The sequence below is a fragment of the Nostoc sp. ChiQUE01b genome, from assembly GCF_034531255.1.
In the GTDB taxonomy this organism is placed as follows: Bacteria; Cyanobacteriota; Cyanobacteriia; order Cyanobacteriales; family Nostocaceae; genus Nostoc.
Window position 1 is genome coordinate 1 of sequence record NZ_JAVRBM010000068.1, and the last position, 49371, is coordinate 49371.

The window sequence follows — 49371 nt, forward strand, 5'->3', positions numbered from 1 at the left end:
ACTGTATCGTAAACTACCATTTTTTAGCGATCGCAAAACTTTTCGGTCTACTGAATGTGGTTGGCATTTGTGGGTGAACACATGCCGCTTTTATCTGAACTGTGGAAACTCTATTTACGACGATTTGCGGTTGACCACTGGTATCGGTTTATTAAACAACGCTTGCATTGGACACTACCAAAGTTGTCAACTCCTCAACAAACAATGTGACCGATGGAGCGACCTCATGCCTGTGATCAGTTGGGAGTTGTGGCTGGCTCGTGATATCGTTAATGACTACCCGCTTCCGTGGCAAAAAGCAATGACTCAATTAACTCCCGGACGGGTTGCACAAGCGATGCCTGGGATTTTGATGCGCGTTTCCACTCCTGCCCAAGCGCCAAAACCACGAGGTAAATCTTCCGGTTGGAAGACTGGTGAAAAACGCCAACGTAGAATTCGCTATCCCATTGTTAAAAAGCGTACTTCTCCTTCACCTAAAACAGCACAGAAATCTGCTTGATTTCTCACTTTTTATATTTTTTGCATTGCTTTTTCTCAAGTCAGCTTCCCTGAGTCATTTTGTGCTTCTTAGTCTAAAGTACAGTTATTAAATATCCCTCAAGGCTTGCTTGTCGTTATAAGCATTGGCTGGCCAGGGTTTATTCTCTTTTCTTCTCCATTATTTACTTCACTCTGGGCTGATTTTTCTTTTGTTTCCCGATTACTGAATCGGCGTTCTAGAGCTACATCTTGCGGGGAAGTAAATTATCAATAAAAAGAATAAATTAAAGAGTCAAGTATCTAAATTAATTTCTGCTGCGTTGATAGAAAAGATTTCAAAAATGACTTATGGGGGCTATATGGGGGCTATATGTACCCCAACAATCGTTAAGTATTGTTTTGGGATTTTAACTCCCATATAGCCCCTATATAGGCGCTATATGGGGTATATTTGACTGGTTGACATTTTGTACCCCACTTAGCCCCCAAAAGGTTATGATAAGCTCTTGAGATTGGAAAAATAAGAGTAAGTTATTTTATTCTTGTTTCTCTTGCTCTTGCAAATTACTTGAACAGATAACTTTCACAAATTAAAGTGTAATTACGCTGAAGCAGATGTCAAACATTCACACCTTGCAAAAAATTTTTCCTGCTGGCTTTGATAACGGTTATGGAAGCCTAAAACTTTTAGTCGATGGCTTTGAAGTAGTTCGTGTGCCCAGCTATATAACCAATGCCGAGATGGAAGATGTACCCGGACGCGTAGTTTTTAGAGCAAGGTATCCATGAGTAAAGCTTTGGCTTCAAGACACGTTTGAATCATCGTGAGAGTCAAGTAGCAAAATAAGGCTGATATGCTACGCCAAAAGGCAAAGGATTAAGGGACTGGCAAATAGAATATTGACCAGTAAGCACCCCCGATAAACCCGGTGAAGAGTGTCACTCTAAAGGTATCAGTATTGTTAATCGGAACGAAGTAACCCGTCAAACGCTCTCAGGTGGTCGAATACCTGAGTAGGTGCTAACCGGATGCCTTGACGGGCGAGATTGAGTAAGAAGCGAATGTCTTACACAAATACAGCACTGCAAAATATGTTGTTGGTGGTTCGACTGTTACTGAATCAATTTCTGCTGAATTCTTCTGGGAGCGGTGGCGATAGAATGAGCGGCGATTGTGGCAGACTTTGGGATTCCAACACCCGTCCCCTGCTGTTCCATGTAAAACCTTGGCTTGGGCAGTTGGTAGTTTGGAACATAACTGACACTTGGGATCGAGTGGCTTGGGCATACCTTACTCCACTTCCTCTCCGATTGCACGATAGTAAGCAGCGATCGCCGCTTCTTGTTCACTGCGAAGGGTATACCGTCGAAACGCTTTCTCACTTTGATGTCCTGTTAATTTTCGTGCATGGCTGGGGTCAACTCCCAATAGCAATAAGTCAGTAGCGTAAGTATGTCGAAAGGAGTGAGGGTGCAAATCCTCAATGTGAGCTATTTCACCAATTTTTTCTACAGCGAAGTAAATGCCGTGATAACTCAAGCGTTCACCTTTATATGAAGCATGGTGTGAAATCATTAGTGGGCTAAGGCTAGTTAACACCTCACTCTTTTCTTGTCGCGATCGCAAATACTGTGCCAAAACTTCTCGGCTTTCCTTTTTTAGTGGAACTAAGCGTGGTTCGTTGGTTTTGGTATCAGGTAAAAACAGTAGCTTGCCATCAAACGACCCAACATTTAATTCCACAATTTCTCCAGCCCGCAGCCCATGACTGAGAATGTGAACCAGTGCTGTATCCCGTTGCTTTGTTTCTCCCAATAATTCCAACGCTGACCAAACCCGCTCCATTTCTTCTGGGGTTAAACTTTGGGCTGGTGGCAGTGGCACTTTTTCCAATTTAATCCCCAGTGTGGGATTAGTAGTAATTATGTCAGGATACGTGTAGCACATCCATTTGAAAAAGCTTTTAAGTGCGGCGACTCCTGCATTGATGCTGCTTTTTGAAAGTGGCTTACCTGTATCAGCCCTTACTTCATCCCGTAGATATTCTTTGTACAAACCAAGGTGACGTGGGCGTAACTCATTAAAATGCAATTGCGTCCATCCCAAGAATCTCTTTAGTTCACGTTCGTACAATTTTCGACTGTTAGGCGCTAGGTTATTGCTGCGTAAAAATTCCAGCACCTTTATCCATCGAATATCTGTGGGTGTGCTAATTTTAACAGAACTTCTATGTTTTGTTGTTTGCACACTAGATAGATTTCTATCCAATGGTATCAGTTTTATCGAAGGTAAAGAATCTGCGCTATAATCCATCTTTAAACTAAATAAATAACTTTAATGTTTATATTTATTTTCTAATATTTATAACTTTTATAAAAAAATTAATTAGCTTTCATACCATTAATTCTTCTAAAGATACTAACTTTAGATACTCAAGGATATTTTTGCTGACTTATTAATACTTGCCTTTGTAGTAATCGATTAGGAAGATTAAACTTAAGTAACTTTGCAGTTGCTTGCCCTACTTGAGTTTTTCCCTCAATCCTTACACTCTCAAAATAGAAATGTTCATCCCAAATCTGACGGCGAGGATTATATAATGGCACTATTTCTCCGGTAGCAGAGTCAATTGTCGCAAAATCAGAACCTTTATGACGATTGCATGATAAACATGAAAGAGCTAAATTTTTCGCCAAAGTTTCGCCCCCATGTTTCAGAGCAAGAATATGATCTACTTCATGGGTATATATTGAAAAATCTTGATGAATTAAACAATATTCACAGCGTCCTGACGCTCTACTAACTACCAACTTACGAAGTTCTGTTGAAATTGAAGTACTGGCCATCAAATTTTCATTACTTTTCCATAGCGCGGGCCTTTAGCAGAATCATTAGATGTTCTAATTGTTCGTAAACATCTAATTGAGCTAATTCCATCTGAGTTAATGAAGCAGAACGGTTTTTCTCTAATAATGCTTCTAACTGCATTTGCGCTTGTGATGAAACTTTAAAAGCAATTATCTCTTCTGGCGTTGGGCGTTTAATCAAGAAATCCAGCACTTCTTGATACACTTCGGAAATCTCTACAGTTTGTGCATTCACTTTTGGCTGCTCGCTTGTTTGTTGCACATCTGCATCCAACAATAGCCAAAGTAATTGGGGTAAGTGACTCTGCAAAGGTTCTAAACGCTCGGCTAGTTCATCCGGTATCTGAATCGTTAATTTTGCCACGCTTGAAACTATGAACTAAGGTGTTTGCTCACATTATGCTTTAAGTTACATCGTATTACAATACTTCAACACAAAATAAGATACCCATCTTTTATATGGCAAAAACTACGATTAAAACACACGAACCCCAGACACAACACTTTCACCAATATGCGATCGCGGAAGGAGCATATTGGCAACGAGAATAGAAACTATTGCGCTGCCGATAAATTTTGTTTGTTTTTGGTATCGCTTTTGATGCGTAATTCAGCGATACACACTTACAGGGTGCTAACTTATAGTTATAATTAGCCGTAACTTATTATAAGCAGGATTCAACTATAGCTTTGACTGAGGGCAAAGATAGTTTACAAAAGTTGCTCAGGCGGTTGCATATTATCGTTTTAACAAAGAGACAGAGGGGCAGGCTGCACAAGAATGCATTCGGGAAAACTTTTCTCCCTGGCTTCGTGCCTGTTCCTCAATCTCTGACATTCGGATCGTGGATAACTGCAACCGCCTTGATGGTCAACCGTTTGGGAATACAAATTGCCTGCTTTAATTAACTACAGAAATCATCAACACGGATATCGCGCCAGACATCAGACACTTGCCAGCCAGAGTTGCCCACCGATTGTACTGGAGGATTGTCAAGCAATGGAATATAGTCGGGAACTCTAGGTTCTATTGTGATTACTGATTTCTCCTCAACCTCAACCACAGGGGCTGTATATTTGTCAGTATTAATAACTGTATTGCATGTGGGCGAGATGGATCTAGAAAATTCACAACTGCTACTGGATACCACTGCTTTGTCCATTGAAATACTTCTTCTTTGTTTTGATTCAATGGAATGCTTGCGTTATCCATATTCCCTTGAAAATCTATTTTAGTGGTCATGTGTGTTCTTTTATGTTTTTGAACTAATAAAATTAGAGCTGTTTAATATTTAATATAGTTGCAATTCCAGGTACGCTCTTTTCTACTTAAAAAACTTTCTTCGCTTGCTTGATGGCATAAAAACTATGTACCCCCTCAAACACTTCTTCAGGTGACAGTTGCTCAAAACGATAGCAGGTAATTTTATCTCTAAACTAGTGCTGGTGTACTATCAAACTAATATTGTATTTACTTCCTTGAAAATGCTGTGAAAAGCGAGACTGCTTGTGGTGGAGCTACCCTTGGGACAAGAATCTGTCGCTAGAACTAGGAAAAGAATTCACGTAGATATGGATGCTTTTTACGCATCGGTGGAACAGCGGGAGAACCGGGAGCTACCAAGGCAAACCGTTAGTCGTCGGTGGCAGCCCGAATCAGCGAGGTGTGGTTGCAGCCGCAAGTTTAGAAGCTCGTAAGTTACCTGCAATTTTCTATGTGAACAATGGGAATTGATTGCAGGAGAGTTTCCATTAGAAAAACTCGGTGGTCGTCCACAGTTAAAAATAATCTCATTATTCCCTACTTATTAACAAAGGTTTTAGATACGATCACCCTATCCCAATCCCCTTTAACGAACTCAAAAAATGCGAATTAGACCCAAATCTCTAGGCTTTACGATCTTGCTGGGGGCGCTTTCTGCACTACCGCCCTTGTCAATCGATATGGGGCTACCAGCATTCCCGACAATCAGTGCGGCCCTGAGAACGTCACCAGGTGCGGTGGGACTAACACTTAGTTTGTTTATGCTTGGTTTTGCGATCGCCCAGCTCGGTTTTGGCCCACTTTCAGATCGTTATGGACGCAGGCCAGTTTTACTCGCAGGCTGTGGAATCTTTGCGCTGGCTGGTGTAGTCTGTACTGCGGCACCATCGATCGGTACTCTGATTGCTTGGCGCTTAGTTCAAGGTGCCGGTGCTGGTGCTGGCATGGTGGTGACGCTGGCAATCGTCCGAGATTTATTTGATGGCCCAGAAGCACGGGCGCAACTTTCTTACGTCAACCTAGTGATGAGTGTAGCACCGATGATTGCACCTACAATCGGTGGATGGGTTTTGGCACTCATAGGTTGGCGGGGAATCTATGGTGTGCTAGCTGTGGGAGGATTACTGCTGGTAGTGGCTGTTGCTTTTGGACTAAGTGAATCTCTTGTTCAGCGTGATCTAAATGCAATCAAACCACATCGGCTAATCAATAATTATAGAAAAATTCTCACCAATCCCATTTGCCTTGGCTATGCCCTTGTCAATGCACTTAACTTTGGATGTATGTTCGCCTACGTTGCCGGCTCACCATTAGTGATGCTCAACGTTTTTGGTGTCTCAACTACAATCTACGGTTGGCTATTTGCATCAACTGCCTTTGGGATCATGGTAGGTTCATTCCTGAATGGGCGCTGGAGTATCCAAGGTGTGCCACCTTCACGATTACTCAGTATTAGCTTAATTGTCGCTGTCGTTTCCACAGTGGTACTTATGGTTGTGTCAATGAGTAGTGCAGCCCAAGTTGCAACACTCATGCCATTGCTGGTGCTAAATACCTTTTGTCGTGGCATCATTTCACCAAATGCTATGCATGGTGCCATCCAACCAGTACCAGAAAGTACTGGAGTTGCAGCCGCCGTAGTCGGATTTCTGCAAATGCTCGGTGGCTCACTAGCAAGTGGGTTAGTGGCTTTCCTTTATGATGGGCACAGTGCGTTCGCTATGTCTGGTGTCATGGCAGCATTTGCGATCGCCTCTTACGCCGCCTATACTTTACTAGCACGTCCCGCCGAACGTCGTTATTTGTCGAACTACCAAGACGCCAACAACGCCAAGAATTCCTAAAAAGTGCGTAAGTCAATACCTTTGCCAAATAAAATAGCCAGATATCGGACAAGTCTGCGTCATTCGTTAGTTTTTGGTGGCAATCCCAATCAGCGAGGCGTGGTTGCAGCAGCAAGTTTAGAAGCTCGTAAGTTTGGTATTTACTCCGCGATGCCGTCAGTAACCGCTTTTGCCAAATGCCCCTGACTGATATTCGTCAGACCGAGATTCGACGTTTACCGAGAGATTTCTACTTCAATCCACGCCATATTCAAACGCTACAGTGATTTAGTGGAAGGAGTTACGCTAGATGAAGCATACCTGGATGTTACTGAGAATAGGCAAAATATCACCTACGCTTCTACGATCGCCTCCCACCGTAGGTGATCGCCCCTTTACCCTATTGATTTCCTGGCTTGAATTGCTGCAATTCGATGTTGTACTCTGTTTTTAGAGTTCGGGCTTGCAAATGAACATAGGAATAATCTCGCCAAAAAGTAGCGGGTTTTTAGAAGTGATGCCAGAGGGTGAAGGCAGCGACTATTGGCAGATTGCCGCCGTACACATCAATGGTAAAGCTTTCTGCCCTAGCCCGAAGCTTTATCGCTGTGAACAAGTGGCATTAGCAGTGGCTGCACAAATTTATGATTGGATAGCTGAACACGAACACCAAATCAGTGATGGGGCTTGCTACTGCTCTGTTTTGAAGCTGGCCCTATGGCAGCAACCGAAAGTATCTTAATTGACCTTATATTAATAGCTGCTTAGAGTAATCCTGAGTCCCTGCTAAGAGTGTGGGGATTTTACTTTGTAGGTGCGATGGCTACGCCCGCCCTTAGCATCGCGTTTTGCCCTCTCTCTTGCGATCGCTCCAGAAAGTGTGCAACTTTTCCTCGCTTGATTTTATGAAAGGCGATCGCCACCGGAAAGGGCGGGTACGCCATCGCTCTAGGAGTGCAACTTTATGGGATGTAAGGGCGATCGCCACCGGAAAGGGCGGTTACGCCATACGCCATCGTCCTGTGAGATTTTTATACAAAGATGCAGAGCAGTGATTAACAGTATCAACATCAGTCACATATTAATAGCAACTATCACTAATTATTGAAGGTAAACATAATTCTGGAGCGACAAATATGCTTCGATTATTTAATTCATTTGCATCGAAGCTCGGCAGTATTAAAGAGCAAAAAACTGAGGGAATGGCGGCGGTTGTTGCCTATTTAATGTTTGCTTCTTACTGTTTAACACTAGTAGCTATACTCTGCGTGGTAGTTATTTTGTAGTCTCAGTTTTGAATCAGCAGAATGTAGCTATTCAATTATGTTCTGATTATCAAACTAAGAACATAGTGATGACTATGTTCTTAGTTTATCAAACAAATTTACTTGGTATGCCGAAAAATAATTGGCTTCAAATTTCCACAATCAGTTACTAGATATTCTCTTAATCTAGCTTGGAAATTTTTCTGTTCATTTTCATTAATTAGTTTTAATTTCTGACCAATAACATAGTCGGCTTCTGTTATCCAAAAATCAAGTATTTGGTCTATTTGAGCGATTTCTTGGATATCTGCTATTCGCTGTGCTTCTGATTCTGATAAACTGCTTAGACTTGCTAAAGAACAATACTCTCGGATAATGTTCTTCTGCTCATGAGTTAATGGTAACTCTGGATTTTTAATTTCCTTTGAGAAATAAAAATTGACCATTGGTACTAGCTCCTTATCACCAAATTCTGTTCGGACTTACATATCCATCTAGTTGTAGAATTCGTTAGAGATACGCAGTATCCTTTTAATTTCCAGTTTGTGAACATATTTGGCTTGGTTAACCTCCTATTATACAGTGAGAATGTTTGAGTTTTGTGACCTTACATAATGAATAGTGAAAAAGTTTGGCTTTTGTGACAGTTCAGAGGGTAATTTGATGAGAATTTGATTCAAAAGTCACAAAAAGTTCATTTTATCACTATCTATTAAGAGGTTAGTTCATTTGAAAAACGAATAAGAAGCCGTAATACTTCCTACTTAGTTAACTGGAGGCAATCGGATGCTATCTTGTGGTCGTAAGGCATTTGACGAAGAATTTCGGGTCTTACTTGATTCTGGAAGTTCTTCTGCCCACTCGATGTTAGCTTTCATTAAGCGTAGCCTTGCCCAATTCAATCTCAGTAATTTTTATACCCCTACTTGGGTAATCAATGAGGCATATATGCGTGGAATCAAACTTATGGCAAAAGGCGAACAGATTGAGAAACCCTTAGCTTGGATTCGAGCAACAGCCTATAACATCATTAGAGAGCAGAGCCGAGAACTAAGAAGATTTTCACAGTTTGATGAAAGCATGATTGAATCTCATGTTAATTGCAGCCCTACCGTTTCTGAAGAAATTGAAGAGGAATTATTCAAAAGGGTAAAGCTAGCTTTTGAAAAGTTAGAGCCAGAAGAAAAAGAAATTTTGATTTTGAAAGAGGTAAAAGATTTCTCTTGGAATGAAATTAAATTGCGTCTAGTTTTACAAGGTAAGGAAGTTACGAATGAAGCAACATTGCGTAAACGCAAAGAAAGAGCTTTAAAGCGTCTTCGCAGCATATATCATTCTTTGGAACCTCAAAATGTTTAGCATTCTTGAGTGCAATTATAAAAGTGTTTGAATACCATTAGTTTTCTCTAGCAATGTTTGAAGAATAAATCTGAGCGCTTACGAGATATCTGTATAATTTATATTGCTTGGTTATTCATCAAGAAAGTGTAGGGTGAAGCGACCCACCTATCACCAGGCGATGTTTGACGAAAAGCCGCTATGCGTCGGGAGCACATTTACCTTGTTTGGGTCACTGACTCTTTAAGTTTTCCTCGCTTGAATGCTTTTAGCTAGGATATTCGCTCAAAGTGAGGGCGATAACTTCGTTAAGCTGCGCTAACGCTCTGGCAATGAAAGTGAAATAATAAACTAATACGCCTTGCTGGTAGGAGATACAGCCATGACCTACACCATGCACGAAGCTCAAGAAGTAGCAAAGCTTGCTGCTGCTGACATTGAAGCGTGGCTGTGCTCCCAACCAGAAACTAACGCTCTTTCATCACTCTCACCAGAGAATAAAACAATAATCCTTGCTACATAAGACTTTCAGGCAAAAGAGATGATTTTAGCCATAATGTTAGAAAATAAAGCTCCAAACCCAGTTTCTGTACCTTGTTTAGAAGTTGGCTGAGATTTTTCCCGCCCACTTACTTAATTAGCTATGTGGAAACTACGCCTACTAGCGATAGAGACCATCAAGTTGTTGATGAACTTCATCAAAATTTAGCACAACGAGACATTTTACCAGAAAAACATTTGGTGGATACTGGATATATCGATGCTCAATTACTTGTAGATTCTAATCAAGAATATAACGTCGATTTAGTTGGTCCTGCTCCTGCTGATTCACAATGGCAATCACGCGCTCAAAAGGGTTTTGGTTTGGCAGATTTTGAAATAGATTGGTCACAACAAGTTGTACGCTGTCCTCATGATAAACTGTCTAGCTCTTGGACAAATCGTTTAAATCTTTATTCTCAACCAGTTTTTGTAGTCAGGTTTAAAAAATCTGATTGTCACAATTGTCCATCACGTCTAGATTGTACGAAAGATAAAACTGGCGTTCGGGGCTTAACTTTACGTCCTCAAGAATTGCACGAAGCTCTCAGTCAAGCAAGAGCGCGGCAACAAACGCCTGAATTTAAAGAGCAGTATGCTTTCACGATCTGGTGTTGAAGGAACTATTTCTCAAGCCACAAGAGCGTTTGGGTTGCGTCGATGCCGTTATCGGGGTTTTGAAAAAACTAGGCTACAACATATTATTACGGCTGCTGCTATGAATTTGGTTAGGGTTTGGCAGTGGTGGACCCAAGCTAATAATTTTGGCAAGAGTATTTCTCGCTTCGCAACTTTGGCCGTCTAAATTTGACTTTAAAGAATTCGCCAACAAAGTCATGTCATTCGCGAACCAATCTCCTCTTTCCACATCCCGTGAAAAGTCAGGAGTAATTTCGGGTATTTCATCATAATCAGGGCTATTAGGTAAGGATTTACCAGCCTTTTTTACCCAATTTATTATTGTTGTGTGATGTACTTTCTTGACTCGTTCTATTGCACGAAAGCCGGAGCCATTTACATACATCTCTAGACATTCTCTGCGAATTTCTTCTGGATAACCTTGCTGTTCATAAGAATCGATAAATTGACGACCACAAATCACACACATATGATTTTGTTTACCATATTTTCTGCCGTTCTTGCGGATATGAGCTGATTCACACCTTGGACATTGCATAGCGAGCGCTTGAATTCATACTTCAATTATGCAACGCCAGAGAAGATGTGTCTTTTTTTGTTTCATGCAACAAAGCCTTGACAGACTACTAGCTCGGATAATGCCACCTTGTTTCCAACCCTATTGCTTCTCAAAACTTGTCTGCTTGTCAATAGGCTTTGAGACGCGCTAACCCTGCCTGTATACTAGTCTAAAGTCCAGTCTCTACGTAAGCCTTATTATCTCCATTGTCATTAGACGGAAACTCCCGAAGGTACATATCATAAAGTTCATCTGGATCAATCGGTAGTACTTGGGTCAATAAGGCAACCTCTGAGGGGTTAGGTTGTTGACCTCGGATAATTGCCTCAATTCGTTCTGACGCACTCGGTACTTCGGCATCGAGAAACGCTTCAAGAGCAGCAGCGCGATGCTCCCTGACTAACTGAACAATAATTTTATAGGTTACTTTTTTCTTGGTATTACGATTTTTCTTCCCATCTAAGCTCCTTGAACCAGCAACAAGTTCTTGAATGATCTCACCTCCTTTCGCCGTTATTCGAGCTAAGTCATATAAACTGAGTTCTTCCATCCATACGAATACCTCTTCAACCGAGGTGATTAATCGAGTGGGTTCACGACCTAGGTGTTTTACCTGAGGAATTCGCAAATATTCCTCAAGTGAATAGCCGGCATTTAAGTAGATTTGCAAGTCACCAACAGTAGTGCCAATATAGGCAGCTAATCGTTGAGCACTGCTTTCACCTAAATTGCCCTTTCCATTCTCCCAATCAGACCAAGCAGAATGCACTACTCCAGCTTTTTCAGCAATTTGTCGTACCCTTTGATCTCCTCTCAGCTTGATACACAGTTTTGATAAGCGCTCTCTAGCCTCTAATGTAAGCAAGATTTTAACAAAATCTAATAACTGTTCTTAAAATACCACTTATTAGCCAAAATGGCACGAACCGATCCCACTAATATAAAAATCTGGTAATCTATTTTTGACTTGAGTTGGGTGTATCAGTTGATGGCTGCACGTTTTCAGGGATTGAGCGAGCTAGAATGGAAGTTATTTGAAGGGACTTCCAGAAAATAAATTATCCAATTTCACGCTCATCAAAACGACTTTCTCTCCCCCTGCTAAGAGATCCCTGCTCCCCTGCCCTCAAAGCGATGGAATATTTTTTAATTGGAAGTCCCTAAAGCTGACTTTATCTTCTGCCTTTTTACCAAACCAGACCCAATCTTTGCAACACAACCGACCAGTGCCCTGATCAGCCCTCAGTTAACTTGACAATGTTTACATACTATGTATTTATTGTTATAAGTTTAAAACCAATTTACCAGCAAAATTTCTTGCAAAATCATATTTGTGGTGGTATCTTAAGAACACAGATAGCTTTTGTTCAAATTATGATTACAGTAAAAATCAGAGAACGCTTATCATAAGGTGTGTATTATTTTAAGAGGAGAGCAAAGGGGATGACAAATTGCTGAGAAAGCTAGACTAACATCGCACATTGTGCTTAGTCTGATGGAAAACATTAATGAGCTTTACTAGGTAAGGCACTTCCAGAAAATAAAATGCCCACCCCCTTCGGGGTTCGGCAGTCGCTCATGAGGGAAACCCCCTCTTCTGCGCGCTGCCTCACCGTATCAATAATATTTTTGGCACAACCGAGATATCTAGGCGCTTTCGCCCTCAAGGCGAAAGCGACGGCTGTGCATTTTATTTGTTGGATCTCCCTAACCATTCATATCCCCCCTCTTAAACAGCGATTTCAAGGGTAAGCGGAATGAGAGAAGGTAATATAACCTTGTGATCGAAAGTCATGACATGAGCAAAGTTGTCCCTTGGACTTACTTTTACTTTGCTTTATGGACAGGTTTGAATCACGCTTAAAAGGGAACTGTAAGCCAAACTAACTTCATTCGTGCAGGTATCAGAACTGATCCGCGTGCAATGACACCATGTCTCTCAAAAACGTTCGGGACTACTAAACGTCCTGTCCCAACCTCGGTGTCTTGCTAGCGCCTGCTTAACGTTTTTTCCATTTTAACTTGCCACGAATCACGTTGATGTCTAAGTATCGGGGGCTGAAGAATGAATTGAGGCAACTATCCAAGCTAAACAACCCAATCCCCCATCTCTTGGCTTATTGATTCAAGTACTACTGATTGATCCAGACGAACGTTAGGATATGTACCTTCGGGAGTTTCTGTCTAATGGCAATGGAATTACTCAAGGTTGCACAGCAAATTATTAATGATGAAGCTGTCCGACTATTTACTCAAGAATGCGGAATCCATTACCCTGTTATTTTTGAAAATAAATCCATAAAAATATACGTGCAAAGTCAAAGGGCAGCAAGAGTGCTTTCGTGGCAAAAGTGCTACCTTTTATCGAAACAATGTATTAGCTGGAACTACCAGAAAGTTGAGATTTATTCCCCTCCATACTATTGCTCACCAATTACCATCAATCCCTACGCAATTCTCACAAAATACTGTGATTACCAAGACTCAGTTATGAATAAAGTACCACCAATTATTGCCAAAGCAGGAATTCAATTCGACAATCTAAAGCTATCCCAGTCTTTACTCCCGATTATCATCAGGTGGATTGAAAACCCTAACATCAAAGGCGCAATAGTTCGCATTTCTGACGAACGCCAGATAGTACTCACAGAAGCTAGTGCTGCATTGATCTCTGGTACCGACTTGCTTGGTGCAACTAAACGCAAACGCTCAGACTATTGGTATCTCAGTGATTTGTCAGACATGCGCCGCGAAACTAAACAACGGGGCGATTCCCCATTTGAGTTCCGTTGGCGGGGGACTAATGAACAGCGATCTCAGTGGACTTTGTTCGTCAGTAGCTACTACATAGTGTGTGACGAATTTAGTAACGTGTACCAGATTTCCGAGAATATAGGAGCCGAACAGATTATCCCACCCCCGACAATCTAGTACCGATCCCGTGGAAAAAACCTGTAAAAAACGAGCAAACCTTGCTAGTTATCTGTTTCAGACGAGGGATTTATCATTGAGGCGATTCATTAAGAGCGAGTTTTCTAATTAATATTGACGATGCTGCAAACAAACCCCTCATGAATCAGAAGGTTTGCTCGTTTTTTATAGCTTAATGCGTCTCCTTGGAATTCGCTCATTCGCGCTATGAGAAAAGCTTTGATTATAAGCTTTATGGCTGTTTTGAATTCTCAGAATTTTGAACTTGAGATTGATTTGGAGTAACAAGAAAATATAGATTTATTTCGGTGCTTTTTACTTAACCGTGGTTTCTACGGTTAAGTGCAAGCTCTTAGGCAAGTAACTGATAGCCTATTTTATACACTCATCAAAAAGAACAATTACAGCTATGCTTGCAACAGCTCAACCTGTACTCCGGCGCTTCTGGTATCCAGTCATTCCCATCGAATTGCTACAGAGAGGGCCGCAATCATTCACGCTCCTAGGGGAACCCCTCGTCCTCTGGCTTGATGCAGACGGCAAGCCGTCTGCTGTCCGGGATCGCTGCTGTCATCGCAGCACACCCTTGTCGCAGGGTATTGTTGTTGATGGGAACATTCGCTGTCCCTACCACGGTTGGCAGTTCAACTCAGAAGGCTCCTGTGTCGTGGTGCCTCAGGCTCCTGACAGCCCGATTCCTGAAAATTATCGCGTCCAAAATTTTCAATGCCAGGAGTGCTACGGCTACGCTTGGGTTTGCCTTGGGGACAGTCTTGATGAAATTCTCAACATTCCGGAGGCAGCAGATCCAGGCTACCGCCAGATCCATGCCTTTTACGAAACATGGCACTGTAGTGGTCTGCGGCTAATAGAAAACGTATGCGATCATGGACACTTTCACTTCGTCCACAACCAAACCTTAGCTGATCGCGAAAATCCGGTTTCCTCTCCCCATAACGTGCTTGAAAAGACGGAGTGCGGCTTCTACTTCGAGTCCATTCTCTTTATGCACAACAATCCCCATATGGAAAAGAACGTGGGGAGTTCACAGAAAACCATAAAGATAATACGTAAAATTAACTGGTGCATCCCTTTTGGTTTGCATTTGCAAGAAATGATGGACGGTAAAGAATTAGTACAGGTGAGCATAACGTATGCAACGCCCATCAATGATTCCAGTTGCCAAATGGTACGCTTCTTGTTCCGCAACGACACCGAAGCTGAGGCAAAAGCAGCAGATATAATTACTCATGAGGGTTTGATATTCAACGAAGATCGCACAATCTTGGAAACAATAGATTACGATGTGCCTCTCGATTTGAACGAGGAGGTACACATGGCGACCGATAAACCGGGCATACTGATGCGGCACAAGCTGGCAGCACTGCTGGCGAGCCACGGCGAGGTTGAGCAACGGCGAACAGCAGCGTCAGTAATGGCTAATGCACCACTTATCTAGGCAATAAAAATTTTCTAGCGCGATTTATGGCACCGGACAGGAAGCTTAGGACAACAATCAATTCACAATGTACGCTGTTGAAGTCACCTATAGCCGACTTGTCCTAACGGCTTGGCGACTGCTATAGAAGAAATAATGTAGGAGTAAAGAGAAAGTTGCAATCATGTTAGAGATAATTAATCGGTACGCTCATGGATTTGTTGTTATTCCTACAATTCTGGCTTGTCGAAAAAAAGGTTTCTTTAAACTGCTACAAGAGCAAAACTCATTGACTTTGGAGAAAATAGCAAAGTGTCTTGGCGCAAATGAAGGACACCTTCAGGTCGCTGTGAAAATTATGCAATCTTTAAATTGGGTTGTGCGACAGGAGAGCGGAGAGTATTCTCTAACCGACAAAGCCAATATTTATCAAAAACTTCCAGAAGATATTCTCGACTTATATCACTTGGAAATAGAAGCATACTTGATGGGAGAACAACAGAAAAGTTGTCTGGCAAAGTGGATTGCCCTTTCCGGACAAAGATGGAACGTTGAAAACCCAGTTATAGCAGACTTTTTAGATGGAATTTTAGTTATACCTGTCTTACTTGCACTTAAAAAGAATAATTTACTTAATGATCTGGAGGATAGACAGAAACCTTTATTTTCAGAATTAAGTCATTCTGTGCGTGAGGAATTATATGGACTATTTATTAGTAAAGGATGGGTATCTTTAAAAGAAGGTCAAATCTTCTTGACTGATGTGGGTCGTTTTATAGTAGAACGGTGTTTGATTACTGGAACAGTTGCTTCCTACAAACCGATGTTATCTCGGATATCTGATTTGTTATTTGGTGAAACTCAGGTTGTATTTTCTAGAGATACGTCAAATAATGAAAGACATATTAATCGTATTCTAAATGTTGTAGCTAGTGGGTTTCAACATGAAAAGTTTTTCTCTGATATAGATGAACTGATTCTCTCTATTTTTAATCAGTTGCCTTATGAAGAACAGCCAAAATATATTGTTGATATGGGGTGTGGAGATGGCAGTCTCTTAAAAAGAGTATATGAGATTATTCGATATAAATCTGCAAGAGGGACTGTGTTAGAGCAGTATACTGTGCATATGATTGGTGTGGATTATAATCAGGAAGCATTGGAGGTTGCTACTCGTACTCTAAGTAATATTCCCCACTTTGTTCTTCAAGGAGATATTGGAAATCCTGAAAGACTTGTAGCAGATTTAAAAAATTTGGGTATCCACGATCCAGAAAATCTACTTCATATCCGCTCATTTCTTGACCATGATCGTCCTTTTATTCCTCCTTTGGATACTGCCAGATTATCTAAACGTTCTGTAATACCTTATCAGGGGGTTTATGTTGATAGGAATGGAGGTTCTATTCCTCCTCATTTGATGGTACAAAGTCTGGTGGAACACTTAGAAAGGTGGGCATCAGTTATGACAAAACATGGATTAATTGTTTTGGAAGTACACTGTTTATCTCCAGAAGTCACCTACAAATTTTTAGACAAAAGCGAGAACCTACACTTTGATGCCTATCATGCATTTTCTATGCAGCATCTTATAGAGGCTGATGTTTTCCTTTTAGCTGCTGCCGAAGCTGGTTTATTCCCGAAAGTTGAATTTTCTAAAAGATATCCAAGAACATTTCCTTTTAGTCGCATTACATTAAGTTGGTTTGAAAAACGAGCTTATACTATTCGTCACCCAAGTTTAGAAGACCTGCTGGCTTTAAACAACTTAGAAGTTGAATGTTGGTCAGAACATTTACAGGCATCTCCACAGGAAATCCGACGAAGAATTGAAGAATTACCAGATGCTCATTGTGTTTTAGAAATAGGCGATCGCATTGTTGGTGTAGTTTATTCTCAAAAAATTTCCAGTACTGATTCATTAAAAAACACGACTTGGATAAATCTACCGTCTTTATATACAAAAGAAGGGATAATAGTCCAACTTCTTGGCATAAATATCTTACCGGAAATGCAGCATCAGGGATTGGGTGACCAATTGCTGGAATTTATGCTTCAATGGTGTTCTTTAAAAGGTGGTGTTGACAGTGTTGTGGGTGTGACTCGGTGTAAAAACTATGTTAATCACTCCGATGGAAGCTTTAAAGAATATATTCAAAAACGCAACGAACAAGGACAACTTTTAGATCCAATTCTGCGCTTCCATGAAAGTCATGGTGCTACGATCAAAGGGGTACTGACTGACTATCGCCCAGAAGACACAGATAATCAAGGAAAAGGCGTTTTAATCGAATATAAAATTCACCACCGTCCAATCTCTCAGCATACAATTTCGGAAGAGTTTGAAATATTAGAGAATAAAAATCAAATCAATCAGAATCAAACCTCAGCTTCAATTGTTGAAGAAACAATCCGTTTAGTCATGGGTCAACAGCGCATGGCTTCTTTTTCTGCCAAGCGTTCTTTGAAGGACATAGGTTTAGATTCACTGGATCTTCTGGAACTTAGCTCGCAACTTGGTCAGCGCTTTAGGGTGGAACTACCTCCCACTTTCTTCTTTCAATATCCTACGCCGTCAGCTATAAGCACTTATCTTCAGGAACAAGGGTTGCTTAAAGAAGAAAATCTTCAAAAAATACAACAATCTGGTGTTCGGGATCAGAAAGAAGAAGAAAAATTAGAGCAATTTGATATTCACCAGGAAAAAATTGAGCAACAACTCGATAGAACTTCAGAAATGATAACTTCTTCTATATTAGAAACAAGGTCTTCTGATTTCTCTTCATTCCCAGCTGAAAATAATACCCAGGAATTTATCGCAATTATTGGAATGGCGTGCCGTTTACCAAGTGGTGTGAATAGTACTGAAGAGTTTTGGTCACTGTTATCCGAAGGTACTGATGCTATCACCGAAGTTCCTAAAGAGCGTTGGGACATTAAACATTATTACGACCCCGATGGAAACCAAGCTGGAAAGATATTTAGCCAACATGGAGGTTTCCTGTCTCAGGTTGATCAATTTGATGCCCAGTTTTTCAGGATTGCTCCTAGAGAAGCTAATAATATGGACCCGCAGCAACGCATTTTAATGGAGGTGAGTTGGGAGGCGTTAGAAAATGCCGGATTAAACCCTGAAGCTTTAGCAGGAAGCCAGACAGGTGTTTTCGTTGCTATCTGTAACCATGATTACGGGTATGCACAAGTCAGACAAGAGGAGGGAGACAAAAGCTGTAATGCCTACTTTGCCACTGGAACCAGTGCTTCGGTAGCATCAGGACGAGTATCGTACTTTTTCGGTTTCACAGGTCCGGCAATTTCTGTAGATACCGCATGTTCATCATCACTTGTTGCCTTACATCTTGCTTGTCAAAGCTTGCAGAATAAAGAATGTCATATTGCTCTTGCCTCAGGGGTAAATCTTTTATTATCTACTGAGTCAAGCATTAGTTTTTCTCAGGCAGGAATGCTTTCACCAGATGGACGCTGCAAAACCTTTGACGCTTCTGCTAACGGGTATGTTCGCGGCGAAGGTTGTGGTGTTGTGGTTCTTAAGCGTCTGTCGCAAGCAATAACTGACAAAGATAATATCTTGGCTGTCGTGCGAGGGATAGCAGTTAATCAAGATGGTGCCAGTAACGGTTTAACAGCACCAAACCCATCAGCTCAGACTGCTGTAATCCGTAAAGCTTTATCTGTAGCTGGTGTACATCCCAATCAAGTTTCCTACGTCGAAGCTCATGGTACAGCGACTTCCTTGGGTGATCCTGTTGAGATCAATGGATTAGAAACAGCTTACGGACAAGACCGAGGAGCAGAAAATCCTTTAGTGATCGCTTCAGTTAAGACAAATATCGGACACACGGAAGCTGCTTCTGGAATGGCCGGATTGATTAAAGTTGTCTTGTCGATGCAACACAAGTACATTCCCAAGCATCTTCATTTTCAGAATTTAAATCCGAACATAACACTTGAGCATACTCCCGCAGTGATTCCCACTGAAGGTATGGAATGGAAAACGAGCAACTTATCCCAACGGCTGATAGCAGGAGTCAATTCATTTGGGATTAGCGGTACTAATGCTCATCTCATCTTGGAAGAAGCACCAACACCCGTGCAAAGGAAGGCGGAGATTGTTCCTCCCAAGCACGTATTAACCCTTTCTGCCAAAAGCGAGAAAGCTTTGCGGGAACTGGCACAAAAATATGAAACTTATTTGAATCGCCATGCTGGGACATCACTAGCAGATATTTGTTTCACAGCCTCCACGGGAAGAGCGCATTTTGAACACCGACTGGCAATTATTACTGAATCTACTGCACAGTTGCGCGAGCAGTTGAGTGCTTTCAGTAGCGAGTGGGAGACTAGCGGACTGGTGAGTGGTCGTATTATCGACAATATTCCCAAGATAGCGTTCTTATTCACAGGTCAAGGGTCACAGTATGTGGGTATGGCACAGCAACTTTACCAGACACAACCCATATTTCGTCAAGCATTGGAGCGCTGCGAGGAAATTCTCAGTTCATATTTAGAAATACCCCTTCTAAAAGTTTTGTATCCAGCAACGGGAGAAAATTTTCCCTTGGACTCCACAGCCTACACTCAACCTGCTTTATTTGCCATAGAATATGCCTTGGCTGAGTTATGGAAGTCTTGGGGTATAATTCCCGATATCGTTATGGGTCATAGTGTCGGGGAATATGTTGCTGCAACTGTTGCAGGAGTATTCAGCTTAGAAAATGGTCTGAAGCTGATAGCTCAACGAGGGCGTTTAATGCAGACATTGCCTTTTGATGGAGAAATGGTAGCTATCTTGGCGGATCAGGAACGGGTTGCAGCAGCGATCGCACCATTCGTAAAAGAAGTTTCTATCGCTGCAATTAACGGGCCAGAAAATATTGTCATTTCTGGACGCTGTAGGGCAATACGTAATGTTGTGAGTACTTTAGAAGCAAGCGGGGTAAAGACGACTCCATTGGACGTTTCCCATGCCTTTCACTCTCCTTTAATGGAACCTATGCTGGATGATTTTCGGCAGGTTATCGCCGATATCACCTTCTCACCTCCACAAATCAATTTAGTTTCCAACGTCACTGGAGAGCTAATCACAAATGAAATCACCACTCCTGAATATTGGTGTTCTCACATACGACAGCCTGTCAAATTTGCTGCTAGTATGGCAACTCTTCATCGTGCGGGTTATGAAGTCTTTTTGGAGATTGGACCAAAACCAATTTTATTGCGGATGGGTCGTTCTTGCCTACCACAAGCCGCGGGAGCTTTACTTCCCAGCTTGCGTCCAGGATATTCGGATTGGCAACAAATTCTGGAAAGTTTAGCAGAATTGTACGTCCGTGGAGTAGCCATAGACTGGTCTGGTTTTTGGCAGGACTATGCGCCACGTCGGGTGATGTTGCCGACTTATCCTTGGCAACGAGAACGCTATTGGTATGAGATTTTTGACTCGCAACCAGAGAAGCTAGAACAACATTCCCAACAAGCTATATCAAAGCAACAAGTACATCCTCTTTTGGGATATCGTTTGCGATCGCCCCAGCCGACTTGGAATCAGTCGTTCGCTTGGCAGAAACTCGCTTATCTCTATGATCATATCGTCCAAGGGGCTGCGGTTTATCCTGGAGCAGCTTATGTGGAAATGGCTTTGGCTATTGCATCAGAAACTTTTGGGGAAAAACCTTACATTGTGGAAGAGATTGAATTTCACAAAGCACTCTTCTTACCTGAAAGTGATATACCAACCCTTCAGTGTATTTTAGATTCAAGTCAAGCAACTTTTGAAATTTACAGTAATGCCAAAGATACCCAGGAGTGGGTTCGACATACGACGGGCAAGCTCACCCAACAGCCCAACAACTTTGTCCCGGATCTAGTTGTGCTGGATGAAATTCATCGCCGCTGCACTAAAGAAATTTCTCAGAGCAGTTTATACCAACGTTTCCAAGAAATAGGCTTTAAATATGGTTCTTGCTTCCAAGGAATCGAGCGGCTTTGGAGCGGTAAAGGTGAAGCACTAGCTAAAATTAGGGTTCCCAATGCTATAGAGACAGAAGTCAAAGAATATCAATTGCATCCGGCTATCCTTGATGCTTGTTTTCAGGCTCTCCTCGCCACTTTATCTGTTAAGGGGACTTACTTGCCAGTGCAGATAGACCGAGTTCGGGTTTACGGTCGTCCCAGAATCCAATTTTGGAGCCACGCCACCCTGGTAGAGCAAAGCGCCACCCATATTAAAGGAGACATTAAACTGCTCGATGAAGCTGGAAAAGTGCTGGTAGAAATTCGGGGATTTTCTTGCCAATTTCTGGAGGACAAGCAGGGAGGTTTAGAGAAAGAGGATTGCCTCTATGAATACCAGTGGAAGTTGAAAGCACGCTCCGGTCAAGAGTTAATTCGCCCCGCAGCTGATTATCTACCCTCGCCAGTACAAATTGCTCTTGACCTTCAATCCGAAGCAACTCGGTTAAGTATGCAATTAGGACGGAAGCATTACTACGAACAGCTAAAACCACAAATTGACGTTTTGTCTGCTGTTTATATTCTCAAAGCCTTAAGTCAACTCGGTTGGCAACTTCAATTAAACCAGCGCGTCAGCGTGAATTCTTTGGCACAGGAATTAGGCGTAATATCCCAGCATAAGCGGCTTTTAGGTCAGATGTTGGAAATTCTTCAGGAGGAGGGCGTGCTGCGTCTTTTAGATGACCAATGGGAGGTCTGCCATATACTGGAAGTGAACGACCCTATTGAGACTTGGAAAAAGCTTTTAGCTCAATTTCCTGCCTATCAAGCGGAACTGACACTGTTGGGACGGTGCGGTCAGAAATTAGCACAGGTGTTACAAGGAGAGGTTGACCCACTGCAACTCCTTTTTCCTGAAGGCTCTCAAACAACAACTGAGCATCTATATCAAGACTCTCCTACCTATCGCATATATAACTTGCTGGCTCAAAAAGTCGTTGTTAAGGCGCTAGAGTCTTTATCACAAGGACGAACAGTGCGGATTTTGGAAATTGGCGCAGGTACGGGCGCGATGACATCTTATGTGCTGCCAAAGCTACCGCAACAGTGGACGGAGTATGTATTTACTGACGTTTCCCAACAGTTTATGATCTCTGCAAAGCAGAAGTTTCGCGATTATTCTTTCGTTGAATACCGAACTTTAGATATTGAAGCAGATATTATAGCACAAGGATTTGAGCCGCATTCTTTTGATCTCATTCTGGCATCAGATGTACTGCACGCCACTGCTAATTTGCACTCTTCACTTGAGAATGTTAAACAGCTTCTGAACTCACGGGGATTATTGGTTTTGCTGGAGTTAACAAACCCTCCACGCTGGGCTGAACTGGTATCTGGATTGCTCAAGGGTTGGTGGCTATTTACTGATGTGGAACTACGCAGATCGCACCCATGTATTTCGGAAGCAAAATGGCGAGATGTACTAGAAGATGTTGGGTTTACTGAAATTGCTGGTCTTTCAGATAGAGAGGCAACAGATCAGCCTTTACATACTGTTATTTTGGCTACTGATTCTAGTCATGAAGGTCTTTCTAGACACAGCCAACCTTCTAAAGTTAATGGTGAAGGCAAGACAAAAATACGTCACGAACAAAAGGAACAACTCGAATCAGTTGCACTGACCAAGCCGGAAAAGCAAGGAAGTTGGCTTATTTTTGCCGACAGTGCTGGAGTCGGACAACAGCTAGCACAAAAACTTAGAGAACGGCAACAAATCCCGCAGCTGATTTCACCTGGGGAAGTTTACCAGCGCCTTGATACAAATCACTTCCAGGTTTACCCGGAAAACTCAGAAGATTTGCAGCGACTTGTTGAGACTGTTGATCCAAACCAGCTAGCTTATGGCGGTGTGATTCACCTTTGGAGTCTGGACACGCCTGAGCCTGAGGAGATGACAACTACTTCCCTAGAGTCAGCGCAGACACGCAATTGTGTTAGTGTTCTGCACTTAATACAGGCTCTGACTAAAGGCAATTGGCCTAGCTCTCCCCGTTTGGTGCTAGTCACTCGTGGAACCCAAACAGTCGGAGGTTTAAAATCTGTCTCGGTTGCACAATCTCCTTTGTGGGGTTTGGGTCGTGTGATCAATAACGAACACCCCAATCTTCGCTGTACTAGAGTGGATTTGAGTCCAGCCACTACGGAAGAGGAGATTCAGTCTCTTTTAGAAGAGTTGTTAGCAGATGAGCAAGAAGATGAAATTACGTTGCGGAACGAGTTTCGTTATGTACATAGATTGATACCGATGTCGCCAGCTTCTTTGCACCAAAATTCAAAATCCCTTGTCCAAAATCAACAACCCTTCCGCTTAGAAATTTCTACACCTGGAATGTTGGACAATTTGACACTGCGGGCGATCGCACGTCAACAACCTGCAGCAGGAGAAGTTGAGATTCAGGTTTGTGCCGCCGGGCTAAACTTCAAAGATGTCATGGCAGCAATGGGTATGCTCTCAGACGAAGCTTTAGAGGGGGGTTACTCAGGGCGATCGCTTGGTATAGAGTGTAGCGGAATTATTACTACCATTGGCTCTAGTGTAGAAGGATTTAATATCGGGGATGAAGTCATTGCTTGTGCTCCTTATAGCTTTAGTACACATACAACGACAGATGCCCGTCTTGTAGTGCATAAGCCTGCACATCTGAGTTTTGAGTCAGCTGCTACAATTCCCACGACTTTTTTGACTGCCTACTATGCGATACACTACTTGGGACGCCTGCGTCAGGGTGAGCGGGTTCTCATTCATGGTGCTGCGGGTGGAGTCGGTCTTGCTGCCATTCAACTGGCTCAAGCTGTTGGCGCAGAAATTTTCGCTACAGTTGGCAGCCCGGAAAAACGGGAATTTTTACAAGCGCTTGGTGTAAAGCACATAATGGACTCCCGATCTCTAGCATTTGCTGATGAAGTGATGGAACGCACTGGTGGTAAAGGCGTAGACATCGTTCTCAACTCTCTAGCAGGAGATGCCATTCCTAAGAGCATCTCTGTCTTGGGAGCTTATGGACGTTTCATAGAAATCGGCAAACGAGATATTTACGCAAACAGTAAAGTAGGACTACGACCTTTTGGGAATAATCTGTCGTTCTTTGCTGTGGATCTGGATCGGTTATTGCGAGAACGCCCTGATTTTGCTACCTCGTTACTGCGTGAAGTCATGCAACAGGTTAACGCGAAAATCCTTCACCCGCTTCCTTACCGAGTCTTCTCCATCTCACGAGTGGCAAACGCTTTCCGCTACATGGTGCAAGCTAAACACATTGGCAAAATTGTCGTGTCGTTGCAAGATGCAGATGTAGCAGTGACTCCTTCATCTGAAGAAACAGTCACATTTGCCGCTGATGTCAGCTACTTGATTACAGGCGGACTGGGTGGATTTGGTATAGCAGTGGCTCAGTGGCTGGTGGAGCAGGGTGCCCGACACTTGGTACTGATGAGTCGCACGGGTGCCTCCTCACCACAAGCCAAGGAAGCGGTAAAAACTTTGGAGCAAGCGGGTGTTCGTGTGATGATTGCCTTGGCAGACGTAACACAACAAGAGCAAGTCCAAGGCGTTCTTGCTGACATTCAGCAGTCTATGCCGCCGTTACGAGGCATTATTCATGCTGCAATGGTTCTAGATGATGCTGCCTTGGTTGAACTGAACCGAGAGCGCTTACATAAGGCGATCGCACCCAAGAGCATTGGAGCCTGGAATCTACATATCCATACTTTAGACACACCTTTAGATTTCTTCATCCTTTTTTCCTCGGTGACTTCTATTATTGGTAGTTCAAGACAGGGGAATTATGCAGCTGCCAATGCTTTTCTTGATGCACTAGCGCATTACCGCCACACTCAGGGTTTGCCAGCCTTAACAGTCAACTGGGGTAGAGTGGCTGATGTTGGTTATGTTGCTCAACGTAACGATGTCAATCGATATATGGAGCGGATTGGAGCTAAACCCTTGCAATCTCACCAAGCACTAAAGATACTGGCAAAATTACTTCAACAACAGGTCGTCCAGATGGTGGTAGCACCGATGAACTGGCAGCAGTGGGGTGAGATTCACGCAGCAGCGGCATCAGGGCGATTTTCTCGCCTGATTAGCGAAAAAGCAGTTTTAGGAAAAGCAAATGCCGATAATACCGAAGGAGATTCGCTCGAAAAAGGTTTGTTAGCTGCTGACTCGGCAGAGCGCCAGCAAATGTTAGAATTGCGTGTAAGTGAAGAAGTAGCTAAAGTACTAGGAACTTCTATCGCCAAGCTCGACATTAAACAGTCCTTGACCAATTTGGGACTTGATTCATTTATGGCAGTCGATCTGAGTAATCGGCTTAAGAAAGAGCTAGGTGTAGACGTACCCACTATGAAACTCCTTGGGGGTATAAGTATTGCCCAACTGGCTCAAGAGCAAGTTCAGCAACTACCCTCAGGCAACTCCACTTCCAAAACACTATCACGCCCTTCTGTTGAGCGATCGGCAACTGAATGGATCGTTTGTCATCCACCAAATCCGGATGCCGAGCTGCGTCTATTCTGCTTCCCGTACAATGGGGGAAACTCCTCTGTATTTCGTTCCTGGTCAGATGAGTTGTCGTCAGATATAGAAGTCTGTGCTATTCAGATACCTGGGCAAGTGAACCGTCCCAACGAACAGCCATTTTATGAACTGGCTTCACTCACACAAAACCTGGCACAAGTTCTACTTCCTTATTTGGACAAACCAATCGCATTCTATGGTCATAGTCTAGGTGCATTGATCAGCTTTGAACTAGCCCGCCTACTGCGCCAAGAATATGATATAGTTCCGTATCACTTGTTTGTTGGCGCTTTTCATGCTCCGCAGCTTCCAGATCCATTCCCATCCCTGACTCATATCTCTTTGGATAAGCTTTCTGATCCTACGTTTTTGGAGACTTTAGGTTATACAACAGATACATGGACTTCGTTTTTAAAAAATGGTGAATTCATGAGATCGTTGCTACCAGTTCTAAAGACAGGAAACCAACTCCATAAGACTTATACTTACTCTCAAGATGAGCCACTGGATTGTCCCATTTCCGTATTTGGAGGTATCCAGGATAAAGTAGTGAACCAAAACCTTCTTGAGGCTTGGCGCGAGCAAACTTGCAGTGCCTTTAAGCTACACATGTTAAAAGGCAATCATCTCTTCCTGCACAGTGATCAAAAACAGCTTTTGCAAACGATATCTCAAGAACTGATGTCAATTCTGAGAAAATAACTAAAGTAGCAAAAATCGCAGCAGATCAAGAACAGCTGTCAGAGGTTGAGCGTCTCAACTTCAGCCTCCAACTCGATGCTCAACTACTAGTACATCCAATCTTGGCTGTCTCAACCAATCACCTGAATCCTTACTTAATACTAGAAAAGGAGATAAATAAATGATATTACTTCAAGGTCCGAAAACTCCAGGTCCTATACAGATGCTTCAGTGGATTTTTGACCCTTTAGGTTACACAGAAGCTGCTAGTCAACGCTATGGTGATATTTTTCTCGGAAAAGTCGGTTGGGATTATAGTCCCCATGTGTTTGTCAGCAATCCAAAAGCAATTGAACAGATTTTTACCAGTGAATCAAAACAGTTTTACCCTTTAACAGAATCATTCAAAAAATTTAGCAAGCCGATACTAGGAGAACACTCAATATCAGTTTTAGAGGGTGTTAACCACAGACGTCAGCGCCAATTATTGATGCCTTACTTTCATGGAGAACAAATTAAAAAATATGGAATAAAAATCTGTTATATTACTGAAAAAATCATGAGTCGGTTAGATCATGATAAACCTTTTTTAGTGCATGAACTCATGAAAAATATCAGTTTAGAAGCAATTTTAGAAGTTGTATTTGGTTTGGGTAAAGGAGAACGTTACCAGCTTCTCAAAAAGCTACTACTTTCATGGTTAAATTATTTAGTTTCTCCAGTTCATGCTAGCTTATTATTTTTTTCTTTCCTTCAAAAAGATTTAGGCTCTTGGAGTCCATGGGGACGTTTTATTCGCCTCAAAAAACAACTTGATGAAGTTCTGTATAGTGAAATTCAAGAACGGCGAAAACAAGTTGATTCTGAACATAATGACATTTTGACATTGTTGCTATCTAGTCGAGATGAAAAAGGTGAGGGGATGACAGATGAAGAGTTGCACGATACTTTATTAACACTATTAATTGCTGGATATGAAACAACCTCAGGGTCACTGGCTTGGGCTTTATACTGGATTCACCATATGCCAAACGTTTATAATAAACTGCTAAAAGAACTTGATTCTCTTGGTAACTCTCCAGATGTACTTTCCCTTTCTCAACTTCCTTATCTCACTGCTATTAGTCAGGAAACTCTACGAATTTATCCAATTGCGCCGCTAAATCTTCCACACGTAGTCATAAAGCCTGCCAAACTAATGGACTATGAGTTAAAACCTGGTACAAAAGTGGTTATTGATATCTACCAAACTCACCACCGTGAAGATTTATATCCAAATCCCAAGCAGTTTAGACCAGAACGTTTCCTAGAAAAACAATTTTCGAGCTATGAGTATTTGCCTTTTGGAGGAGGCAGTCGTCGCTGTATCGGCGCAGCGTTAAGCCTATTTGAAATGAAGCTTGTATTAGCAACTATTCTGTTGCGCTATCAATTAAAGCTACTTGATAAAAAACCTGTGCAACCACGACGTCAAATATCTTTTATAGTGCCTGCTGGTGGTGTAAAAATGGCGGTATTGGGGCAACATTAGTACTAAGAGCAACCAAGCAGTAGATTGAGCGTTAATTGTTTTTGCAGGCAATTTACTCAAAATTTAATCCTGACAATTTTATGATGAAAGAATTTGAAAATAAAGTGGCGCTAGTGACAGGTGGCAATTCTGGCATTGGTCAAGCGACTGCCTTGGCTTTTGCTCGCAAGGGAGCATATGTGGTTATTGCCAGTCGTCGGGTTGAAGAAGGGGAACAAACGGTGCAACTTATCAAAGATGCTGGCAGTGAAGCTATCTTTGTTAAAACTGATGTGACTAAGGCGGCTGATGTTGAAAACTTAATCAGTAAAACAGTTAAAGCTTATGGTCGTTTAGATTATGCCTTCAATAACGCTGGAGTTGAGGGAATAATCGGTCCGAGCATAGAGCAAACTGAGGACAACTGGAATAACATCATCGATACTAATCTTAAGGGAATTTGGCTGTCGATGAAGTATGAAATTCCTCCAATGCTTAAGCAGGGTGGGGGAGCAATCGTTAACAATGCTTCTGTCGGGGGAGTGATCGGCATCATGTACGGTTCTATTTACTGTGCTAGCAAACATGGTGTAATTGGATTGACAAAAGCTGTTGCTTTAGAACAAGCTCAAACTGGTATCAGGATTAACGCTGTCTGTTCAGGTGCGATCGAAACACCAATGGCTAAACGTGCTTATAATACTGAGGAATTCCACGCACACATGCTAGCAAAACATCCTATTGGACGTTTTGGTCAACCAGAAGAAGTGGCTAATGCCGTAGTCTGGCTATGTTCAGATGGGGCAAGCTTTATCACTGGTCACCCTCTGCTCATTGATGGAGGTTTTGCAGCTCAGTAACTTTGACATTCTCTGTTTGTAAACCAAGGAGAGACAATGATACAGAACCAATTTGTAGGAACTTGGCGATTGGTATCTTATGAACTCAGGGGTACTGATGGTCAGCTTTCCTACCCATATGGACCAGATACGGTTGGGTATCTCATGTACTTACCAGACGGATATATGTCTGTGGTGATCATGTCTGCTAATCGCCCTAAGTTTGCTGCTTCTGATATTATGTCCGGTAACATAGAGGAGAGAGCTACTGCTGCTAAAACTTATATCTCGTATTGTGGTAAATATGAAATCTTAGGAAACAAAGTTATTCATCACATTGAAGCTAGCTTGTTTCCCAACTGGATTGGCATAGACCAAGACCGCTTCTTTGAATTGACAGCCGAAAACTTGTCATTGAGTACAACGCCAATTTTGGTGAATGGTCAGCAGCAAACTGCTCATCTGATTTGGGAGCGCGTTTCATATTAAGTTCGGTTCTACAGCATTCAATAAAAGTGCTACTGTACATCTACTAATGCACATTCACGACAGGTTAAAATACAGATGAATTTGAAACAACAAATAGGATTGTTAATTTCTCATCCACTCGCTATGGGCTCCTTTACCAACTGGTTAAACTTGCTTATTCATAACGGTGGGGTTGATAAAAAATATATACCAAAAGCGCTTTATATATCGCTAATAAGCTGCTTAGGAATTCCTTTGAGAATAATAGAAAGAGTTAAGTACAACAAAAAAGTTGAAAATTTAGAAATTCAATACCAACCAATTTTTATACTTGGGCATTGGAGAAGCGGTACTACTTATCTTCACCATTTGATAAGTCAAGACCCAAATTTAGGATATGTATCAACAGGTCAAGCGTCTGCCCCAGAGATGTTTTTAGCTCATAAAAAAGTATTGAATTTTATTTCCAACAACTTTCGTCCAAAAACCAGATTAATGGATAATGTAGAATCTTCTAATATTCTTCCTGAAGAGGAAGAGTATGCAGTAGGAAATATTTCTCCTTATTCTTTTATTCATGGTGTAGTCTTTTCAAAAAACATAAGTAAATATTTCCAAGATATTGTTTTGTTTCACCAAGTTTCTGAAGAAAGCAAGTTGCAATGGAAGAATTATTATATAAATGTTTTAAAGAAAGCAACTTTACATATGGATAGCAAAAGACTCGTTCTCAAAAATCCTCCTAATACAGCAAGAGTTAAACTCCTCTTAGAAATGTTTCCTACAGCCAAATTTATTCATATTTATAGAAATCCATATATAGTCTATGCCTCAACAAAGCATTTATCTCAAAATCTTTTACCAGCATTTGCATTACAGGAAATCAGTGAACAAGAATTGGATGAAAATATCTTAAATTTTTATCAACAGTTAATGCACAAGTTTTTTGCTGAACAAAGCCTCATTCCCAAAGAAAACTTAATAGAAATTAAGTATGAGGATTTTGTGTGTGATGAACTGGCACAACTTCGGAAAATATATGAACACCTAAATTTACCAAATTTTGAAAAAGCAAAAGGGAATTTTAAAAAATATATTGATGCTCATTCAAACTATGAAACAAATAAGTACTTATTTGATGAAGAGACAATAGCAAAGGTATATGATGCGTGGAAATTTACTATTGATAAATGGCAATACAGCCCTCCTCAGTCATCTTGATGAAGAGTGAGGCAAAAAGTAGTAAGTAGGTGAGCAAGAAAAAATATAACTATCTAACGAAATGTAAGGCCTCTGTAATTGGCTTATAGTTGAGCTTTAGCGCTCTTAATATCAAAAAAACTGTTTTGGGTTTATTTCCGCCCAGCTACTAACTAAGTTGTAGTGTTTAGAGCGCCAGTCTACTAATATACATTCACTATTGCATAATCTTGAAACAAATTAAATTTAACAAAACAAAAAAGGTCTGATAAAATGTCAATAAATAAAACATTGGTTTTTCAAAATAAGCGTAATCAAAACCTTGTGGGTGTTTTAGAGCATGATCAAGTCAATGAACCTAGACCTTGTTTAATTGTATGTCATGGCTTTGGAGGTACAAAGGATGGTTTAAATAAGCGTTTTGTGAAATTTGCTCACTATGCTGTGAAACATAATTTCTCAGTATTTCGATTTGATTTTGCAGGCTCAGGTGATAGTGATGGTGATTTCGGAGACCAGACTTTAGATACACAATTAGAAGATTTAGAAGCTGCAATTGATTTCGTTGCCACAATAGATGGCATTGATCCAAATACGATTGGACTAGTTGGACATTGCTTAGGTGCAACGACTGTTATCAGAGAAAGTGCGAGAAATGCAAAGATATATAAAACCGTGGCATGGGCACCAGTTATTGATTTATCGGGCACTACTCGGCGATTGATTGGAAAAAATTCATTTTTTCTTTTAGACACTGGTCATGAATTAGAAATTATCCCCTATAGAGAACTTATAAAACAGGCACCTAAATTTACCAAGGGATTTTTTGAACCTGATATGCTTAAAGAAATTGAGCAAGTCAATCAGCCTTTATTAATCATTCATGGAACTAAAGATGCGGCAATTCCATTACAAGAAGTCGAGCAATTGGTAGAGCAAGTAAAAATGACTTCTAAGAAACCAATAAAACTACAGATAATAGAAGGAGGACAACATTCTTTTCCATTTCATCAACAAGAAACTTTTGAGCTAACAATCGAATGGTTTATTAATTAATTTAGTTCGATTTGTTACTAAAATCTGTAATTGAAAAGCAATAAAAAGTTTGATTTTTGCTAAATTTATAAAAACAGTTTTTAATTGGGAGTGTGGTTAATATTAATTTCGGTTTTACAGCTTTTAATAAAAGTGTTACGGCTCATCTACTAATACACATTTGTGAGAGGTTAATATCCAGATGAATTTGAAACAAGAAATAGGATTTATCATTAGACATCCACTCACTGGATGCTCTTTTAGAAATTGGATAAAGCTACTTGTTGATAACGGTGGTGTTAATAAAAAATATATATTAAAAGTACTTTACATATCACTAGCTAGTTGTTTAGGCATTCCTCTAAGAATAATAGAAAGAGTTAAGTTTGATGAAAATTTAGAAAAATTAAAAATTGAAGAATCACCGATTTTTATACTTGGACATTGGAGAACAGGTACTACTTATATTCAAAATTTGATAAGTCAAGATCCAAGTTTAGGATATATATCGACAAGTCTTGCATCGGCTCCCGAAATGTTTTTGGCTAATCAAAAACTCTGGAATTTTATTTTAAACAATTCTCTTCCAAAAGTTAGACCGATGGATAATGTAGAACTTTCTAGTCTTCTTCCTCAAGAGGAAGAGTATGCAATAGGAAATATTTCTCCATACTCTTTTTATCATAGCTGGTGTTTTCAAAAGAACATGAGCAAATATTTTCATAATTTTGTTTTGTTTGATAAAGTTTCTGAAGAAACAAAGTTGCAATGGAAAAATTGTTATATAAAAATTCTCAAAAAAGCAACTTTACATATGGATAAAAAAAGGCTAATTATCAAAAATCCTGCTAATACAGCAAGAGTTAAACTCCTTTTAGAAATGTTTCCTACAGCAAAGTTTATTCATATATACAGAAATCCATATATAGTCTACACATCAACAAAGCATCTTTATGAAAAACTTTTACCTTCGTTTGCATTACAAGAAATTCCTGAAAAAGAAATTAATGAAAATATCTTAAAATTTTATCAACAGTTAATGCACAAGTACTTTACCGACAAAAGCCTCATTCCTAAAGAAAATTTGATAGAAATTAAGTATGAAGATTTTGTTGGTCATGAATTGGTTCAACTTCAAAAAATATATCAACACCTAAATTTACCGAATTTTGAAAACGCTGAAGAAAATTTTCAAAAATACATTGATGCTCATTCAAACTATGAAACAAATAAGTATTTATTTGATGAAGAGACAATAACAAAGGTATATGATGCATGGAAATTTACTATTGATAAATGGCAATATAGCCCTCCTCAGTCGTCTTTATAAAGACTAATGGAAAAAGAGTACTAAATAGTGGATATAAAATGAGGCAACAACAACAGGGTGTAACAATATGGTTAACTGGTCTTAGTGGAGCAGGCAAAACCACGATCTGTCAATTTGTAGAAGAAAAACTACAAACACAGGGATATAAAGTTGAAGTCCTAGACGGTGACGTAATGCGTCAGAACCTCTGCAATCAACTAGGTTTTAGCAAAGAGGATAGGGAAGAAAATATTCGGCGTATTGGCTTTGTGGCTCACCTTCTTACCAAAAATGATGTGATCGTCTTAGTTTCAGTGATCTCACCGTACCGCCATATTCGCCAACAAATGCGGCAGCTTATTGAAAATTTTATCGAAGTGTATGTCAATGCACCATTAGAAGTTTGCGAACGGCGAGACGTCAAAGGGTTATATAAAAAAGCCAGAACAGGGGAAATTAAGTGCTTCACTGGTATTGATGACCCTTACGAAGTCCCACTTCACCCTGATGTCGAATGTACAACTGAAAGAGAAAGCGTTGCACAAAGCGCAACTAAAGTTTTAAATAAGCTGGAGGAGTTGGATTATATCGACAGAGTAAAGGCACATTTTCTTTTTTAGAAGATGGTTGACAAACACGGGTCAGATGGGGAAACAGCCGATGTTCAATTCAGAAGTTTATAAACGCATGAATAAAGTGGCGCTGGAGTTCATGAATTACTTCAAGAGCGTGATTGCACAACGACAAAAAAGACTGCAAAATGTTGCACTTTGTGCAAATAAGGTTTTGCAAAAACTGGAAGAGTTAGATTATATCAATCTATCTTTTTGGATGTCCGTCCAACTTAGTTCTTTTAACAAGCAGAAGGTCGCAATTGGTTTTAATACTCAATCAAACAGTTGAAGATATGCATCTGTTGATTAATAAAACCGTTGAAAATTTAGTAAATATTCCCTACTTCTCACCAGGTTTCCAAGCTATGTCTCCTATATTTAGCATTAAAACTACTGGTTCCAAGCCTCCTTTGTTCTGCGTCCACCAGATGGCCGGAGATGTTATGGGATACTTTTATTTAGCGCGTCGTCTGAGTCCGGAGCAACCGATTTACGGTCTGCAAGCCCCTGGACTTGATGGGCAGCAAGAGCCTTATACCAAAATCCCAGACTTAGCAGCTCACCATATTGAAGCACTGTCAGTTTTCCAACAGTCAGGTCCATATTTTTTGGGTGGACAATCCTTCGGCGGATTTGTCGCTTTTGAAATGGCCAGGCAGCTACAACAGCAAGGACATGAGGTAGCCTTGCTTGCTATTATGGATACATCAGCATTAATTCTTGGGCGAATCTCTAAAGTACTCAATAATGCGGAAATGTTGGTTATGCGAGCTAAGGCAATAGAATACTTCTTTGGAAAAAAACTGTCGGTTTCCTACGAAGAACTCCAGCAGCAAGAACCGGAGGAGCAGTTAAACTATTTTGTGGAGAAATTGAAGAAAGTTAATGTCACCATTCCAGATCTTGAACCGCAGATAATTCGCCGGAAACTGCAATTGATGAAAGCCCATCACCAAGCCTTAATGAGTTATGTGCCACAGGTCTATTTAGGTAAAATTACCTTCTTCCGAGCTTCTGATCTGGTAAATGACTTTGGTGTTTCTTCTCAGGACTTTCTTGATCGCACTTTGGGTTGGGGTGAGTTGACTACTGAACCAATAGAAATCCATGAGGTACCGGGTAACCATGTCACGATAATGAACGAACCCCACGTTCGGATTTTGGCAAATAAGCTGACAAGCTGCCTCAATGATAGTGTTGCAAAACCCTGCAAGAATCAGTTATCCGTTGCAGGCAGCACTGACCCTGATTGTCTACTCAAATTCGACTAAAGTAGAAATGAACAAGGAATTCCAAGCTCCAGATAATGTATCAAAATTTCATTCCCTCTCTTATGGTCAGCAAGGGATATGGTTTCTTTACCAGACAGCACCAGAAAGCATTGCTTACAACATATTTGTTGCAACAAAGTTGTGCTTCGAGTTAGATTTAGAAGCTTGGCACTGGGCATGGCAAAAGATTATAGAACGTCATCCAATCCTACGGACTGCATATATAACGATTGATAGTCAACCTTTTCAAGTAGTACACCCATCTCCGGAAGTTGAAACTCAAGTAATAGATGCTTCCGGTTGGCGTGAAGATTACCTGAAAACACAAATTTTAGCAGAAGCTAGTCGTCCTTTTGACTTGGAAAGGGGTTCAGTACTACGAGTACGTTTATTCACACGTTCAAAGCAGGAGCATATTCAGTTGATTACTATCCACCAAATTGCTGGTGATATGTGGTCTTTTGACATCTTACACAATGAACTTCGGTGTTTGTATACTACCAAGACAGGTCTTGGATCTCAAACTTCTGTAGAGCTTGGTAAGCGCTCTGTGATTTCAGACTCCGTAACTAACGATATTCTCGCATTTTCTGGTGTACAATACACAGACTATGCGCTCTGGCAGAGCGAAATGTTAGCCAGTGCTAAAAAAGAGAAACTTTGGAACTACTGGCAAAAACAACTGGCAGGCGAGTTGCCTATTTTAAATCTGCCTACAGATAGACAGCGACCTCCACTACAAAGTTATGATGGCTCCGTTCATAGTATCGAGCTAGAACAAGTTTTAATCCTAAAGCTCAAAGCTTTGGAAAAATCTGAAGGCACCAGCCTTTATACAATTTTGCTTGCTGCTTTCTTCACACAACTTTATCGATATACAGGTCAAGAAGATATTCTAGTTGGAAGCTTGATGGCAGGTCGGTCGGGACGGAAGGAATTTAAAGAAATAGTTGGCTATTTCACCGATCCTGTTGTCTTGCGGGCAAAATTGTCTGGAAATCTTGCATTTGATAAATTTCTTGCTCAAATAAAACAGACAGTTTTTGGAGCGCTTAGACATCAAGATTATCCGTTTTCCTTATTAGTAGAAAAGCTCCAACTCGAACGAGATCCGAGCCGACATCCTTTATTACAAACTACTTTTGTGTGGCAAAGGCATCGCTGGATTGAACCTAAATTCAAGTTAAACTCCGAACAGGAAGAGCAACCTCAAAAAGTTAAGGCAGTTTCAGACTTTGTAATGGAACGATACTTGATTAGTCAACAAGGAGCAATGCTCGATCTGAATGTAGCAGTTGAGGAATTTGGTGATTCTATCTATGTGAATTGGAGATATAACACTGATCTGTTCGATGCTGCTACCATTACTCGTATGGCAGGGCATTTTCAAACTTTGTTAGAGGGTATTGTTACTAATCCACAGCAGCAGCTATCTAATTTACCACTGCTGAGAGAAGCCGAACTGCATCAATTGCTAATCGAGTGGAATGATACAACAGCGGTTTATCCGCACGAACTATGCATTCATCATCTGTTTGAGCAACAAGTAGAGCGGACACCCAATGCTGTAGCTGTAGTATTTCAAGACCAGCAGCTTACCTATGGCGAGTTAAATTGTAAAGCCGAACGGTTAGCACAACATCTACGTTCTCTAGGTGTGAGACCAGAGACACTTGTTGGAATATGTGTAGAGCGTTCTATGGATATGGCCATAGGAATCTTGAGTATTTTGAAAGCGGGTGGGGCTTATGTCCCCCTAGATCCAGTATATCCCCGCGACCGCCTACACTTTATGCTAAGAGACTCTAACACTAGTTTAGTTGTGACACAAAAAAAGCTGGAGAATCTTGTAAAATCCTTCGGAGGCAAACGATTAGTATTACTAGATAGTGATGAGTTTAGTATTGAGAAAGTTGTTGATGGCAACAACAACCATATTTCTGTCGATGAACCTACACCGAAAAATTTAGCTTACGTTATCTATACATCAGGAACGACCGGTCTTCCAAAAGGAGTAGCAGTAGAACACCAAAGTTTAGTTAACATGGTGTCCTTCCGACTTAACAAGCTATTGAACAAGGATGATGTAGCTGTTGCGCCATTATCAGTCTCCATTTCTTTTGATGCTAGCGTTAGCCAGCTTTTTGTTCCACTTGCGGCTGGTGGTAAAGTGATTATAGTGGAAGATTTGCCTGCTTTACAAGCTCTTATGCAGGTAGACAAGATAACTTTTCTCAGTGCAACGCCTTCGTCTTTGGAGACGTTTTTTTTAAATAATGTTAAATTTCCTAGTTCTATCCAGGCAATTGGCGTTGGTGCAGAAACAGTCAATAAAGGATTAATACAGAAGTTAAAAAACTTATCACATATTAAAAAGATAATAAATGTTTATGGGCCTACTGAGGCAGCAGTTCATTGCGGCGCTGCTGTATTATTCGATCGTCTTAAAGAAGAGGAAAGAAATAATACAGATAATTACAATACTGTAGCTAAACTACAGGTAGAACAACGAATAACTATTGGAAAACCGATCCAAAACGTCCAGATATATATTTTGGACTCTTATCTACAGCCCGTGCCTATTGGTGTGCCAGGTGAACTGCACATCGGCGGGGTTGGTCTGGCACGAGGATACCTTAACGCAATAGAGTTAACAGCCGAAAAATTTATTGCCAATCCTTTTAGCCCTCAACAGGAAGCACGGCTGTACAAGACAGGAGATAAGGCACGTTACTTAAGCGACGGCAACATCGAATTTCTCGGTCGGATTGACCAGCAGGTGAAAATTCGTGGCTTCCGTATTGAATTAGAAGAAATCGAAGCCAATCTCAAGCAACACCCAGCAGTACAGCAAACTGTAGTCATTGCTCGTGAAGATGCTACAGGCCATGAAATTTTAGTGGCTTACATTGTTCCGTCTCCAGAAAGCATACCAAAAACCACCGAGATGCGACAATACTTGAAACAAAAGCTGCCTCAATATATGATACCAAATGCTTTTGTGATATTAGATACTCTACCCCTTACAACCAATGGCAAAATAGATCGTCGTACTTTGCCCGCTCCTAACCAAACTGAATCTGAGCTACAAAATGCTCACGTCTTAGCCCGTAATACTTTAGAGCAAGAACTTGTAAATATCTGGGAAAAGCTTCTAAATATTAGTCCCATTGGCATTACAGATAATTTTTTTGAGCTTGGAGGTCACTCCCTTCTAGGAGTACACCTAATCGCTCAAATACAACAGCGCTTTGGACAAAAACTCTCCCTGAGAACTATCTTCCAAGCGTCAACAATCGAGCAATTAGCTTTAATTTTACGTCAGCAAACCAATCTGGAGGGCTGGTCTCCATTGGTTAAAATTCAACCAAACGGTTCTAAGCAACCTTTCTTCTGCCTACCTGGAATCTTTGGCTCTCCCCTTTATCTTAATCAATTAGCATACCATCTGGGGTCTGACCAACCCTTTTATGGTCTGCAATATCAAGAATTAGGTAGAGAATCTCAGCCTTTTAGGACGATAGAAGAAATGGCTGCTTGCTTTCTTGAAGCGATTCAAACTGTCCAACCACACGGTCCTTATCTTTTAGGTGGTCACAGCTTTGGCTCAAAAATAGCATTTGAAATGGCACAACAACTACATAAACAGGGACAGGAGGTCGCTTTACTTGCAGTTTTAGACACACTGCCACCTGTATCTACTATATATCTACGAGATAATAACCTGGACGATGCTAAATTGTTGACAATGTTAGTCAAAGCAATAGAGTACACCTCTGGCAAGAGTCTGCACGTAAAATATGAGGTTCTCCATTCTCTTGAAACCAATGAGCAATTGAACTACATCAAAGAAAAGCTCCAGCTAGTTAACTTTTTACCGACTTGGGGTGGGACAGATTTCCTTCGCAGAACTTTACAAACTTTAAAGGCTAACTTTCAACTTCACTACGCACCAAATAACATTTCTCCTACTCGAATTATTTTATTTCGTGCCAGTGAGGTTGTTCCTGAAGATATTTACAGTATATTTACAATTCCTCCAGAAATTAGGCAGGAATCTACTTATGGTTGGAGCCAGTTTATGAATGAATCAGTAGAAACTTATTTGGTTCCAGGTAATCACATAACTATGGTCGTTAAACCTCATGTACAGACACTAGTTAAGTATCTTAAGGTCTGTCTTGATCGTTACTCAAACAACATTTGAAGCAAAAAGATCGGATTCAGTTTGAGCTTGTCAAAATAAAATAGTTTTCTAGAAAAACGTATTTTATTTGATAATTTCAAATTTTAATTAGCTAACTTATATTGCTTTGATTTTTAGTTTAGTAATACAACCCAAAAACTTGAGTTTGAGCTTATTATTCTAAGGATGAAAAATTCTAATGACTTCCTTACTAAATTCTCATAGTTTAGTTACTTTAGTTGACTTATTGGCTGAAAAATCTCTCCATCAACCAAACCAAATAGCTTTTATTTTCTTAGCCGACGGAGAAAAAGAAGAGGTTAAATTAACATATCAGCAGTTAAATTATAAAGCAAAAGCTATTGCTGCTCACCTATTGAGTATGAAAGCCACTGGAGAAAGGATGCTTCTCCTTTATCAACCCGGACTGGAATTTATTACTGCTTTTTTTGGTTGTTTATATGCAGGAGTTATTGCTGTTCCTGCGTACCCACCACGGCGCAAACAGCATATAACGAAGCTGCAAGCTATTGTAAAAGATGCCCAAACTACTTTTGTCCTAACAACAGCATCCTTGCTTGCTAATATTGAACATAGCTTAAAACAAGAACCAGAACTAGCGGCTTTACATTACATAGCTACCGAAAATCTTGCTAGTAATCCTCTAGTAGAGGATTGGCAGCCTCTAAAAGTAAATAGCGACGCATTGGCATTTCTACAGTACACTTCCGGCTCAACCAGTATGCCGAAAGGCGTAATGATAAGTCACGCCAATCTGCTACACAACCTGGAAATGATTAAAAAGGCATTCCAACAAACAGAGGAAAGTATAGGTGTCAGTTGGCTACCTTTGTTCCATGACATGGGACTGATTGGAAACGTACTACAACCTGTATATTTAGGGGCATCGAGTATTCTCATGTCACCTGTAGCATTTCTCCAAAAACCTTTGCGCTGGTTAAGCGCAATTTCTCGATACAAAGCAACAACTAGCGGCGGATCTAATTTTGCATATGACTTGTGTGTAAATAGGATAACTCCCCAAGAGCGAGAAAATTTGGATTTGAGTAGTTGGAAGCTGGCTTTTAATGGATCTGAACCCATACATGCCGAGACACTAGAGCGGTTTGCAACTGCTTTTGCATTATGTGGTTTTCGTAAAGAGGCATTTTATCCTTGCTACGGTATGGCTGAAGCCACTTTATTCGTTTCTGGAGGTTTAAAAACAAGTCCACCAGTTTTACAAATAGTCCACGCATCTGAACTCGAACAGAATCAGGTAGTACTAACAAAAACAAATAGTAAAAACGACAGATGCCGTGTCCTTGTCAGTTGTGGAAAAACATGGCTTAACCAAAAAGTTATTATCGTCAACCCCAAAACTTTACTGGAGTGTTCACCCAATCAAGTTGGAGAGATTTGGCTTACAGGTGCAAGTGTAGCTCAAGGGTACTGGAACCGACCTGAAGATACAAAATATACTTTTCGAGCTTCCCTAAAGGATACAAGTTCTGATACCTTTCTCCGCACCGGCGATTTAGGCTTCTTTGAAAATGGCGAGTTGTTCATTACTGGGCGACTAAAGGATCTGATTATTATCCGAGGTCGCAATTATTATCCCCAAGATATTGAACTGACAGTTGAGCAAAGTCATGCCGCACTGCGGTCTGGATGTGGAGCAGCATTTGCAGTAGAGGTTAATGAACAAGAACAGTTGGTAGTTGTTAATGAAGTGGAACGGAATTACCTGTATGAACTCGATGTAGATGAAGTGATTCGAGCCATCCGTCAAGCGGTGTCTGAGCAGTACGAGCTACAAGTTCATGCTGTTATACTGCTGAAGACAGCAAGTATCCCGAAAACTTCTAGTGGTAAGATTCAACGTCATCTGTGCCGAATTAATTTTCTAGAGAGGAATCTAGATGTCGTCGGAGAATGGACTGCAAATTCAAAAGCAGATTTGCTAGAACTACAGACGGAAGTAGAAGCTTTGTGGGAACAGATAGAAGATTCGAGATTTCAACTTAAAGAGGAGAAAGAGGTTGAGGCAAAAAAGTTATCCCAAGGCTCAGTTCCCTCACAAGAAACAATCGAAATCTGGCTTGTTGCTAATCTAGCTTTGTACTTAAAAATACCGCAAAGCGAAATAGATAGCAAGCAGTCTTTTGCTGCATACGGTCTCGATTCCTCAGTAGCAGTAACCTTATCCATTCAATTAAGCCAGTGGTTAGAGTATGAAATTGAACCCACAGTTTTCTGGGCATACCCGGATATCAAAACGCTAGCTCAATATTTAGCTCAAGACTTAGCAACAGAATAATAGTTGTCGCGTTAAGTTTTTGAAGTCGATGTTTAGAAGAGGATCTAGAAATGGAGCCAATCGCCAATACAAACCACAAGATTATTAGTTTTTTAAAAACTGATAAATTAGGAGATGCAAGGGTATTTCAATTTAATCCTTTTGACAGCGAGTTCCACGCTGATCCTTATCCCACCTACCACCGCCTCCGCTCCTTTGAACCTGTACACCGAAGCTTCATGGGTATGTGGGTACTTACTCGCTACACCGATGTTAAAGCAGTTTTACGCGATTCTCGCTTTTGTGTAAAAAGTTTATCAACCAGTCTCGAACAGAAAAGCCATCACCTGGAGCAAGGCAATTTTAATGGACTTATACAAGCCTCCAGTAAATGGTTAATGTTTCTAAATCCACCCGACCATACTAAGCTACGAGGGCTGGTTAGCAAAGCCTTTTCTTCTGCAAGCGGTAAACGTCTACGTTTTCAAATCCAGGAAGTCACAGACGAACTTATTAGCAAAATTCAAAAAAAGGGCTTAATGGATATTATTTCCGATTTTGCATGTTTATTACCTGTCAAGGTAATTGCTGTAATATTGGGTGTACCCGTTGAGGATCAGTTCAAGCTACATGGTTGGGCAGCTGAACTGTCTCATATTATAGATGCCTTCAGGTCTTTGGAAGACTATGAACAAATGAATAAAATTGCGCTTTCGTTTGCGGATTACTTACGCACCCTGATTGCAGAACGACAAAAAAGACCGCAAAACGATCTGCTGAGTGCCTTAATTGCAGCTAAAGAACAGGATGCCAAGCTCAGTGAAGAGGAAATTGTATCCGTCTGTATGATGTTGTTTCTGACCGGTGAAGAAAGTACAATCAGCTTTATAGGCAATGCTATGCTGGCTCTGTTGCGTCATCCGGACCAGCTACAAAAGCTTAAACAGGAACCAACGCTTATCCAAAGTGCTGTGGAAGAACTATTGCGGTATGATAGTCCAGTCCAACAAACTATACGAGTAGCAATTGAAAACGTTGATATAGGTGGCAAGACAATTCAGGCAGGTGAGACAGTTTTTGCTTACTTGGGAAGTGCAAATCGCGATCCTGCACAATTTCCTGACCCAGATCGCCTTGATATTACACGACAAAATAATAATCACTTGGCTTTTGCCGATAGTATTCACTATTGTTTGGGTGCAACATTGGCAAGACTTGAAGCAGAAATCGCTATCAATACACTTGTGCAACAGTTGCCTGACTTAAAGCTAACGCAAGAGAAGCTGGAGTGGCAGAAAAACATGAATTTACGTAGTCTAAAGGCTCTCCATGTCACTTTCACACCCCATACTACTAATGGGACTTAAACAAAAAAGAAAAGAAAAACAGAGTATAATGGTTTATCAGCATAGCTTTCACTTCGAAGTAACTCCCAAATGAAAGAGACAACCCCCGTAGCCATGCCACCGTGCTTTGAAAAATGGTGTCAATGGTTCGATGATGTGTTTACTCAGAAAGTTCAAAAAAGAGAGTTTAGACATCCTTCACGGGGGATTATTGGGAGAAAACGAGAGAAAGAATCAAAAAAGATGCCTTCTAACGCTGTAGGGGTGAATTACCATCAATGACATCATTTTTTAACCGAAGCGCCTTGGTCTGGAGCAAAGATTAATGAACATCGCTCATAGGGTCGAGTGATCTGGCACTTCTAACTCAACTTCCATTAGAGTCTCATATCGGACATTTTTTTGATCCCCCGTGAACGGTTACAATTTATTCGCCCTCGGCAGGCAGTTCTTGAGGAATTCCCGTAGAGTTGCAGTTCCCACAGAAAGAACAGCTTTTCATCAACTCTTTACCTCAAGAGCCTCCCCTGCTCTCCCTGCACAGACGATGCTGTACGTCTGTGTATGTTCATTTTCAAAAGCGCTTACAAATATGACTAACAATCTCACAATCAGCGATGCAGAAATCGTAGAATCTATTACCCATACTAAGCAAAAATACTTAATCTTAATTGATCAGCACAAATACCGAGCGACAATAACCCAGTACTAATTTATTGCTCCAATGTCCTCGTACTGCTTGTAAAAATAATACGAATCATTTAGTGAACTGTGAAAGATGAAAAACAACCGATAAAGCAAGAGCCTGAACCCCATAAACCGAAAAGACGCATCCCCAAAGCCGTGCTGATTCTGGGAGCGATCGTACTTTTAGCTGGTGTGGGATACGGAGTCTACCGTGTATTCTCATATCATCCAGAACCAGGTTTGTTCTTAAGCGGTCGTATAGAGGGTCATGAAACTGATGTGTCGGCAAAAATTGGCGGTCGGATTGCCAACGTATCCGTCAGAGAAGGAGATGTCGTTAAGCAAAGTCAACTGTTAGTGAAAATAGACGATGCCGACCAACTTGCTCAAGTGCAAGCATCTCAAGCCAAAGTGCGATCAGCACAGGAAAGTTTAAAGCGTTACAGCCAGCAGTTACCGATCTTAGAAGCCAAACTACAGCAGGCAAATTTGACCACACAGCAAGTCAAACAAGACAGTCAAGGCAAAGTTACCGAGGCTGAAAAATCTCTCGCCGCATTGCGTGCCCAACTCATTAAAGCCCATGCCAATCTCAAGCTGGCACAAGTCAAACAACGACGTTACCGAGAGTTATCTATCCAAGGCGCTGTATCACTTCAGACACGAGACGAGTATGACACCAGCGTCCAAACAGCCCAAGCCAGCGTAGATGCAGCGCATCAGCAGGTACAATCGGCACAGGGGTCACTCATTCAAGCGCAAGCAACCCTCCGTAATTCACCCATCAAAGCAGCAGCAGCATTGCAGATCCAGAAACAAATTGCTCAAGCCCGTACCGACATTTTAATCGCCCAGCAGGATCTCCAAAATGCCCAAGCCACACAAGCACAAAGTCAAGCAAATTTAAATTACCTAACCATTAACAGCCCCCTCACTGGTAACATCATGACCCGTTTCGTAGAACCAGGCGAAGTTGTGGCAGCAGGGGCACCCCTGTTAACAATAGTAAATACCAACGATCTATACCTGCGCGGCTTCATTCCCGAAGGAGATATCGGTAAAGTTAGAGTCGGTGAACCCGGCTTAGTTTACTTAGATGCCTTTCCCAAACAACCCCTTCAGGCAACAGTTACTCGGGTAGACCCCAAAGCCAGCTTCACCCCAGAAAACACCTACTTCAAAAAAGACAGAGTCACCCAAGTATTTGGCGTCGAACTCACCCTAAAAAACAACCAAGGTTTAGCAAAACCAGGAATGCCTGCAGATGGTCGGATTCTTGTACCAGAACAAAGGAGGGGGAGATGAGGCAGTAGGGGCGTTATGTTGTCCAATTCACCTATTTTGCAACTGTGTTCATCCTAACCTACACCCCTCTGCGTCCTTTGCGTCTCTGCGTTTTATTAAATATGACAATAACACTCCAGACAAACACCCAAAAACAACGCACTAACACCCCCATCATCTCCATCCGGGATTTACAACACTCCTACGGCAAACAAAGCAAACAAGCCGTAGCAGGTATAAACTTAGACATCTATCCGGGCGAGATTTTTGGACTGATCGAACCGGATGGGGCAGGCAAAACCACGACATTCCAGATTCTCTCAGGCGTCATGCCGCAAAAAGGTGGCACTGTTGAAATTCTCAATTCTCCCGCCAGAGATGTGCGATTGCAAATGGGCTATCTCACTCAACGTTTCAGTCTTTACGAAGACATGAGTATTTTGGAAAATTTGCGTTACGCCGCAGGTTTGCACGAGGTGAGTGACGTGACTTTTAAAAGCCGTAGCGATCGCTACCTCCAACAACTAGATCTAGCACAGTTCAAAGACCGCTTAACCGGACGGCTTTCAGGAGGAATGAAACAGAAACTCGCTCTGTGCTGCGTACTCATTCACCAACCTAAAATCTTGCTGTTAGATGAACCGACGACAGGTGTTGACCCGGTATCGCGTCGCGATTTTTGGTATATTTTAGCACAACTTGCTGTTAGTGAAGGCATGACGACAGTCGTTGCCACACCTTACCTGGATGAAGCAGAACGCTGTTCACGAATTGCTTTAATGTATGAAGGGAAAATACAGCAGTGCGATACACCTACTCATGTGAAAGCGAGTTTGGGTGTGCAACGGTTAGAAGTTTACCTGCCTGTTGCCCAGCTAGATCGGGCAGCAGAAATTTTAATGAAGAATGTTGATTTGCAGGATACTGTTTCTGATGTGCAACGCTTTGGCGATCGCTTGGATGTGTTAACGAACCAGCCGAAGGAAACCACCCAGAGAATTCAGAGCATCTTAGAACAGCAACAGATGGAAATCGAACATTTTACCACCGATACCCCAACTCTAGAAAACAGCTTTGTTGCGCGGTTGCAGGAACTCAAAGGTGATAATTCTGCTGGTAACTACCCGAGAATTTTCCACTTAGAAAAATCTCCCGGAACAGCAATAGGGGCAGAAAATTTGAATAAAGTTTTCTGTAATTTCCGTGCTGTCAAAGATATTAATTTGAACATTCAATACGGTGAGGTGTTTGGTCTTTTAGGGGCAAACGGTGCCGGAAAAACCACCACGATCAAGATTCTGTGTGGCTTAATACCAGCCAGTTCTGGAAAAGTCAGCCTAGCTGGAGAAACAAGTCAATTGCGTAGTGCCGAAGTGCGTCAGAAACTAGGCTATATGTCGCAAAAATTTACCCTCTACGATGACTTAACAATAGGAGAAAATTTAGAGTTTTACTGCGGTGTTTATCGCATACCCCGTCGTCACCGCCAAGCCAAGAAAAACTGGGTCCTCCAGATGAGTGACTTGGTAGGTCAGGCAGATCGGCTGACGGCTGACTTACCAGGCGGTTGGAAGCAACGAGTCGCTTTTGGTGCAGCAGTGATGCATGAACCAAAAGTTGTGTTTCTCGAAGAACCGACTTCTGGCGTTGACCCCTTAGCAAGACGAGAATTTTGGCGTTGGATTAACCAGTTCGCCAGTGAAGGCATGGCAGTCCTTGTGACAACACATTACTTAGAAGAAGCCGAACAATGTCACCGTTTGGGATTCATGGTCGCAGGAGAACTTGTGGCACAAGGCACCCCACGCCAAGTTAAACAAGAACAACCGGGACAATTGGTGGAATGGGAGTGTGATCGCTTGCAACAAGCCTCAGATGTCCTAAAGCAAAAGCTTGACCGTAGAAGCGTGTCCATCTTCGGTTCTCGCCTGCATACCATCTTAGACAATGCACAGGCTCAAATTCCCCAAGTAGAAAATTGGCTTCAAGAAGTTGGAGTCCAAGTACAAAGGCACCGAGAAATAGAATTTTCCCTCGAAGACGTATTCATCAACGTTCTAGAACAAGCACGCCAACGTGGTTTAGATGTACCGAAAGATTAGCTTTTAGCTTTTAACAACCACCAACTAAATGAAACGCATCTTTGCCCAAACGATTAAAGAACTGACGCAATTAGGAAGAGATAGACTCTCATTACTTATGGCACTGGGGTTGCCATTGATACTGCTATTGTTGTTTGGCTTTGGGGTGTCGTTAAAAGTGAATCAAATTAACTTTGCCATTCAGGATCTAGACGAGACATTTGTCAGCCGGGAGTATGTTGCAACCTTTGAACGCACCACCAAATTTAATATAGTTGCGTATGGACCAAATGTTAATGTCCCTCAACTGCTGGATCGGGGGAAAGTTGCCGCAGGTTTAATTATCCCCTCCAAATTTGCGCGGGACTTTTTAAGGACAAAGCGGGGTGCGTCAGCACAAATTTTAATAGATGGGACTGATTCCAACACTGCCAATATTGTCAGAGGCTATGCAAAAGGAATTACCAACACTTTTGTAGAAAATTCCCAAGGGCGTAACGTTCCTGTAGTCAGTCTTCAGTCACAGTCGTGGTATAACCCCGGTTTAGAAACTTTAAAGTACATCGGTCCTGGGGCTTTAGCGATTACTGTCACCCTATTTCCCACACTGCTTGCAGCTTTGACGACAGCAAAAGAGTACGAACAGGGGACTATCCTGCAAGTTTACGCATCTAGTCTGACAGGCATGGAGTATCTGCTTGGTAAAGCAACGGCATTCTGGCTGGTGGGTATGGCAGAGGTGTTGTTAGTGAATATAGAAGCGTGGTTGGTCTTTGGTCTGTGGTTTGCAGGCGACCCCACACCTATGATCGTCGGTTCGTCTGTCTACATCACTTGTGGTGTTTTTTGGGGTATTTTTATCGGTAGAAATACTCAAATACAAAGTGCGGCAATTCAAGCAGTTTCCTTCACCGCCTTTCTGTCGTCACTACAACTCTCTGGCTATATTTATCCAGTCTCTAATATCCCAATCGCCATCCGTTGGATTTCCTACTTAATTCCAGCCCAACACTATATTCTGATCACTCGCGATGCCTATGCTCGTGGCGTCGGCTGGTTGGGAGTTTGGCTTCCAGTGTTAGCTTTGGCACTGCTAGCAAGCTTATTTTTCTTTTTGGCTTGGCGTAGGTTGCGAAGTATGCAAGTGGGGTGAGAGATCAATGGTATCAGGAGTGGAGAGACATTAGAGTAAAGGAGGAGAAATATGAGAAGAAAAGGGTTTGCAAAGATTATAGATGTGATTTTTGGGAGTCGATTCTGGGCGTTATTCCGAAAAGAGTTCGCTCAGATATTGCATAATCGTCAGTTCCTCATTCGATTGCTGGTACCGTTTACCGTCTTTTTGATATTGTTTGGTTTCGCTTTGAATCCTAAGTTTCAAGACCTGAAACTTGGTATCAGCGACTACAGTCACAGCAGTGCTTCCCGTGAATTTATTGAAATATTCAAGCAAACTAATGCGTTTGTCATTAGCCGTTACTATGGCGATCACCAGGATATGTTTGCTGATTTAGCAAAAGGTTCACTTACTGTTGGCATCACGATTCCGCCAGAATTTGATGATAATATTACTCGCAGACGCTCAGTAGAAGTACAGGCACTGTATGATGCCGTTGATGCCAATACGGCAACTATTGCCTCTAACTATATTAGTCAATTGGTTTCCGACCATAACACACGTCAGTTAAACAACGCACCGCAACTATCTAAATCCTTACGTCAAAGAGTCATTGGTTCTGCCTATGCTACCAACAACTCCCTCACCCAACAATCAACAACTAACAAACAAGTCCAGATTCAGACGACGGTGTTCTACAATCCGGGGCTGGAACCGACTTGGTTCATTGTGTCAGGAGTATTTGGAATTTTACTTACAGTGATTGGTTCCCAAGCTGCCGCATCATTGGTGGTGCGAGAAAAAGAAACGGGGACTATCGAGCAGTTAGTCATGACTCCAGCCTCAGATACAGAGGTTATCCTGGCTAAGGTTTGTCCATTACTGATTATACTTACCGTTGACGTTTTTATTGCTCTTAGTGTAGCAAGGCTGATCTTTGATCTACCATTCCGAGGTAATTTACTATTGCTCATCATGATTGCCATGCTTTACTTCTTGGTGGGAATTAGCATTGGCATCCTAATTGCTTCTTACTCAAAAAGTGAGCAGCAGACACAGTTGACAGCTTTCTTTATCAATCCGCCCTTAGTGCTTTTATCTGGAGCCACCACTCCAATATCCTCTATGCCCACCTTTATGCAATGCTTGACTTATCTCGACCCCTTGCGTTATTTCATTGAGGTCTGTCGCGGGATTTTGCTGAAGGGAGTTGGTCTGGAGACTATATGGCCTCAGGTGCTTATTCTGCTCGTTTTCGCTACAGTACTGATGACCCTTAGTGTTCGTCAGTTCCGCCGTCAGTTCAGCTGAAATCGATTCCATCAACAATGGTTTTGACAAGTCAGTAGACCAAAAAGTTTTGCGATCGCTCTATGATGAATAGTTCTCTAAGTGGATTTTTGTCTGATATTTGTGCTTTGAAATACTAGCGTTGAATGGCTCAGTTGGACTTGCAACATACAGTAGACCGAAAAGTTTGGCGATCGCTCTAGTGTGAATACTTATTTAAGTGAAATTTTGCTAAAAATTTGTGCTTTTAAATATCCGTGTTAAATGGTTCACTTGGAACCAAAATATAAGTAAAGCTAATAAATTAGCCAAGTAGTAAGACTGAATCTCGTACTAGAACATAGTTATAGTGCGATTTTATACCAATTCTATATGAGGGGTGCATAAAACTATAGAATAGGCGCGGATTTCTCACAAAATCTGAAAAAATGGGATCAAAAACTGCGACAATGTA

34 protein-coding genes and 5 pseudogenes are annotated in these 49371 nt (G+C 41.4%); 31 read left to right on the forward strand and 8 right to left on the reverse strand.

Annotation, left to right across the window (positions count from 1 at the left end):
- Positions 1-502: pseudogene (locus RMY63_RS31020) on the forward strand (hypothetical protein); the annotation flags it as partial.
- A 596-nt stretch (positions 503-1098) separates the two neighbouring features.
- Positions 1099-1272, forward strand: a complete 174-nt coding sequence (locus RMY63_RS31025) for a hypothetical protein (protein ID WP_322732404.1) — start codon at positions 1099-1101, stop codon at positions 1270-1272.
- A gap of 277 nt (positions 1273-1549) precedes the next feature.
- Here the strand turns inward: RMY63_RS31025 and RMY63_RS31030 are convergent.
- The 5 genes and pseudogenes from RMY63_RS31030 to RMY63_RS31050 all read right to left on the reverse strand — a co-directional run.
- Positions 1550-1771, reverse strand: a pseudogene (locus RMY63_RS31030) (hypothetical protein); the annotation flags it as partial.
- Positions 1772-1774: 3 nt separating this feature from the next.
- Positions 1775-2797 carry a site-specific integrase gene (locus RMY63_RS31035; RefSeq protein WP_322732372.1) on the reverse strand — a complete coding sequence of 341 codons (1023 nt, stop codon included), beginning with the start codon at positions 2795-2797 and terminating at the stop codon, positions 1775-1777.
- 119 nt (positions 2798-2916) lie between these two features.
- Positions 2917-3330, reverse strand: a complete 414-nt coding sequence (locus RMY63_RS31040) for an HNH endonuclease signature motif containing protein (RefSeq protein ID WP_322732373.1) — start codon at positions 3328-3330, stop codon at positions 2917-2919.
- A 10-nt stretch (positions 3331-3340) separates the two neighbouring features.
- On the reverse strand, positions 3341-3715 hold the full coding sequence (locus RMY63_RS31045) for a hypothetical protein (RefSeq protein WP_322732374.1): 375 nt from the start codon (positions 3713-3715) through the stop codon (positions 3341-3343).
- Positions 3716-4256: 541 nt separating this feature from the next.
- On the reverse strand, positions 4257-4514 hold the full coding sequence (locus RMY63_RS31050; protein ID WP_322732375.1) for a hypothetical protein: 258 nt from the start codon (positions 4512-4514) through the stop codon (positions 4257-4259).
- A gap of 413 nt (positions 4515-4927) precedes the next feature.
- On the opposite strand from RMY63_RS31050, the gene RMY63_RS31055 reads away from it, so the two are divergent.
- From RMY63_RS31055 to RMY63_RS31075, 5 genes and pseudogenes are all read left to right on the forward strand, one after another.
- A complete protein-coding gene (locus RMY63_RS31055) occupies positions 4928-5086 on the forward strand; it encodes a hypothetical protein (protein WP_322732376.1) in 159 nt (52 codons plus the stop codon).
- Between the two features lie 131 nt (positions 5087-5217).
- The gene (locus tag RMY63_RS31060; RefSeq protein WP_322732377.1) at positions 5218-6459 is read left to right on the forward strand and encodes a multidrug effflux MFS transporter; all 1242 of its coding nucleotides are present in this window, start codon (positions 5218-5220) and stop codon (positions 6457-6459) included.
- Positions 6460-6480: 21 nt separating this feature from the next.
- A pseudogene (locus RMY63_RS31065) lies at positions 6481-6825 on the forward strand (DNA polymerase IV).
- 82 nt (positions 6826-6907) lie between these two features.
- Complete coding sequence (locus RMY63_RS31070; RefSeq protein ID WP_322732378.1) at positions 6908-7180, forward strand: hypothetical protein; 273 nt, start codon at positions 6908-6910, stop codon at positions 7178-7180.
- A gap of 136 nt (positions 7181-7316) precedes the next feature.
- Positions 7317-7493, forward strand: coding sequence for a hypothetical protein (locus RMY63_RS31075; RefSeq protein ID WP_322732379.1), 177 nt, complete (start codon positions 7317-7319; stop codon positions 7491-7493).
- Between the two features lie 329 nt (positions 7494-7822).
- Here RMY63_RS31075 and RMY63_RS31080 read toward each other — a convergent pair whose 3' ends face one another.
- Positions 7823-8149, reverse strand: coding sequence for a hypothetical protein (locus RMY63_RS31080; protein WP_322732380.1), 327 nt, complete (start codon positions 8147-8149; stop codon positions 7823-7825).
- A 520-nt stretch (positions 8150-8669) separates the two neighbouring features.
- On the opposite strand from RMY63_RS31080, the gene RMY63_RS31085 reads away from it, so the two are divergent.
- The 4 genes from RMY63_RS31085 to RMY63_RS41955 all read left to right on the forward strand — a co-directional run bounded on the left by RMY63_RS31085 (position 8670) and on the right by RMY63_RS41955 (position 10386).
- A complete protein-coding gene (locus RMY63_RS31085) occupies positions 8670-9062 on the forward strand; it encodes a sigma-70 family RNA polymerase sigma factor (RefSeq protein WP_322732381.1) in 393 nt (130 codons plus the stop codon).
- Between the two features lie 361 nt (positions 9063-9423).
- Complete coding sequence (locus tag RMY63_RS31090) at positions 9424-9564, forward strand: hypothetical protein (RefSeq protein WP_322732382.1); 141 nt, start codon at positions 9424-9426, stop codon at positions 9562-9564.
- Positions 9565-9686: 122 nt separating this feature from the next.
- Positions 9687-10199 (forward strand): transposase, encoded by a 513-nt coding sequence (locus tag RMY63_RS31095; RefSeq protein WP_322732383.1) that lies wholly within the window; start codon positions 9687-9689, stop codon positions 10197-10199.
- Positions 10177-10386, forward strand: a complete 210-nt coding sequence (locus tag RMY63_RS41955; RefSeq protein ID WP_416212565.1) for a transposase — start codon at positions 10177-10179, stop codon at positions 10384-10386. The genes RMY63_RS31095 and RMY63_RS41955 overlap by 23 nt, the downstream gene beginning before the upstream one ends.
- An 84-nt stretch (positions 10387-10470) precedes the next feature.
- On the opposite strand, the pseudogene RMY63_RS31100 reads toward RMY63_RS41955, so the two are convergent.
- Positions 10471-10758: pseudogene (locus tag RMY63_RS31100) on the reverse strand (transposase-like zinc-binding domain-containing protein); the annotation flags it as partial.
- A 190-nt stretch (positions 10759-10948) separates the two neighbouring features.
- On the reverse strand, positions 10949-11644 hold the full coding sequence (locus RMY63_RS31105; RefSeq protein ID WP_322732384.1) for a helix-turn-helix transcriptional regulator: 696 nt from the start codon (positions 11642-11644) through the stop codon (positions 10949-10951).
- 1322 nt (positions 11645-12966) lie between these two features.
- Here RMY63_RS31105 and RMY63_RS31110 point away from each other — a divergent pair.
- The 20 genes and pseudogenes from RMY63_RS31110 to RMY63_RS31205 all read left to right on the forward strand — a co-directional run bounded on the left by RMY63_RS31110 (position 12967) and on the right by RMY63_RS31205 (position 48938).
- On the forward strand, positions 12967-13710 hold the full coding sequence (locus tag RMY63_RS31110) for a hypothetical protein (RefSeq protein WP_322732385.1): 744 nt from the start codon (positions 12967-12969) through the stop codon (positions 13708-13710).
- 409 nt (positions 13711-14119) lie between these two features.
- Positions 14120-15169, forward strand: a complete 1050-nt coding sequence (locus RMY63_RS31115; RefSeq protein WP_322732386.1) for an aromatic ring-hydroxylating dioxygenase subunit alpha — start codon at positions 14120-14122, stop codon at positions 15167-15169.
- 163 nt (positions 15170-15332) lie between these two features.
- The gene (locus tag RMY63_RS31120; protein ID WP_322732387.1) at positions 15333-26402 is read left to right on the forward strand and encodes an SDR family NAD(P)-dependent oxidoreductase; all 11070 of its coding nucleotides are present in this window, start codon (positions 15333-15335) and stop codon (positions 26400-26402) included.
- A gap of 160 nt (positions 26403-26562) precedes the next feature.
- The gene (locus RMY63_RS31125) at positions 26563-27912 is read left to right on the forward strand and encodes a cytochrome P450 (protein WP_322732388.1); all 1350 of its coding nucleotides are present in this window, start codon (positions 26563-26565) and stop codon (positions 27910-27912) included.
- An 83-nt stretch (positions 27913-27995) separates the two neighbouring features.
- A complete protein-coding gene (locus RMY63_RS31130) occupies positions 27996-28751 on the forward strand; it encodes an SDR family oxidoreductase (RefSeq protein WP_322732402.1) in 756 nt (251 codons plus the stop codon).
- A gap of 36 nt (positions 28752-28787) precedes the next feature.
- Positions 28788-29219, forward strand: coding sequence for a lipocalin-like domain-containing protein (locus tag RMY63_RS31135; RefSeq protein ID WP_322732389.1), 432 nt, complete (start codon positions 28788-28790; stop codon positions 29217-29219).
- Positions 29220-29294: 75 nt separating this feature from the next.
- Positions 29295-30419, forward strand: a complete 1125-nt coding sequence (locus RMY63_RS31140) for a sulfotransferase (RefSeq protein WP_322732390.1) — start codon at positions 29295-29297, stop codon at positions 30417-30419.
- A gap of 252 nt (positions 30420-30671) precedes the next feature.
- The gene (locus tag RMY63_RS31145; protein WP_322732391.1) at positions 30672-31454 is read left to right on the forward strand and encodes an alpha/beta hydrolase; all 783 of its coding nucleotides are present in this window, start codon (positions 30672-30674) and stop codon (positions 31452-31454) included.
- A 181-nt stretch (positions 31455-31635) separates the two neighbouring features.
- Entirely contained in the window at positions 31636-32763 is a 1128-nt protein-coding gene (locus tag RMY63_RS31150) for a sulfotransferase (RefSeq protein ID WP_322732392.1), read from the forward strand.
- Entirely contained in the window at positions 32760-33362 is a 603-nt protein-coding gene (gene cysC / locus RMY63_RS31155; protein ID WP_322732403.1) for an adenylyl-sulfate kinase, read from the forward strand. Before RMY63_RS31150 ends, cysC begins: the two co-directional genes overlap by 4 nt.
- 40 nt (positions 33363-33402) lie before the next feature.
- On the forward strand, positions 33403-33645 hold the full coding sequence (locus tag RMY63_RS31160) for a hypothetical protein (protein WP_322732393.1): 243 nt from the start codon (positions 33403-33405) through the stop codon (positions 33643-33645).
- Positions 33617-34627: a thioesterase domain-containing protein gene (locus RMY63_RS31165; RefSeq protein WP_322732394.1), complete on the forward strand. Its 1011-nt coding sequence runs from the start codon at positions 33617-33619 to the stop codon at positions 34625-34627. Before RMY63_RS31160 ends, RMY63_RS31165 begins: the two co-directional genes overlap by 29 nt.
- 7 nt (positions 34628-34634) lie before the next feature.
- Positions 34635-38834: an amino acid adenylation domain-containing protein gene (locus tag RMY63_RS31170; RefSeq protein WP_322732395.1), complete on the forward strand. Its 4200-nt coding sequence runs from the start codon at positions 34635-34637 to the stop codon at positions 38832-38834.
- A gap of 178 nt (positions 38835-39012) precedes the next feature.
- Positions 39013-41133, forward strand: a complete 2121-nt coding sequence (locus tag RMY63_RS31175; protein WP_322732396.1) for an AMP-binding protein — start codon at positions 39013-39015, stop codon at positions 41131-41133.
- Positions 41134-41183: 50 nt separating this feature from the next.
- Positions 41184-42479 (forward strand): cytochrome P450, encoded by a 1296-nt coding sequence (locus RMY63_RS31180; protein WP_322732397.1) that lies wholly within the window; start codon positions 41184-41186, stop codon positions 42477-42479.
- A 69-nt stretch (positions 42480-42548) separates the two neighbouring features.
- Positions 42549-42737 (forward strand): annotated as a pseudogene (locus RMY63_RS31185) (IS701 family transposase); the annotation flags it as partial.
- A 492-nt stretch (positions 42738-43229) separates the two neighbouring features.
- A complete protein-coding gene (locus tag RMY63_RS31190; RefSeq protein ID WP_322732398.1) occupies positions 43230-44450 on the forward strand; it encodes an HlyD family secretion protein in 1221 nt (406 codons plus the stop codon).
- Positions 44451-44551: 101 nt separating this feature from the next.
- Positions 44552-46531: an ATP-binding cassette domain-containing protein gene (locus tag RMY63_RS31195; RefSeq protein WP_322732399.1), complete on the forward strand. Its 1980-nt coding sequence runs from the start codon at positions 44552-44554 to the stop codon at positions 46529-46531.
- 28 nt (positions 46532-46559) lie between these two features.
- Complete coding sequence (locus tag RMY63_RS31200; protein ID WP_322732400.1) at positions 46560-47663, forward strand: ABC transporter permease; 1104 nt, start codon at positions 46560-46562, stop codon at positions 47661-47663.
- A gap of 51 nt (positions 47664-47714) precedes the next feature.
- Entirely contained in the window at positions 47715-48938 is a 1224-nt protein-coding gene (locus RMY63_RS31205; RefSeq protein ID WP_322732401.1) for an ABC transporter permease, read from the forward strand.
- The last annotated feature ends 433 nt before the right edge of the window (positions 48939-49371 follow it).

Coding starts and splice junctions, on each gene's coding strand:
- RMY63_RS31160 (WP_322732393.1), top strand. CDS start 33,403: ATGTTCAATTCAGAAGTTTATAAACGCATGAATAAAGTGGCGCTGGAG.
- RMY63_RS31050 (WP_322732375.1), bottom strand. CDS start 4,514: ATGGACAAAGCAGTGGTATCCAGTAGCAGTTGTGAATTTTCTAGATCC.
- RMY63_RS31115 (WP_322732386.1), top strand. CDS start 14,120: ATGCTTGCAACAGCTCAACCTGTACTCCGGCGCTTCTGGTATCCAGTC.
- RMY63_RS31195 (WP_322732399.1), top strand. CDS start 44,552: ATGACAATAACACTCCAGACAAACACCCAAAAACAACGCACTAACACC.
- RMY63_RS31200 (WP_322732400.1), top strand. CDS start 46,560: ATGAAACGCATCTTTGCCCAAACGATTAAAGAACTGACGCAATTAGGA.
- RMY63_RS31150 (WP_322732392.1), top strand. CDS start 31,636: ATGAATTTGAAACAAGAAATAGGATTTATCATTAGACATCCACTCACT.
- RMY63_RS31175 (WP_322732396.1), top strand. CDS start 39,013: ATGACTTCCTTACTAAATTCTCATAGTTTAGTTACTTTAGTTGACTTA.
- RMY63_RS31125 (WP_322732388.1), top strand. CDS start 26,563: ATGATATTACTTCAAGGTCCGAAAACTCCAGGTCCTATACAGATGCTT.
- RMY63_RS31080 (WP_322732380.1), bottom strand. CDS start 8,149: ATGGTCAATTTTTATTTCTCAAAGGAAATTAAAAATCCAGAGTTACCA.
- RMY63_RS31140 (WP_322732390.1), top strand. CDS start 29,295: ATGAATTTGAAACAACAAATAGGATTGTTAATTTCTCATCCACTCGCT.
- RMY63_RS31110 (WP_322732385.1), top strand. CDS start 12,967: ATGGCAATGGAATTACTCAAGGTTGCACAGCAAATTATTAATGATGAA.
- RMY63_RS31120 (WP_322732387.1), top strand. CDS start 15,333: ATGTTAGAGATAATTAATCGGTACGCTCATGGATTTGTTGTTATTCCT.
- RMY63_RS31035 (WP_322732372.1), bottom strand. CDS start 2,797: ATGGATTATAGCGCAGATTCTTTACCTTCGATAAAACTGATACCATTG.
- RMY63_RS31085 (WP_322732381.1), top strand. CDS start 8,670: ATGGCAAAAGGCGAACAGATTGAGAAACCCTTAGCTTGGATTCGAGCA.
- RMY63_RS31205 (WP_322732401.1), top strand. CDS start 47,715: ATGAGAAGAAAAGGGTTTGCAAAGATTATAGATGTGATTTTTGGGAGT.
- RMY63_RS31055 (WP_322732376.1), top strand. CDS start 4,928: ATGCTTTTTACGCATCGGTGGAACAGCGGGAGAACCGGGAGCTACCAA.
- RMY63_RS31025 (WP_322732404.1), top strand. CDS start 1,099: ATGTCAAACATTCACACCTTGCAAAAAATTTTTCCTGCTGGCTTTGAT.
- RMY63_RS31060 (WP_322732377.1), top strand. CDS start 5,218: ATGCGAATTAGACCCAAATCTCTAGGCTTTACGATCTTGCTGGGGGCG.
- RMY63_RS31130 (WP_322732402.1), top strand. CDS start 27,996: ATGAAAGAATTTGAAAATAAAGTGGCGCTAGTGACAGGTGGCAATTCT.
- RMY63_RS31040 (WP_322732373.1), bottom strand. CDS start 3,330: ATGGCCAGTACTTCAATTTCAACAGAACTTCGTAAGTTGGTAGTTAGT.
- RMY63_RS31135 (WP_322732389.1), top strand. CDS start 28,788: ATGATACAGAACCAATTTGTAGGAACTTGGCGATTGGTATCTTATGAA.
- RMY63_RS31145 (WP_322732391.1), top strand. CDS start 30,672: ATGTCAATAAATAAAACATTGGTTTTTCAAAATAAGCGTAATCAAAAC.
- RMY63_RS31090 (WP_322732382.1), top strand. CDS start 9,424: ATGACCTACACCATGCACGAAGCTCAAGAAGTAGCAAAGCTTGCTGCT.
- RMY63_RS31070 (WP_322732378.1), top strand. CDS start 6,908: ATGAACATAGGAATAATCTCGCCAAAAAGTAGCGGGTTTTTAGAAGTG.
- RMY63_RS41955 (WP_416212565.1), top strand. CDS start 10,177: ATGCTTTCACGATCTGGTGTTGAAGGAACTATTTCTCAAGCCACAAGA.
- RMY63_RS31180 (WP_322732397.1), top strand. CDS start 41,184: ATGGAGCCAATCGCCAATACAAACCACAAGATTATTAGTTTTTTAAAA.
- RMY63_RS31170 (WP_322732395.1), top strand. CDS start 34,635: ATGAACAAGGAATTCCAAGCTCCAGATAATGTATCAAAATTTCATTCC.